64 protein-coding genes (2 of these 64 only partly in view) are annotated in these 57,219 nt (G+C 34.5%); 24 read left to right on the forward strand and 40 right to left on the reverse strand.

Annotated features, from left to right (window positions below):
* Together ACJJVT_RS10750 and ACJJVT_RS10755 are read left to right on the forward strand one after the other, a co-directional pair.
* Window positions 1–373: the 3' portion of a thioredoxin family protein gene (locus tag ACJJVT_RS10750; protein WP_405398572.1), read on the forward strand. 164 nt of this gene lie to the left of the window's left edge; 373 of the gene's 537 nt are visible here — the last part of the coding sequence; its start codon lies beyond the left edge, outside the window; the stop codon is at window positions 371–373.
* A 149-nt stretch (window positions 374–522) separates the two neighbouring features.
* Window positions 523–3,105: a M1 family metallopeptidase gene (locus ACJJVT_RS10755; protein WP_405398574.1), complete on the forward strand. Its 2,583-nt coding sequence runs from the start codon at window positions 523–525 to the stop codon at window positions 3,103–3,105.
* 60 nt (window positions 3,106–3,165) lie between these two features.
* Here the strand turns inward: ACJJVT_RS10755 and guaB are convergent, their stop codons facing one another.
* The 6 genes from guaB to ACJJVT_RS10785 form a co-directional block, all read right to left on the reverse strand.
* The gene (guaB, locus tag ACJJVT_RS10760) at window positions 3,166–4,638 is read right to left on the reverse strand and encodes an IMP dehydrogenase (protein ID WP_405398575.1); all 1,473 of its coding nucleotides are present in this window, start codon (window positions 4,636–4,638) and stop codon (window positions 3,166–3,168) included.
* A gap of 39 nt (window positions 4,639–4,677) precedes the next feature.
* Window positions 4,678–5,190, reverse strand: a complete 513-nt coding sequence (locus ACJJVT_RS10765) for a hypothetical protein (RefSeq protein ID WP_405398577.1) — start codon at window positions 5,188–5,190, stop codon at window positions 4,678–4,680.
* A complete protein-coding gene (locus tag ACJJVT_RS10770) occupies window positions 5,190–5,726 on the reverse strand; it encodes an FMN-binding protein (RefSeq protein ID WP_405398578.1) in 537 nt (178 codons plus the stop codon). Before ACJJVT_RS10770 ends, ACJJVT_RS10765 begins: the two co-directional genes overlap by 1 nt.
* 23 nt (window positions 5,727–5,749) lie before the next feature.
* Window positions 5,750–6,928 (reverse strand): hypothetical protein, encoded by a 1,179-nt coding sequence (locus ACJJVT_RS10775; RefSeq protein WP_405398579.1) that lies wholly within the window; start codon window positions 6,926–6,928, stop codon window positions 5,750–5,752.
* Window positions 6,929–7,075: 147 nt separating this feature from the next.
* A complete protein-coding gene (locus ACJJVT_RS10780; protein ID WP_405398580.1) occupies window positions 7,076–7,945 on the reverse strand; it encodes a hydroxymethylglutaryl-CoA lyase in 870 nt (289 codons plus the stop codon).
* A gap of 53 nt (window positions 7,946–7,998) precedes the next feature.
* Complete coding sequence (locus ACJJVT_RS10785; RefSeq protein WP_405398581.1) at window positions 7,999–8,619, reverse strand: LysE family translocator; 621 nt, start codon at window positions 8,617–8,619, stop codon at window positions 7,999–8,001.
* Window positions 8,620–8,704: 85 nt separating this feature from the next.
* Between ACJJVT_RS10785 and ACJJVT_RS10790 the strand changes: the two genes are divergently transcribed.
* Window positions 8,705–9,115 (forward strand): Dabb family protein, encoded by a 411-nt coding sequence (locus ACJJVT_RS10790; protein WP_405398583.1) that lies wholly within the window; start codon window positions 8,705–8,707, stop codon window positions 9,113–9,115.
* Window positions 9,116–9,193: 78 nt separating this feature from the next.
* Here the strand turns inward: ACJJVT_RS10790 and ACJJVT_RS10795 are convergent, their stop codons facing one another.
* Both ACJJVT_RS10795 and ACJJVT_RS10800 read right to left on the reverse strand, forming a co-directional pair.
* Entirely contained in the window at window positions 9,194–10,237 is a 1,044-nt protein-coding gene (locus ACJJVT_RS10795) for a quinone-dependent dihydroorotate dehydrogenase (RefSeq protein WP_405398585.1), read from the reverse strand.
* A 58-nt stretch (window positions 10,238–10,295) separates the two neighbouring features.
* On the reverse strand, window positions 10,296–10,745 hold the full coding sequence (locus ACJJVT_RS10800; RefSeq protein WP_405398587.1) for a hypothetical protein: 450 nt from the start codon (window positions 10,743–10,745) through the stop codon (window positions 10,296–10,298).
* A 72-nt stretch (window positions 10,746–10,817) separates the two neighbouring features.
* Between ACJJVT_RS10800 and pepT the strand changes: the two genes are divergently transcribed.
* Both pepT and ACJJVT_RS10810 read left to right on the forward strand, forming a co-directional pair.
* On the forward strand, window positions 10,818–12,041 hold the full coding sequence (gene pepT, locus ACJJVT_RS10805; RefSeq protein WP_405398589.1) for a peptidase T: 1,224 nt from the start codon (window positions 10,818–10,820) through the stop codon (window positions 12,039–12,041).
* 4 nt (window positions 12,042–12,045) lie between these two features.
* Complete coding sequence (locus tag ACJJVT_RS10810) at window positions 12,046–12,645, forward strand: YdeI family protein (RefSeq protein ID WP_405398591.1); 600 nt, start codon at window positions 12,046–12,048, stop codon at window positions 12,643–12,645.
* 75 nt (window positions 12,646–12,720) lie between these two features.
* On the opposite strand, the gene yajC is transcribed toward ACJJVT_RS10810, so the two are convergent.
* The 3 genes from yajC to nusB are packed head-to-tail and all read right to left on the reverse strand — an operon-like array spanning window position 12,721 to window position 14,493.
* Window positions 12,721–13,008 (reverse strand): preprotein translocase subunit YajC, encoded by a 288-nt coding sequence (gene yajC / locus ACJJVT_RS10815; RefSeq protein WP_073243291.1) that lies wholly within the window; start codon window positions 13,006–13,008, stop codon window positions 12,721–12,723.
* Between the two features lie 24 nt (window positions 13,009–13,032).
* Window positions 13,033–13,503, reverse strand: coding sequence for a DUF1573 domain-containing protein (locus tag ACJJVT_RS10820; protein WP_303598092.1), 471 nt, complete (start codon window positions 13,501–13,503; stop codon window positions 13,033–13,035).
* Between the two features lie 42 nt (window positions 13,504–13,545).
* The gene (gene nusB / locus ACJJVT_RS10825) at window positions 13,546–14,493 is read right to left on the reverse strand and encodes a transcription antitermination factor NusB (protein WP_405398593.1); all 948 of its coding nucleotides are present in this window, start codon (window positions 14,491–14,493) and stop codon (window positions 13,546–13,548) included.
* A gap of 219 nt (window positions 14,494–14,712) precedes the next feature.
* On the opposite strand from nusB, the gene ACJJVT_RS10830 reads away from it, so the two are divergent.
* Both ACJJVT_RS10830 and ACJJVT_RS10835 read left to right on the forward strand, forming a co-directional pair.
* Complete coding sequence (locus tag ACJJVT_RS10830; protein ID WP_405398595.1) at window positions 14,713–16,464, forward strand: ABC transporter ATP-binding protein; 1,752 nt, start codon at window positions 14,713–14,715, stop codon at window positions 16,462–16,464.
* A 65-nt stretch (window positions 16,465–16,529) separates the two neighbouring features.
* Window positions 16,530–16,919, forward strand: coding sequence for a PUR family DNA/RNA-binding protein (locus ACJJVT_RS10835; protein ID WP_405398597.1), 390 nt, complete (start codon window positions 16,530–16,532; stop codon window positions 16,917–16,919).
* A gap of 71 nt (window positions 16,920–16,990) precedes the next feature.
* Here the strand turns inward: ACJJVT_RS10835 and ACJJVT_RS10840 are convergent, their stop codons facing one another.
* Genes ACJJVT_RS10840 through ACJJVT_RS10855 form a run of 4 tightly spaced genes read right to left on the reverse strand, consistent with a single transcriptional unit; the run spans window position 16,991 to window position 19,605 of the window.
* Entirely contained in the window at window positions 16,991–18,043 is a 1,053-nt protein-coding gene (locus ACJJVT_RS10840; protein ID WP_405398599.1) for a lysophospholipid acyltransferase family protein, read from the reverse strand.
* Window positions 18,040–18,960 carry a bile acid:sodium symporter family protein gene (locus ACJJVT_RS10845; RefSeq protein ID WP_405398600.1) on the reverse strand — a complete coding sequence of 307 codons (921 nt, stop codon included), beginning with the start codon at window positions 18,958–18,960 and terminating at the stop codon, window positions 18,040–18,042. The genes ACJJVT_RS10840 and ACJJVT_RS10845 overlap by 4 nt, the downstream gene beginning before the upstream one ends.
* A gap of 4 nt (window positions 18,961–18,964) precedes the next feature.
* Entirely contained in the window at window positions 18,965–19,303 is a 339-nt protein-coding gene (locus ACJJVT_RS10850) for a tRNA-binding protein (protein WP_405398602.1), read from the reverse strand.
* A complete protein-coding gene (locus ACJJVT_RS10855) occupies window positions 19,303–19,605 on the reverse strand; it encodes a phosphoribosylpyrophosphate synthetase (protein WP_324023260.1) in 303 nt (100 codons plus the stop codon). The genes ACJJVT_RS10850 and ACJJVT_RS10855 overlap by 1 nt, the downstream gene beginning before the upstream one ends.
* Before the next feature lie 88 nt (window positions 19,606–19,693).
* Here ACJJVT_RS10855 and ACJJVT_RS10860 point away from each other — a divergent pair, with 88 nt between their 5' ends.
* Both ACJJVT_RS10860 and ACJJVT_RS10865 read left to right on the forward strand, forming a co-directional pair.
* Window positions 19,694–20,257: a thioredoxin family protein gene (locus ACJJVT_RS10860; protein ID WP_405398603.1), complete on the forward strand. Its 564-nt coding sequence runs from the start codon at window positions 19,694–19,696 to the stop codon at window positions 20,255–20,257.
* A gap of 21 nt (window positions 20,258–20,278) precedes the next feature.
* Window positions 20,279–20,806: a GNAT family N-acetyltransferase gene (locus tag ACJJVT_RS10865; RefSeq protein WP_405398605.1), complete on the forward strand. Its 528-nt coding sequence runs from the start codon at window positions 20,279–20,281 to the stop codon at window positions 20,804–20,806.
* Window positions 20,807–20,811: 5 nt separating this feature from the next.
* On the opposite strand, the gene ACJJVT_RS10870 is transcribed toward ACJJVT_RS10865, so the two are convergent.
* Window positions 20,812–21,348: a YfiT family bacillithiol transferase gene (locus ACJJVT_RS10870; protein WP_405398607.1), complete on the reverse strand. Its 537-nt coding sequence runs from the start codon at window positions 21,346–21,348 to the stop codon at window positions 20,812–20,814.
* A 111-nt stretch (window positions 21,349–21,459) separates the two neighbouring features.
* On the opposite strand from ACJJVT_RS10870, the gene ACJJVT_RS10875 reads away from it, so the two are divergent.
* Both ACJJVT_RS10875 and ACJJVT_RS10880 read left to right on the forward strand, forming a co-directional pair.
* A complete protein-coding gene (locus ACJJVT_RS10875; protein WP_405398609.1) occupies window positions 21,460–22,098 on the forward strand; it encodes a peroxiredoxin in 639 nt (212 codons plus the stop codon).
* Window positions 22,099–22,227: 129 nt separating this feature from the next.
* Entirely contained in the window at window positions 22,228–22,422 is a 195-nt protein-coding gene (locus ACJJVT_RS10880; protein ID WP_027064347.1) for a cold-shock protein, read from the forward strand.
* A 317-nt stretch (window positions 22,423–22,739) separates the two neighbouring features.
* Here the strand turns inward: ACJJVT_RS10880 and ACJJVT_RS10885 are convergent, their stop codons facing one another.
* From ACJJVT_RS10885 to ACJJVT_RS10895, 3 genes are all read right to left on the reverse strand, one after another.
* On the reverse strand, window positions 22,740–23,672 hold the full coding sequence (locus ACJJVT_RS10885) for a peptidylprolyl isomerase (RefSeq protein WP_405398610.1): 933 nt from the start codon (window positions 23,670–23,672) through the stop codon (window positions 22,740–22,742).
* A 111-nt stretch (window positions 23,673–23,783) separates the two neighbouring features.
* The gene (locus ACJJVT_RS10890) at window positions 23,784–25,178 is read right to left on the reverse strand and encodes a M20/M25/M40 family metallo-hydrolase (protein WP_405398612.1); all 1,395 of its coding nucleotides are present in this window, start codon (window positions 25,176–25,178) and stop codon (window positions 23,784–23,786) included.
* On the reverse strand, window positions 25,153–26,031 hold the full coding sequence (locus tag ACJJVT_RS10895) for a PPK2 family polyphosphate kinase (protein WP_405398614.1): 879 nt from the start codon (window positions 26,029–26,031) through the stop codon (window positions 25,153–25,155). Before ACJJVT_RS10895 ends, ACJJVT_RS10890 begins: the two co-directional genes overlap by 26 nt.
* A 184-nt stretch (window positions 26,032–26,215) precedes the next feature.
* On the opposite strand from ACJJVT_RS10895, the gene ACJJVT_RS10900 reads away from it, so the two are divergent.
* Window positions 26,216–26,911 (forward strand): hypothetical protein, encoded by a 696-nt coding sequence (locus tag ACJJVT_RS10900; RefSeq protein ID WP_405398615.1) that lies wholly within the window; start codon window positions 26,216–26,218, stop codon window positions 26,909–26,911.
* Between the two features lie 10 nt (window positions 26,912–26,921).
* Here the strand turns inward: ACJJVT_RS10900 and ACJJVT_RS10905 are convergent, their stop codons facing one another.
* From ACJJVT_RS10905 to ACJJVT_RS10950, 10 genes are all read right to left on the reverse strand, one after another.
* Entirely contained in the window at window positions 26,922–28,085 is a 1,164-nt protein-coding gene (locus ACJJVT_RS10905; RefSeq protein ID WP_405398616.1) for a sigma-54-dependent transcriptional regulator, read from the reverse strand.
* A 9-nt stretch (window positions 28,086–28,094) separates the two neighbouring features.
* Window positions 28,095–28,976, reverse strand: coding sequence for a DUF6268 family outer membrane beta-barrel protein (locus ACJJVT_RS10910; RefSeq protein WP_405398618.1), 882 nt, complete (start codon window positions 28,974–28,976; stop codon window positions 28,095–28,097).
* Complete coding sequence (locus ACJJVT_RS10915) at window positions 28,963–29,898, reverse strand: mechanosensitive ion channel family protein (protein WP_405398619.1); 936 nt, start codon at window positions 29,896–29,898, stop codon at window positions 28,963–28,965. The genes ACJJVT_RS10910 and ACJJVT_RS10915 overlap by 14 nt, the downstream gene beginning before the upstream one ends.
* Entirely contained in the window at window positions 29,898–31,241 is a 1,344-nt protein-coding gene (locus tag ACJJVT_RS10920; protein WP_405398620.1) for an ABC transporter permease, read from the reverse strand. Before ACJJVT_RS10920 ends, ACJJVT_RS10915 begins: the two co-directional genes overlap by 1 nt.
* Complete coding sequence (locus tag ACJJVT_RS10925) at window positions 31,234–32,172, reverse strand: ABC transporter ATP-binding protein (RefSeq protein WP_405398622.1); 939 nt, start codon at window positions 32,170–32,172, stop codon at window positions 31,234–31,236. The genes ACJJVT_RS10920 and ACJJVT_RS10925 overlap by 8 nt, the downstream gene beginning before the upstream one ends.
* 237 nt (window positions 32,173–32,409) lie before the next feature.
* Window positions 32,410–33,531 carry a molecular chaperone DnaJ gene (dnaJ, locus tag ACJJVT_RS10930; protein WP_303598073.1) on the reverse strand — a complete coding sequence of 374 codons (1,122 nt, stop codon included), beginning with the start codon at window positions 33,529–33,531 and terminating at the stop codon, window positions 32,410–32,412.
* A gap of 9 nt (window positions 33,532–33,540) precedes the next feature.
* Window positions 33,541–34,098 (reverse strand): nucleotide exchange factor GrpE, encoded by a 558-nt coding sequence (locus tag ACJJVT_RS10935; protein ID WP_405398624.1) that lies wholly within the window; start codon window positions 34,096–34,098, stop codon window positions 33,541–33,543.
* A 139-nt stretch (window positions 34,099–34,237) separates the two neighbouring features.
* The gene (locus ACJJVT_RS10940) at window positions 34,238–35,200 is read right to left on the reverse strand and encodes a TIGR01777 family oxidoreductase (protein WP_405398625.1); all 963 of its coding nucleotides are present in this window, start codon (window positions 35,198–35,200) and stop codon (window positions 34,238–34,240) included.
* 113 nt (window positions 35,201–35,313) lie between these two features.
* On the reverse strand, window positions 35,314–35,976 hold the full coding sequence (gene mnmD / locus ACJJVT_RS10945) for a tRNA (5-methylaminomethyl-2-thiouridine)(34)-methyltransferase MnmD (protein ID WP_405398627.1): 663 nt from the start codon (window positions 35,974–35,976) through the stop codon (window positions 35,314–35,316).
* 1 nt (window position 35,977) lies between these two features.
* A complete protein-coding gene (locus ACJJVT_RS10950) occupies window positions 35,978–36,457 on the reverse strand; it encodes a DUF4920 domain-containing protein (protein ID WP_405398629.1) in 480 nt (159 codons plus the stop codon).
* A 108-nt stretch (window positions 36,458–36,565) separates the two neighbouring features.
* On the opposite strand from ACJJVT_RS10950, the gene ACJJVT_RS10955 reads away from it, so the two are divergent.
* Complete coding sequence (locus ACJJVT_RS10955) at window positions 36,566–37,636, forward strand: branched-chain amino acid aminotransferase (protein WP_405398631.1); 1,071 nt, start codon at window positions 36,566–36,568, stop codon at window positions 37,634–37,636.
* 26 nt (window positions 37,637–37,662) lie between these two features.
* Here the strand turns inward: ACJJVT_RS10955 and ACJJVT_RS10960 are convergent, their stop codons facing one another.
* Complete coding sequence (locus tag ACJJVT_RS10960; RefSeq protein ID WP_073243241.1) at window positions 37,663–38,049, reverse strand: nucleoside triphosphate pyrophosphohydrolase family protein; 387 nt, start codon at window positions 38,047–38,049, stop codon at window positions 37,663–37,665.
* A 351-nt stretch (window positions 38,050–38,400) separates the two neighbouring features.
* Between ACJJVT_RS10960 and ACJJVT_RS10965 the strand changes: the two genes are divergently transcribed.
* The 5 genes from ACJJVT_RS10965 (at window position 38,401) to ACJJVT_RS10985 (ending at window position 42,040) form a co-directional block, all read left to right on the forward strand.
* Window positions 38,401–38,580 carry a hypothetical protein gene (locus tag ACJJVT_RS10965; protein ID WP_405398634.1) on the forward strand — a complete coding sequence of 60 codons (180 nt, stop codon included), beginning with the start codon at window positions 38,401–38,403 and terminating at the stop codon, window positions 38,578–38,580.
* Between the two features lie 18 nt (window positions 38,581–38,598).
* Entirely contained in the window at window positions 38,599–38,970 is a 372-nt protein-coding gene (crcB, locus tag ACJJVT_RS10970) for a fluoride efflux transporter CrcB (protein WP_405398636.1), read from the forward strand.
* Window positions 38,971–39,261: 291 nt separating this feature from the next.
* A complete protein-coding gene (locus tag ACJJVT_RS10975) occupies window positions 39,262–39,600 on the forward strand; it encodes a P-II family nitrogen regulator (RefSeq protein ID WP_133672409.1) in 339 nt (112 codons plus the stop codon).
* A 32-nt stretch (window positions 39,601–39,632) separates the two neighbouring features.
* Entirely contained in the window at window positions 39,633–40,871 is a 1,239-nt protein-coding gene (locus ACJJVT_RS10980; RefSeq protein WP_405398638.1) for an ammonium transporter, read from the forward strand.
* Window positions 40,872–40,966: 95 nt separating this feature from the next.
* Window positions 40,967–42,040 (forward strand): outer membrane beta-barrel protein, encoded by a 1,074-nt coding sequence (locus ACJJVT_RS10985; RefSeq protein ID WP_405398640.1) that lies wholly within the window; start codon window positions 40,967–40,969, stop codon window positions 42,038–42,040.
* Between the two features lie 84 nt (window positions 42,041–42,124).
* On the opposite strand, the gene ACJJVT_RS10990 is transcribed toward ACJJVT_RS10985, so the two are convergent.
* Window positions 42,125–42,769 carry a DUF1684 domain-containing protein gene (locus tag ACJJVT_RS10990; RefSeq protein WP_405398643.1) on the reverse strand — a complete coding sequence of 215 codons (645 nt, stop codon included), beginning with the start codon at window positions 42,767–42,769 and terminating at the stop codon, window positions 42,125–42,127.
* Between the two features lie 89 nt (window positions 42,770–42,858).
* On the opposite strand from ACJJVT_RS10990, the gene ACJJVT_RS10995 reads away from it, so the two are divergent.
* Window positions 42,859–43,602: a DJ-1/PfpI family protein gene (locus ACJJVT_RS10995; protein ID WP_405398644.1), complete on the forward strand. Its 744-nt coding sequence runs from the start codon at window positions 42,859–42,861 to the stop codon at window positions 43,600–43,602.
* Here ACJJVT_RS10995 and ACJJVT_RS11000 read toward each other — a convergent pair.
* Both ACJJVT_RS11000 and ACJJVT_RS11005 read right to left on the reverse strand, forming a co-directional pair.
* Window positions 43,589–45,001: an alpha/beta hydrolase gene (locus tag ACJJVT_RS11000; RefSeq protein WP_405398646.1), complete on the reverse strand. Its 1,413-nt coding sequence runs from the start codon at window positions 44,999–45,001 to the stop codon at window positions 43,589–43,591. The genes ACJJVT_RS10995 and ACJJVT_RS11000 overlap by 14 nt on opposite strands.
* A gap of 106 nt (window positions 45,002–45,107) precedes the next feature.
* Window positions 45,108–45,557, reverse strand: coding sequence for an Lrp/AsnC family transcriptional regulator (locus ACJJVT_RS11005; protein ID WP_405398648.1), 450 nt, complete (start codon window positions 45,555–45,557; stop codon window positions 45,108–45,110).
* Window positions 45,558–45,735: 178 nt separating this feature from the next.
* Here ACJJVT_RS11005 and ACJJVT_RS11010 point away from each other — a divergent pair, with 178 nt between their 5' ends.
* The 3 genes from ACJJVT_RS11010 (at window position 45,736) to ACJJVT_RS11020 (ending at window position 47,750) form a co-directional block, all read left to right on the forward strand.
* Window positions 45,736–46,065, forward strand: coding sequence for a hypothetical protein (locus ACJJVT_RS11010; protein WP_244534027.1), 330 nt, complete (start codon window positions 45,736–45,738; stop codon window positions 46,063–46,065).
* Window positions 46,066–46,150: 85 nt separating this feature from the next.
* Window positions 46,151–47,002 (forward strand): formyltetrahydrofolate deformylase, encoded by an 852-nt coding sequence (gene purU / locus ACJJVT_RS11015; RefSeq protein WP_303598059.1) that lies wholly within the window; start codon window positions 46,151–46,153, stop codon window positions 47,000–47,002.
* A gap of 31 nt (window positions 47,003–47,033) precedes the next feature.
* On the forward strand, window positions 47,034–47,750 hold the full coding sequence (locus ACJJVT_RS11020) for a DUF4197 domain-containing protein (protein WP_303598058.1): 717 nt from the start codon (window positions 47,034–47,036) through the stop codon (window positions 47,748–47,750).
* A 197-nt stretch (window positions 47,751–47,947) separates the two neighbouring features.
* Here the strand turns inward: ACJJVT_RS11020 and ACJJVT_RS11025 are convergent, their stop codons facing one another.
* Window positions 47,948–48,730 carry an alpha/beta fold hydrolase gene (locus ACJJVT_RS11025; RefSeq protein ID WP_405398651.1) on the reverse strand — a complete coding sequence of 261 codons (783 nt, stop codon included), beginning with the start codon at window positions 48,728–48,730 and terminating at the stop codon, window positions 47,948–47,950.
* 225 nt (window positions 48,731–48,955) lie between these two features.
* On the opposite strand from ACJJVT_RS11025, the gene ACJJVT_RS11030 reads away from it, so the two are divergent.
* Window positions 48,956–49,147: a hypothetical protein gene (locus ACJJVT_RS11030; protein ID WP_405398653.1), complete on the forward strand. Its 192-nt coding sequence runs from the start codon at window positions 48,956–48,958 to the stop codon at window positions 49,145–49,147.
* On the opposite strand, the gene pyrF is transcribed toward ACJJVT_RS11030, so the two are convergent.
* The 6 genes from pyrF to ACJJVT_RS11060 form a co-directional block, all read right to left on the reverse strand.
* Window positions 49,139–49,960 carry an orotidine-5'-phosphate decarboxylase gene (pyrF, locus tag ACJJVT_RS11035; protein ID WP_405398654.1) on the reverse strand — a complete coding sequence of 274 codons (822 nt, stop codon included), beginning with the start codon at window positions 49,958–49,960 and terminating at the stop codon, window positions 49,139–49,141. The genes ACJJVT_RS11030 and pyrF overlap by 9 nt on opposite strands.
* Before the next feature lie 3 nt (window positions 49,961–49,963).
* Complete coding sequence (prfA, locus tag ACJJVT_RS11040) at window positions 49,964–51,040, reverse strand: peptide chain release factor 1 (protein WP_405398656.1); 1,077 nt, start codon at window positions 51,038–51,040, stop codon at window positions 49,964–49,966.
* A 108-nt stretch (window positions 51,041–51,148) separates the two neighbouring features.
* The gene (locus ACJJVT_RS11045) at window positions 51,149–52,135 is read right to left on the reverse strand and encodes an FAD:protein FMN transferase (protein ID WP_405398657.1); all 987 of its coding nucleotides are present in this window, start codon (window positions 52,133–52,135) and stop codon (window positions 51,149–51,151) included.
* 90 nt (window positions 52,136–52,225) lie between these two features.
* Entirely contained in the window at window positions 52,226–52,669 is a 444-nt protein-coding gene (locus tag ACJJVT_RS11050) for a ubiquinol-cytochrome c reductase iron-sulfur subunit (RefSeq protein WP_405398659.1), read from the reverse strand.
* 52 nt (window positions 52,670–52,721) lie between these two features.
* Window positions 52,722–53,900: an AIR synthase related protein gene (locus tag ACJJVT_RS11055; protein WP_405398661.1), complete on the reverse strand. Its 1,179-nt coding sequence runs from the start codon at window positions 53,898–53,900 to the stop codon at window positions 52,722–52,724.
* Between the two features lie 93 nt (window positions 53,901–53,993).
* Window positions 53,994–56,180 (reverse strand): glutamine synthetase III, encoded by a 2,187-nt coding sequence (locus ACJJVT_RS11060; RefSeq protein WP_405398662.1) that lies wholly within the window; start codon window positions 56,178–56,180, stop codon window positions 53,994–53,996.
* A gap of 186 nt (window positions 56,181–56,366) precedes the next feature.
* Between ACJJVT_RS11060 and ACJJVT_RS11065 the strand changes: the two genes are divergently transcribed.
* A protein-coding gene (locus ACJJVT_RS11065; protein WP_405398664.1) for a glutamine synthetase beta-grasp domain-containing protein crosses the window boundary here: on the forward strand, window positions 56,367–57,219 show its 5' portion. 170 nt of this gene lie beyond the right edge of the window; 853 of the gene's 1,023 nt are visible here — the first part of the coding sequence; the start codon lies at window positions 56,367–56,369; the stop codon falls past the right edge of the window.

Raw genomic sequence — 57,219 nt, forward strand, 5'->3', positions numbered from 1 at the left:
CACAGATTGGTGTGGATGGTGCAAGAAAATGGATAAGGACACTTTTCAAAATCCTGAGGTAGCTGCTTATATGGCAGAGAACTACTATATGGTTAAATTTGATGGAGAAGGTAAAGATCCTATCGAATATAAAGGGAAGACATACAAGTTTGTTCCATCGGGTAGAAAAGGATATCATGAATTTGCAGCAGCCTTAATGCAAGGTCGCTTAAGTTACCCAACTACTATTTTCTTAGACGAAGAATTAAATATGCTTTCACCTATACCTGGTTATCAAAAACCAGAGCCATTCTTAGAAATAGCTCGTTATTTTGGTAGCGACATTTATAAAGAAAAAGATTGGAAAGCCTATACAGGCGAAGCTGGTAAATAATTATCAGATTTCACACTTCTCTACTATAGTCATTACAAGTATGTAATGGCTCATCTATAAAGTTATGCTCATTTAGAGTTATACGTTGTTGAAAAATTGGAAAGTAATTTCCATTAAAGTACTTTCACAGCAACGTATAACGCTAACTTATGAAGTACCTATTTTACGCTAGTTTTTTAGTTGTATTTTTTATTTCGTGCTCTAACGAAAAGGACACAGTAAAGCCACTTGAATCTGGAGTATCAGAAGCTATAGCAACCCAAAGAGCTTCACAAATCTCAAATGTTCATTACAACTTAAGTTTTGAAATCCCTAAGGAACAAGAAGCTCCTATACCCTCTCATCTAGTTTTAAATTTTGAACTAGCACAACTTCAAGAACCAGTCTACTTAGATTTTAAAGAGGAAACTTCAAACATAAAATCGGTCTCCATTAATGAAGCTGATGTCGCTATTCTTCATAAAAATGAACATATAGTTCTACATGAAGACTACTTGGTTAAAGGAAATAACACCATTATAATTGAGTTTGATGCTGGTGAGCTTTCTCTTAATAGAAATGAAGATTACTTGTACACTTTATTAGTACCTGATCGTGCAAGAACACTATTCCCTTGTTTTGATCAACCTAATATAAAAGGTATGTATACGCTGAATATTACAGCACCAAATGATTGGAAAGTTTTATGCGGTTCAAAAGAAGTAAAGCAAACTCAGAAAGGGGAATACACACAACATAATTTTAGTGCTTCTGACCAAATGAGTACGTATCTATTTTCATTTGTAGCAGGTAAATTTGAATCTGTAACTCAAAAACCGGCTAATATGGATATGACCATGTTATACCGAGAAACCGATGCTACCAAAATTAAATATAGCCTAGACTCCATTTTTAATTTACATCAACAATCTCTAACATTTTTAGAGAAGTATACAGATTATCCTTTCCCTTTTCAAAAAATGGATTTTGCCGCAATACCCGGATTTCAATATGGCGGTATGGAGCATGTGGGAGCTATACAGTATCGAGAAAGCTCACTCTTCTTAGACGAAAGTGCCACTGCCAACACAAAATTGAGCCGTGCAAAACTAATTGCACATGAAACATCGCACATGTGGTTTGGCGATTTAGTTACGATGAATTGGTTTAATGATGTTTGGATGAAAGAAGTGTTTGCCAATTTTATGGCAGATAAAATCATGAATCCCACTTTCCCAGATATTGACCATCAATTGGCTTTTATGATTACCCACTACCCTAATGCTTACGGGGAAGACAGAACTTTGGGTACTAACCCTATTCGGCAAGATTTAAAAAACCTCAACAATGCAGGTTCTCTTTACGGTAGTATTATTTACAACAAGGCACCAATAATGATGCGCCAACTAGAAACCGTTTTAGGTAAAGAGGCATTTCAAAGTGGTATTCAAGAATATATAAAAACCTTTGCTTTTAAGAATGCTGTTTGGGGAGAGTTAATTGCTATTCTAGACAAAAAATCAGCTACAGATATGGTTGCATGGAGCGATGTTTGGGTTAATAACTCCAGCAGACCTATTTTTAGTGATAACATAGAATATGATGATGACAACAACATCACATCTTTTAAACTATCTCAAAAAGCAGAAGACAAATCAAATCATTCGTGGCCTCAGAAATTTGAAGTACTGTTTATTTATCCTGATAAAACAAAAACTTTAACTGTCAACATGATTGATAGTGAATTGGTTTTAGAGGAGGCTATTGGACTTGCTAAACCAACTTCAATACTTTATAATTCAAATGCTGAAGGCTACGGAGTGTTTCCTATTCAAGAAAAAGATCTAGATATCATACCAACGATAAATGACCAAGTGGCTCGTAGTTACGCCTATATTAATGTGTATGAGAATATGCTAAATGGAAGCATTACTCCCGCTGCAGCTATAAAACTATACTCTAAAGGGCTAATTAATGAAAAGAATGAATTATTAATTAATCTCATCTCTAGATACACCACTTCAGTATTTTGGAAATACCTTACCGCAGAACAACGCCTATTTTATCAGAAAGAAATTAGCGAGCAAGTATGGTCTAAATTACAAGAAGAGTTACCTGCTAATATTAAAAAGACCTTATACTCCGCCTACACATCAATTGGATACACTGGTATTTCATTAGACCATTTATATAAAATATGGAACAAAGAATTAGTGATTAACAATCTAAAGCTTAACGATGACAACTTTACTGAACTGGCGATGGATTTAGCTTTGTACAGACACCCAGAAAGTGAAAGTATTCTAAAAAGAGCAGAAAAGGCTATTAGCAATAATGACAAATTAAATCGCTTTACCTTTTTACTACCCTCTTTCTCAAAAGATCAGCAGACTAGAAATGACTTTTTTGAATCACTTCAACAAGAAGAAAACCGAGCTAAAGAATCATGGGTTGCTAATGCCATGAATAATTTAAATCACCCTTTGCATCAAAAAGAATCCATTCAATATCTAAGGGTAAGTCTAGACTTGGTTGATGAAATACAAAAAACAGGAGATATTTTTTTCCCAAAAAGATGGCTAAGCAGTACTATTGGCAATTACACTTCACCAGAAGCTTATGAAATTTTAGAGCATTTTCTAGATGAGAATCCTGATTTAAATTCATCCTTAAAATCAAAAGTGCTTCAAGCTTCAGATGATTTAAGAAGAGTTCAACTTCTACAAAAACAGATTGACACCTCTTTAGATTAAATTATAAGGCATAAAAAAAGAGGTCTAAAAGACCTCTTTTTTTATTTACTATTATATTTTCTATCTACTGTAATTCGGACTCTCTTTAGTGATGGTAACATCATGAGGGTGACTTTCGTTAATACCACTAGCGGTAATTTTAACGAACTTACCAGTGTCTTGTAGTGTTGCGATATCTTTCGCTCCGCAATATCCCATACCAGCTTTTAATCCGCCTATAAATTGATGAATACTTTCATACAATTCCCCTTTGTAAGGTACACGACCTACAATACCTTCAGGTACTAATTTTTTAATATCATCTTCAACATCTTGAAAATAACGATCCTTACTACCTTGTTTCATAGCTTCAACAGACCCCATACCACGGTAAGACTTAAATTTTCTACCTTCATAGATAATCGTTTCTCCAGGAGACTCTTTTGTACCAGCTAAAAGTGATCCTAGCATTACCGTATCTGCACCTGCTGCAATCGCTTTAGGAATATCACCTGTATAACGAATACCACCATCTGCAATTACCGGAACACCTGAACCTTTTATAGCTGCTGCAACTTCTAATACTGCAGAGAACTGAGGAAAACCAACCCCTGCAACTACCCTAGTCGTACAAATTGAACCTGGACCAATACCAACTTTAACGGCATCTGCACCAGCGTCAACCAAATATTTTGCTGCTTCACCCGTAGCAATGTTACCAACGATAACATCTAGGTTAGGAAATTTCTTCTTTACTGCTTGTAATACTGAAACCACACCTTTTGTATGACCATGAGCCGTATCTATAACTACTGCATCTACACCTGCATTAACCAATGCTTCTGCTCTCTCAACAGCATCTTCTGTAACACCTAAAGCTGCTGCAACACGAAGTCTACCGAACTGATCTTTATTAGCGCTAGGCTTTTGGGTAAGTTTTGTAATATCACGAAATGTAATCAACCCTACCAACTTGTAATTTTTATCTACTACAGGTAGTTTTTCAATTTTATGTTGTTGTAAAATATCTTCTGCTTCTGAAAGTGAAGTACCTTCTGCAGCTGTTACCAAATTCTCAGAAGTCATTACCTCAGAAATTGGTCTTTCGTTGTTTTTCTCGAAACGTAAATCTCTATTGGTTACGATACCTAAAAGTTTACCATCGGCATCAACGATAGGAATACCACCAATGCTATATTCTTTCATATTGGCTTTCGCATCTTTCACTTTCGAATCAAGTGGTTGTGTAACCGGATCCAAAATCATTCCGCTTTCAGCCCTTTTCACCTTTCTCACTTTCATTGCCTGCTGCTCAATACTCATATTCTTGTGCAACACGCCGATACCACCTTCTTGAGCCATGGCAATTGCCATTCTAGACTCCGTAACCGTATCCATCGCTGCCGATATGATTGGTACATTGATCGTAATATTTCTTGTGAATTTTGTCTGAATACTTACTTCTCTTGGAAGCACTTCAGAATATGCAGGTACTAATAATACGTCGTCGTACGTTAGACCTTCTCCTAGAATTTTGTTTTGGTGGGCTTGCATAGCAATTAAGGATTTAATTGCGTGCAAATATAGTGATTATTATTGGTTAAAAGTATTACCGTATTGTTTGGAAAATGTTAATTGATACAACACAATCATAGCAGATGCCGTGTATGTCGCTGTCATTAAAATACCTGATACTATTACTATGTATTTAAACCAAGTTACACCAGACCATAAAAAATAAATTCCGCCAAAGGTCAGCAATACTGATAAAAATGGTTCTACCGTTAAAAGCACCTTTAGTTTTGTAGGTAGTTGAGTTAGCCAAACCAAAATTCCTAACAAGAAAAAGATAAAAGACATTGACAGTATATGGGTATGTATAATCGTCAGCATTTGTCGTTCGCTCTTTTTAAACTTCATGACATCAGCATTTTCATCTGATTCATTACCCAAGTAATTCTCTTCAATACCAGATACAGAGGCAGTACTAGTCTCTGAGACGAACAATAAACCGGTAAAATACCCAACAGAAAGTACAATTACAAAAGCCCCTATAAATAAGCGAATTGGTTTTGGCAGCTTTGGTAAAAGACCATTAAATTCCATTATAACATTTTATTTTCTTGCAATATAGTAAGTGTTTGCAAAAGGTCATCAATTGCATTGGTCATAGAGCGAACAGAAATTGTCGCACCTGCAATACCATCTATATTAGTTTCATGATTTAATCGATCACCTGGTTTTTTCCCGATAAATTGTTTCAACCAACGTTTGCTTCCTATTTCACCACCATATTCTTCGCGATAAATTAAAACCTTTGTGTGTAGAATTTTAAAATTAGCATCAAGCAAAACCATGTAATCAAAATTTGCTGTTTTACTCGGAGCTTGTTCTACATATATATAACCAATAGGACTTTGACCGTCAAGCACTCGAAATAAATTTTCTGCATTAATTTTACTTGGCAAATCTAATTCAGGATTTTTTTCAACTGCAATAGCCTCCATAGTAAAAGAATCAATCTCAAAATACCCAGCTATTTCTTTGTCTACCTTTTTCTGAATATTCTTTGGCAAACCAAAACCCATTACTATACCAATGGTTAATATGCAACTTATTAATCTTAGAACCTTATTATTCATATCTACTGACTATTATAATTTGATTAAAACCAAACACCGATACCAAAATTAAGCCTGTCTTTTACATCACCAACGTCTGAAGCATTACTTCTAAATTGATAATCTCCTTTCAAGACCACCCCTGGTGCAAGGTGATAAGTTAAACCTGTAGTAACATCTGTTCTGTTATAAGCATCATTGCGAACCAAACTACCTTCGGTATCGGCATGAGTATCATACTGCTCATAACGCGTAAAAACAAAAAGCTTTTGCTCTTTACCCATAGGTAGCAAATTGTATGCCCCTTCTACATAAAAGCCTCTAAGTGCACTCCCCAAATCTCTTCCTGTAGCGGTATTATATTGTTCTGTATCTGATAAAGATGCATTTATAAATTGACCACGTGCCGTAAAACGGTCATAAGCGTAACGAGCATCTAAACCTACCATGGCAATACCAATATTTGCACCTTCTAAAGTTTCTATATCATCTGCTGCTTGAGTTTTTCCAAAATACGTTGACATACCTAAACGTAAACCAGAAATACCATAGTATTCAAGTTTGGTAGATAAAGTAGGACTATCGATAGTTGACTGAATTGCTTTTTGACGACCACCCCTTAATCCGCTAGAACCGCCTAAGAATCCAGATAAACCTCCTTGACCATCAGCTTCTGTAGATTTGAATCCGTTAAAAACATAAGCTTGGTATCCTAAGTTAATATCATTAAATCTACCTGCAACCCCTACACCAATCTCTCTCCAAGTAGTTGGCACAATGGCATTATCCATACCTGGACGCTCTGTTCCATTAAAAGTTGTTGGTTCATGAAATTCGTTTACAATACCCATTGGCACCAACATTAGACCACCACGCAAACTAATATTATTCCCAACCGAGTAATTTATAAAAGCCTGCTCAACAAAAACTTCATTTACATGTTCAAGCTCCACTTCGGTAACAAATTGTGTTTTATCATTAAAACGATATCCAAAAAGTAATACCATTCGTTGCACATCTAATTCGCCATTATCGCCTTCTGGTTGATTGTATAACATTTCAGCATAAGCACCCACTGTAACCGCAGAAGCGTAGTTACCAGAAAGTAAACGCTGGGCTGCATTAATTTGAGTTTGGGGCACCAAGGTGATAGAATCTGTTTTAGTTTGTGCCTTCACAAACGTAAAAGTAAATAGCAATACTAATAGGTAAACGTATTTCATCTGCTTAAATCTGCTTATAATTATCGTTAACATTTTATTAACGGAGTGCAAATTTATGACCTAAAAAGATACCAACAAAGTTTATTTGTAATAAATCTAAATAAACTTAACGTTAATTAATTTTCTAAAAAAATAAGACAGGCTAGATTAATGATATGCCGTAAACAGCTCAGTAGCCTTGTTGTAAGAAGCTTCAAAAGCCATCCAGTTAACGCCTGAGTCAACTTTTTCTGCAGTAAAATAGGATAGCATTTTCTCTGTAGGCATGTTACCTGTTAAATCATCTTTAGCCATTGGGCAACCACCAAAACCTTGTATGGCACCATCGAAACGTCTACAACCAGATTCGTAAGCAGCAGCTACTTTCTCGTGCCACTTAGTTGGTGTCGTATGCAAATGTGCTCCGAATTCGATATTCGGGTACTTCGGAATAAGATTCGAGAACAAGTATGAAATCGTTTCGGGATCAGAAGAGCCTACAGTATCTGAAAGTGATAATATTTTCGCTCCCATTTTTGCGAGTTTCTCTGTCCACTCCCCTACAATATCAACATCCCAAGGGTCACCATAAGGGTTACCAAATCCCATCGAAATATAAGTCACCACTTCTTTGTTTGCGGCATCGGCTAAATTGAATATCTCTTGTAAAGTCTCTACCGATTGTGCAATAGTTTTATGCGTATTTCGCATTTGAAAGTTCTCTGAAATAGAAAAAGGAAAACCTAGGTAATCAATTTCAGAATGCGAAACTGCATCTTCTGCACCTCGAACATTCGCTACAATAGAAAGCAGCTTTGTATTTGTTTTTGACAAGTCTAATTTTGATAAAACTTCAGCAGTATCTACCATTTGCGGAATCGCTTTTGGCGAAACAAAGCTTCCGAAGTCTAAAGTATCAAAACCACAACCCAACAACGACTGTATATACCTTACCTTTTCATCGGTAGGTATAAATTGCTTAATGCCTTGCATAGCATCTCGTGGGCATTCTACTAATTTGATCTTTGAATTAGACATTTCGTAAAAATACGAAGTCTAAACAAGTATCTCCTATTAATAATTCAAATAAACTATCCAAAAAATAAATAAACAGCAATACCGATGAAGACAACAATCTGACCCCATTTTAAAATAAACCCTGTTCTTTTATTAGATGCCAGAAAACTAGAGATTTGACCAGATAATACTGCGATAGCACCGAAAACAATTGAAGAAACCATTATAAATAAAAAGCCAAGTGTATAGAATTGTACGACGTTGCTTAAAGAATCTGAAAATAGAAACCCTGGAAAAAAGGCAAGAAAGAATATGGTCACTTTCGGGTTTAATACATTCATTATAAAACCCTGCTTATATAATGACCTTAAGCTTTTTTTATTTTTCGTTTCTCCACCAATAGCTATAACATCTCCTCCTTTATAAACCATTACTGCTAAATAGATCAAGTAGGCGGCACCGAACATTTTTATAAAAGTAAATATCGAGGGATTATTCTTTATAATCGCAGAAACCCCGAATGCCAGTAAAGTAGTATGCACTAAACAACCAGTCATTAGACCTGCGACAACCGCTAAACCATATTTTTTACCATTACTAATGCTTTGTATAAGCACAAATATATTATCGGGTCCCGGTGAAAGTGCCAGAACAAAGGTTGCCATAGAAAAAGCCAATAATATATCGTAATTCAATCTAGAAGATATTAGTTCTACCCGAAAAGTACGAATAACCATGTATTACACCTATTTTTAATATCTTGTATAAAATTTACACACTATGAAAATTAAAGTATTTCTATTACTAATTAGCATTTCATTCATGTCAAACGCTTTTGCGAAGACAGATGAAAACATGACCACAACGAAAATGATCCAAAGCGATAGCCTTTTAAGGCACACTGTCTTTTTTAAGTTCAAAGATGGCACGACTGCCGAACAAATGAAAAAAGTAGAAGAAGCATTCAGTGCTTTACCTTCAAAAATTGAGCAAATTAAAGGGTATGAATGGGGATTGAACAATAGCCCAGAAGGTCTGAACAAAGGTTTTACTCATGCCTTTTTTCTAACATTTGAAAGTGAAGAAGATCGTGCTATTTACTTACCTCACCCAGACCACAAAGCATTTGGCGCTGTATTAACTCCGCATTTAGATGATGTGTTTGTTGTTGATTACTGGACCAAACCATAAATTAAAATCTCACATATATAAAATGCCCTTGCACAATTTGTACAAGGGCATTTATATTTTATAAAAGTAGTTAAAACCTTAAACCGCAGCTTTTTCAATAAGCGCTTTATTAATCTCTTTAACCAAAGCCGGACCTTCATAAACAAAGCCTGTCCATAATTGAATTAGATCCGCACCGGCTTCTAATTTCTCGATAGCATCTTCTGCAGAGTTTATACCACCCACACCAATAATAGGGAAAGCCTTGTTACTCTTCTCCGCTAAAAATCTTATTACCTCAGTACTTCTATCTTTCAAAGGAGCACCACTTAGTCCGCCAGCTTCTTCAGTTACTAAAGCATGAGATTTTAAGTTCTCTCTAGAAATAGTTGTATTCGTAGCTATAATACCATCAATAGTTGTTGTTTTAACAATATCAATAATATCTAACAATTGACTATCGGTAAGGTCTGGCGCTATTTTTAATAAAATAGGTTTACGCACAGTCGACTTGCGTTCACTTTGCTTTGAATTTTCTAATTGTAGCTCATTTAGCAAAGCCGTTAATGGCTCTTTGTCTTGCAATTCTCTTAACCCTGGTGTATTCGGTGAACTTACATTCACCACAAAGTAATCTACGTGATCGAATAAGGCGTCAAAACAGATTAAGTAATCTTTAATTGCTTCATTATTCGGTGTCACTTTGTTCTTACCGATATTACCACCAATAAGCACCTTATGATTTTTCTTTAAATTCTCAACAGCTTCGAAAACCCCGTGGTTATTAAACCCCATGCGGTTTATGATAGCCTTATCATCTTTTAAACGAAATAATCTTTTCTTCGGATTGCCATCTTGAGGCTTTGGGGTAAGGGTGCCTATTTCTACGAATCCAAATCCGAAATCTGATAATTCGTTATACAAGACAGCATTCTTATCAAAACCAGCAGCTAAACCAACCGGATTCTTAAATTTCAATCCGAATAGTTCACGTTCTAAACTTTTATCTTCAACAACGAACATAGATTTAATAAGACCAGATAGTCCTATTTTGGAGAAAAACTTAATGCTTGAAAAACTAATATGGTGAACTTTCTCGGGATCAAGAAGAAACAAAAGAGGTCTAATAAAAAGCCTGTACATGTATATATTTTAGAAGCCGTAAAAATACAAACTGTAAATGAGAAAGTTAAGCAATACTTTATCTGTTTTCACTAGGTATACTATCTGTGTAGACAGCGGGTGTTACAATATATGCCGACCGCGAAGCATCTTTACATAAAGACAAGTATAATTCGTATTGATTTGAGTTAAATAGCGCCAACATTTTTTTATCCATCATTTCTTGAACTGTCGCCATACTATCCATTACAACTTTGTACTTATCGGCTAATTGTCGTAGTTCGGTAACACTACTTTGAGGGTGTCTACTCTTTACATTCTCTAATTCGTTACTTAAAACATCATTCCGAAATTTAACTTCTCCACTAAAACTTTCTAATTTCTCTTTTTGCATTTCGTTCAATTGAAAAATATCAGAAATAATAGAATCGTTCGTAACACCAACCCCAAGAATACAATCTGCCTGTGCATTTACATTTGCGAAAAGTAAAAGAAAAGCCATTGCTACTACATATCTAATTTTCATCATCATTTAATTTATCGAATCTTACGTTTACTAATTTACAATTTATAACCTTATTTTTGATAAAACCCATTTTACATGCAGCATATCATCGATCGTTTCATAAGTTATATTACTATTGATACGCAGAGCGACTCATCATCTGACGCCACGCCAAGTACTGAAAAACAGTGGAATTTAGCCCATAAATTAGTGGACGAATTACAGGAGATAGGTCTGTCTGACGTTACTATAGACGACAATGCTTACATAATGGCCACCTTACCTTCAAATGTTGACCATGATGTACCTACGATTGGTTTTATATCTCATTTTGATACGTCCCCTGATTTTTCGGGTACGAATGTGAATCCGCAAATCATAAGAAACTACGACGGCAAAGATATTGTTCTTAATAAGGAAAAAGACATCATTCTGTCATCGTCATATTTTGATGATTTATTACAATATATTGGTCAAACCATTATAACTACAGATGGCACCACATTATTAGGTGCCGATGATAAGGCAGGTATTACAGAGATAGTAACTGCGATGGAGTATTTGGTAAACAATCCAGAAATAAAGCATGGAACCATAAGAATCGGATTTACACCCGATGAAGAAATAGGTCGTGGCGCACATAAATTTGACGTTGAAAAATTTGGCGCAGAATGGGCATATACTATGGATGGTAGCCAGATTGGTGAACTGGAATATGAAAATTTCAATGCAGCAGGTGCCAAAATAACGATTAAAGGAAAAAGTGTACACCCAGGTTATGCAAAAGGGAAAATGGTAAATGCACTTTTAATAGCCAATAAGATTATAAGCGATTTACCCAAGCATGAAATACCTGAAGAAACATCTGGCAGAGAAGGCTTTTTTCATGTGCATCATTTTGAAGGAGAAATAGAAAATGCCACCGTAGAACTGATCATTAGAGATCACGATTTAAAACGTTTTGAGCAACGTAAAAAATTAGTAGAAGACATTGTACAAAAATTCAATAACGAATACGACAATTGTATTGAGCTAGAATTAAAAGATCAATACTTTAATATGAAAGAAAAGGTAGAACCTGTTTTTCATATTATCGAGACCGCTAAAAAGGCAATGGAAGATATTGGTATAAAGCCAATCATTAAACCAATACGCGGTGGTACAGATGGGTCGCAATTAAGTTATATGGGTTTACCATGCCCAAACATATTTGCTGGCGGACATAATTTTCATGGCAAGTATGAATATGTACCGGTAGAGAGTATGCAGAAAGCGGTAGAAGTTATTGTGCGCATTTGCGAGTTGACAGCAAACCAATGAGCAGATGGAAAAGCAAGAGAAATTAGATGAATTCTATAATGAGCCACATCACTTTAAAAATGAAATAGCTGAATTACGAGCTCTTGCCTTAGCCTGCGGTATGGCAGAAACTTACAAATGGAGTTTCCCCACATACATGATTGATAACAAAAACATCATCGCCATAAACAAATTCAAAAATCACTTCGGAATTTGGTTTTTTAATGGTGTCTTTTTAAGTGACCCTAAAAAGGTTTTAGAAAATGCACAAGATGGAAAAACCATGGCGATGCGCCACTGGAAATTTACTACACTTGAAGGCATTGATAAAAAAGAAGTTACAGCGTACATAAACGAAGCTATTGAGAATCAAAAAAAGGGGTTACAATTAAAAATTGAGAAAAAACCTAAAACCAAAATTGTAATTCCCGTTCATTTATCTATTGCGTTAGAAAATAACGAAGACATAAAAGCTGCTTTTAGCAAATTAACTTATTCTAAACAGAAAGATTACGCTGAGTATATAGCAACTGCCAAACAAGAAAAAACGAAGCTATCTCGATTAGAAAAGATAGTTCCGTTGATATTAACAGGCAGGGGAATTCATGACCAATACAAGAAGTAAGTTACTATCTAAAAAATTAAAGCAAAAAAAACACCGATGTTTCCATCGGTGTTTTTTATATGAATTCAGAAAGAATTACTTTTTCTCTGGAGCGTTTAATTTAGCGCTCATTTCCATGGATATGGCAGATCTATCAAACTTTAATTTTCCTGCCATTGTTTCCAATACACAAGAAGAATCTTTATCATTTAAATCTACTACCTTACCGTGCAGACCACTTTTGGTAATAACACGATCACCACGTTTTAATTCTGCTGAAAATTTCTTTTCATCCTTTTGTCTTTTCATTTGAGGTCTGATCATAAAAAAATATGCGACCACAAAAATCAAAATCATCGGAAGAAACTGCCCTATATCACCCATCTTTGGTATATCTGTATGTTATAATTATTTAACAGGTCCTAATGGAGCCGCTCCTTTTGGGTTAACGAAAGCTTTAATTCTTAAAAGCTCAGAACCTTTTTCAGTATTTGCCGTAACAGTAATTGTTTTAGTTACCTGATTTTGACCTGATCCATTGAAATTAACTTTCAACTCACCTGTTGCACCCGGTGCGATAGGCTCTTTTGGAGGATTAGGAACTGTACAACCACAGCTACTTTTAGCGTCAGTAATGATTAACGGAGCATTACCAGTATTGGTAAAAGTAAATACGGTCTCTTGTGGAGTACCTTGCTCAATTGTTCCAAAATCATGTTCTGCTTTCTCGAAAGACATTACAGGTACTGCTTTAGCAGCCTCATCTCTTACCGCAGCTTCTGCTACATTATCTGTTTTAATCTTACTTGATGCGTTGTCTTTACAAGAAGTAAAAGCTACCATTGATACAAGACCAACAATTAGAACTATTTTTTTCATACTATTTAGATTTATCAATTAATTGCAAAATTATAAAAATTTTTATAATAGACCTCTTCCCATTTTGTTAAGCTTTCCTTCTGACTTGTATTCTTTAGTAAGCTTATCGAGAATTCCGTTTATAAATATGCTACTTTTCGGTGTAGAGTATTCTTTAGCGATTTCTAAATACTCATTTATAGTTACCCTTTCTGGTATAGAAGGGAAATGTAATAACTCGCAAATAGCCATTTTTAATAAGATGCTATCAATACCAGCAATACGATCTTTATCCCAATTTGGTGTTTTACCCTCTATTTCTTTTTCTAAAGCATCGTTCTTTAATAATGTTCTAGATAGCAATTGCATGGCAAAAGTCATATCCTCATCATCTTTCAACAGACTTGGTAAAAAGTAAGATTCTGGGTGTACCTGCTTTACTTTCTTAAAATGCTTTAAAATAAAGGTATTAACAATAGGTATATCATCTACCCAAGTTAACTTATCATCTTCAAAGTAATCGTAAATTTTCTCGTTAGGTGCAATAATGTTCTTGAACAAAGTTATTATCAAGTCCTTATCAGCAGCATAATCGCTTTCTGGTTTAGACATGTATTCTTTGTAGGTATCGCTCTCTAAAATTTCTTTATAGATAAGTTTTACATACTCTTCTTCTAAATACCAGTTATCTAGCTTTCTATGACTAAGCTCTTCTTCTAAAGTCTTATTCTCAACAATTTGTAATAACAATCTGTTTTGAATAAACTTATTCGGATTAGGAAATGCTGTCTTTTTGTCGTCAATGTATTTGTTGGCAGAAAGAGATATTTGATCTGCTGCTCTTTTCTGTATTTCTACAAAAAGACTTAGCCATAATAAATATAGCGTGTAGGTATTCTCTATGCTTACCTTTAAAAACTTCTCTTGTTTCTGTAACGAATCGTCCTTAGACTGAATTAGAGCGTAAATACTCTGCATTACCTTAACCCTAATGTGCCTTCTTGTAAGCATTTGAAAGAACTTATTTAATATATTAGTAAATAACCTCGGGGCAAGCCCTCGGAGCATTTAAACCTCGATCATCGAGTAAATAAAGCCGCAAAGGTAAGTATCTATTTAAAGGGTCACAATAGCAATCGTATTTATCTTAGCTTATTTATAACATATCGTTTTAGGTCAAAAAACTATCTTTGCCTTTAGAATTTTACACTATTATCTTTTCTACAACTTATGAAAGAACTTAAGCATCTAAATAAATACTTTAAAAAATACTGGCTTAAGCTTTTTTTCGGGATCATTATAACCATAGTAGCAAGGCTATTTCAGTTGATCATGCCGTCTTACGTGAACAACTCTATAACGGTAGTTGAACAGTATATAAAGGCAGAAATAGAAAAGTCTACAGCTCAAGAATTGTTGTTAGAATACATTCTTATCATTATAGGTGCCGCTTTTCTATCCGGATTCTTCACTTTTTTAATGCGTCAATTAATTATCAATATTTCTAGATATATAGAATATGACCTTAAAAATGAAATATTCGATCACTACCAGAAACTAAGCCTGAACTTCTATAAGAAAAATAGAACAGGTGATTTAATGAACAGAATAAGTGAAGATGTAAATGAAGTACGTATGTACGCGGGTCCAGCTATTATGTATGGCATACAGACCTTAACCTTATTTGCCTGCCTAATACCGCTAATGTTCATAAAAGCACCAACCTTGGCAGCATATACCTTACTACCATTACCTTTTCTATCAGTTTTAATATATCAAATAAGTAAGGTAATACACAAGAGAAGTACCATCGTACAGCAGTATTTATCTACGTTATCGACTTTTACACAAGAAATATTTTCAGGCGTTTCGGTTATAAAAGCATATGCGCTAGAGCCACAAACCAATGAAGATTTAGAAAAACTTGCTATTGAAGGAAAAGAGAAGAGTGTTAGTCTGGCAAAAGTAAATGCTTGGTTCTTTCCCCTAATGATTCTTCTAATAGGTATCAGTAATATTTTGGTGATATATATAGGAGGAAAACAATACTTAGCCGGTGAAATTGAAGTTGGTCTGATTGCGGAGTTTATATTATATGTAAACATGTTAACATGGCCCGTTGCAATTGTAGGATGGCTTACATCTATCGTACAAAGAGCTGCTGCCAGTCAAGAACGGATCAACGAATTTCTAAATCAACAATCGGAAATTAAAAACATGCCCACCCACGAGCATAAGGTGAAAGGTAAAATTGAATTTAAAGATGTAGACTTTACATATCAAGACACCAACATCAATGCATTAAAACATTTATCATTTACCATTAACGAAGGGGAAACTACAGCTATTATTGGCAAAACAGGATCTGGTAAGTCTACAATTCTAGATTTAGTAGCTAGATTATACGATACTACAAAAGGCGAAATTTTAATAGATGACGAACCGATAAAAAATATTGATCTAACCAGTTTAAGAGAATCTATTGGTGCCGTACCACAAGATGCTTTTCTATTTTCTGATAGTATAAAGAACAATATCAAATTCGGAAAAGAAGACGCTACAGACCAAGAAATAATGGACATTGCCAAAGATGCCGTTGTACACGAAAATATAATGGGCTTCTCTAAAAAATATGACACTATTTTAGGAGAAAGAGGCATTACGTTAAGTGGCGGACAAAAGCAACGCGTGTCGATCGCAAGAGCATTAATTAAGAAACCACAAATTTATTTATTCGATGATTGCCTTTCTGCGGTTGATACAGAAACGGAAGAAGAAATTTTAAATAATCTTAAAAAGGCATCTAAGAATAGAACTACATTAATTGTAAGTCATAGAGTTTCTTCTGCTAAAAATGCCGATAAAATACTGGTTTTAGATGACGGCAGACTCATTCAAGAGGGCACGCACGACGAATTAAATACCCAAGAAGGGTATTATAAAGACCTCTATAGCAAACAGCTCTCAGAGAAAGAAAGTTAGAAAATTGTTGTCGGATAACGATTTTTTTTTCATTTTTGATAGCATAACGACACTAAACATTAGAAATGAGCGAAAGAGATTTATCAGATCAGGAAGAAATTCACTCCAAAGTTTTACGCGCAGGTAGAAGAACGTACTTTTTCGATGTAAGAAGTACAAAGGCTGGGGACTATTATTTAACGATTACAGAAAGTAAGAAATTTACACATGACGATGGATCCTTCCATTACAAGAAGCATAAAATTTATTTATACAAAGAAGACTTCGATGCCTTTAAAGAGAATGTTGAAGAAATGATGGATTTCATCATTAACGAAAAAGGTTCTGAAGTAATTTCAGAAAGACACCAAAAAGACTTTAAAAAAGAAGAAGCTCAAGTTGAAGCTGAAGTACCTGTAGAAAATACAACTACAAATACCTCTAGTTTTACAGATGTAAGTTTTGAAGACATCTAATCTTTAAACTATCTTTTAAAAATCAACGACTCTTTTTTAAGGGTCGTTTTTATTTTGAGGATATTTGATTATTAACGCAAACCATACTTCACCAACCCAACATTCAGTAAAGTGATAATGCAGATACTCATTACTGCGATACATGGCGTAAATACAAAAGCAATAACTGTAAATAATAAGAGTATATAAATAGGATAAGATATCATTGCAAACGCAAACCTAAAAGTACCCATAAACTCATCTTCGGGTACTTTTGACTTCAACCATAATTTCCAAATTAATACTATAGGGAAATTTAGCAATGTGAATATCCATTTGAACATACTGAAACCTTGCTTTTCTGAAGCAGGATCAACTGAACTATCGACACCTTGCTGGGTCAACATCTTTATCTTTTCGTTGACTGCAGTAGGATTAAGGAAATCGACCTTTTCTGACTTTAACTTATTTAAAATGGCATCATAATCAACATTACTTGGAATATGAGTCGTTAGTTGTTCTAGACTCGTAGAAATCTCATTTTTAATAGTAATGACAGATGTATTCAAATCATTCTCATCAAATAAACTTCTTGCCGAAATTGGCTTTCCATAACAAATAGCCACCTCATCTGGAAAATGGGCTGCATGTTTATAATTAAACCCAACAGGAATCAACTGAACATCTAACTCTGGGTACATTTCAAAAGTTCTAAAGAGTATTCTGGTAAAACCTTTACTCAATGGTCTCACACTACGTTTAAGATTATGATTCGCTTCAGGAAACAAAAGCAATGCTTCTCCCCTACTTAAAATTTCTGCGCATGAATTAAAAATTGCATCGTTATTAGAAAGCGTATCTCTACCATCTCGCATTCTGTAAATTGGTAGCATTTGAAAATAAGAGAACATACGTTTTAGCAGTTTGCCATTAAAAACGTCTGAACGGGTTAGAAAATAGGGTTGTCTATTACAGTCTGTAGCAATTAGCAATACATCAATCAAAGCACTTTGATGATTAGGCAAAAACATTACCGGTTTCTCTTTGGGTATATGCTCTAACCCAGAAATATGAATTTTCTTATGATAGCCATAGAGTCCGGTTTTCACCACAGACTTCACTAATGAATATATAAATCCACTCACGCTATTGTCTCTTTAGCAACTGATTTTCTATTCCAAAAAGCAGCCAAAATTAAACCAGAAACAATATGCCAAATACCCCAAAAGGCAGCAAGAAGCGCCATACCACCTAATCCATCGAAAAAAGTAAAAATCAACAATAATCCTAATCCAGAATTCTGTATTCCTGTTTCTATGGTTATGGACCGAAGACTATCTTCAGATAATTTAAAAATTCGCCCAAGGCTGTATCCCGTAGAAAATGCAACTAGATTATGAATTAAAACAATCCAAAAGACATAAAAAATATAGTCCATAAAGATGATGCGGTTATTATATAATGCGATAAATACCAGACAGATAAAAAACACTAAGGATACTACTTTTAGCTTTTTAGCTATTTTCAAAGCTATTTTTGGTTTTTTATAATTGACATACATACCCAATATTAAAGGCAGTCCTAATAATAGAAAAACCAATTTTATCATTTCTATAGGTGCTATAGAAATGTCTTGAATAAGACCCGCACTTGGCTCATAAAACATAGACCAAAAATGAAAATTTAAGGGAGTCATAACAACCGCTAACATAGTAGCAATGGCAGTAAGGCTAACAGATAATGCCGTATTTGCTTTAGATAGGTAAGATATGAAATTAGAAATATTACCGCCTGGGCAAGCAGCTACCATAAACATACCCAAAGCAATGCTTGGTAAAGGTTCAATGACAAATACCAATAAAAAAGTCAATGCCGGCAATACAAGAAATTGACTACATAAACCTACTAGTAATGCCTTCGGTTTTGACCATAAAGGTTTAAAATCTGATATTGATATTTCTAAGGCCACGCCAAACATTACCAAACTTAAAACAAGGTTCATAATCCATAATGAACCTGAATCAAAATTAATATGAATGTTATCTAAGATATTATCAGTCAAAAAATTAGGAAATTTTTAATCCGTTTGGCACTTTCATTTGAGGTTGAAGAAGCACCACTGAACTATTGTCTACAGCACCTAATATAAGACATTCACTCATAAAATTGGCAATTTGTTTTTTGGGAAAATTAACTACTGCAGTAACTTGAATACCGATAAGATCCTCTTTTTTATACCTTTCAGTTATCTGAGCAGATGTTTTTTTAATCCCAATCTCATCACCAAAATCTACATGTAACTTGTACGAAGGGTTTCGGACCTCCGGGAAATCTAAAGCAGCTACTATAGTGCCCACCCTCATGTCAATTTTACTAAAATCTTGCCACGTAATTGTTTCTTCCATTAGCTCAATTTAAGCTTTTCTATCAAATCTTTGGGTACATTACCAGCATACATGCCGTATGCATCAACTAATAAGCCTTTTTCACCGGTACTCGTTTCAATAACATATAAAATGGTATTATCATCGGGGTTGCTCATACCTTCAAAACGATAGAATTTTACCACGTCTAATTCAGTAGCATTATGAATATGCTTCTTGCTTTTGTTTTCTACACCAGCGTCACATAAATTAAAATCTTCTGTATAACCTTCTTCTTGTAATGCTTTAATTGCGATGGATAAAGAAATATATGAATTTTCCATATTAGTATTTTATAAAGTTTATGAATACTATAAAGAAAAGGTAAGCTTAATATAATCGTTAACTTAGTACCATAAATTATTAGTTGATATGGCAAGAACAGAAAGCAAAATGTTAGCATTAGGTACCGTTGCTCCAGAATTTAGTCTGTTAGATACGGTTAGCAAAAAAACCATGAATCTTCACGCTTTAAATGGTAGTAAAGGAACAGTAATCATGTTCATTTGCAACCATTGCCCATTTGTTATTCATGTAAATCCTGAAATTACTAAAATCGCTTTAGAATACCAGAAGCAGGGTGTTCACTTTATCGCCATATCTAGTAATGATGTAGAAAAGTACCCAGAAGATGACCCTCAGTTCATGAGAATAAAAGCAAAAGCCGAAAATTATACCTTCCCTTATTTATATGATGAAGACCAATCGGTAGCCAAAAAATATGACGCTGCTTGTACACCAGATTTTTTTCTTTTTGACGAAGGATTAAAATTGGTTTACAGAGGTCAATTAGACGATTCTAGACCAGGGAACGGATTGCCGTTAACAGGTAAAGACCTTAGAAGTGCCATTGAGAACCTTATAAAGGGAGAAGAAATTAATCCTGTTCAAAAACCAAGTATAGGCTGCAATATTAAATGGAAATCTAACGCTTAATTCTAGTAGTTTTTTTGAATTATGGAAAATGATATTCAGTTTGCACCTCTGAAGCCAGAACTTTACAGCACGTATATTGAAATAGGTACAAAAGCCTATAATCAACATTACACGCATCTTTGGCCTAATGATGAGACAACTACCTATATTAAAAATAGTTTTACCAAAGAAGTACTTTTACATGAAGAGGAAGACGAAGACACCGCTTTATATCTGATAAAGTTAAACTCTGACTACGTAGGTATATTAAAAATTACATTAGGTAAACAACTACAAGATTATAGCAAGGCTGATGCTTTATATCTTGATAAAATCTATATTCTTAACGAATTTTCGGGTAAAGGTATAGGTTCCAAAACCTTAAAATTTGTTGAAAAAATTGCTACAGATCATTCTAAAAAGGCGATTTTTTTAGAGTCAATGCAAAAAGGATTGGCACTACCCTTCTATTTATCACATTCTTTCTCAATTGTTGCGAACACGCAAGTACCGTTCAACAATGTTATTGAAGAAGAAAAACCCATGTATTTGCTTAGAAAAGATATTTAGGCGTTTTACCAACCTCTACTTAAAGCCAAATTTTCTATGTGCGCAAAGTGGTGATTACTATGCCATGCGTATTTACCAATATTTTCTGCCACAGAAACATTAACACTCCCTTCTGGGTGAATATAACTTTTTTCAAAATCTGCAGATTCAAGGTGATTCAATAAATAAACCAGCTTCGCATGCAAAGCTGTTAAATAAGAAAGCGATAAAGAAATTGGTGCTGTTTTGGCATCTATAAGTTCGCTCCACAACTTTTCTTCATAAACTTTAATAAGCGGTCTATTCTCTGTCAATGCCCATTTAAAACGGGTATAACTATGGTGGTGACTATCTGCCATATGGTGTATTACTTGCCTAACCGTCCATCCGCCTTCGCGGTAAGGAGTATTTAGCTGTTCATCAGAAAAATTATGTACAAGGTTTGACAAACGTTTAGGCAATGTTTCCAATACATTTATCCAATTTGCAATATCATCTTTTGAAATATTTTCAGGACATTCAAAATGCCCGATCGGATACTTTAATTTTTCTAATTCTTCCATAAACTAAAAGTAGAAAATTTTAATAGACTTTTAACCTAAAACCTATGCACAACATTATATAATCTACTAATTTTATAGGATATTAAAATAAACATACAAAATCATATCATTATGGCAACAATACGTTTAGGTGACAAAGCACCAAATTTCACAGCAGATAGCTCAATGGGCACTATTAATTTGTACGATTACCTAGGTGACAGTTGGGGAATATTATTTTCTCACCCTGCAGATTTCACTCCTGTGTGTACTACCGAACTAGGTACGGCGGCTAAATTCAAAGATGAGTTTGACAAGAGAAATGTTAAGATGATTGCACTAAGTGTTGATGGTGCAGCTTCACATGCAGAATGGATCAAGGATATTAATGAAGTACAAAATACAGTCGTAAATTTCCCGATAATTGCAGATGAGGACAAGAAAGTATCTGATTTATACGATATGATCCACCCAAATGCAGATAATAATCTTACGGTACGTTCTGTATTTATTATTGCACCAGACAAATCTGTAAAACTGACATTAACCTACCCAGCATCTACAGGAAGAAATTTCTATGAGCTACTGAGAGTAATAGATTCCTTACAACTTACAGCAAACCATAAGGTTGCAACACCAGCAAACTGGGAGCATGGCAAAGATGTAGTTGTGAGTCCGGCAATATCTACCGCCGATGCGAAAAATATTTTTTCAAAGGGAATTACAGAGGTTAAACCATATTTGAGAATGACACCAGACCCTACTGCATAGGTCTAAAAACAAGTTCATTCTCAATACATTAGATAAAAATTGTTAACCTTAAGATAACGTACAAGAATTTAAGTTTTTAAACAAAAAAAAACTATCTTCGCTCTTTAATTAATATTTAATTTTTCTATTATGAGTAAAGGAACAGTAAAATTCTTCAATGATTCTAAAGGTTACGGATTTATCACTGAAGATGGTTCAAACGAAGATCATTTTGTACACATTTCTGGCTTAATCGATGAAGTTCGTGAAGGTGATGTTGTAGAATTTGAACTACAACAAGGTAAAAAAGGATTAAACGCCGTTAATGTGAAGGTAATTGACTAGGTAACGACTTAACTTTTTTATAGTATAAAACCCGAACCAAATGGTTCGGGTTTTTTTATGCCTTTTATTTTTTTAAAAATTTGTTCAACTTAAACGCAACCTTTTATATAAATACATATCTATTGATTAAACAAGAATGGTTCCACGACCTTATACCATGTATTTATGACCACATTTTTGACCGTATTTTTAGTTTTAATGATAGTAAATATCATTTTGCTCTTAGGCAGTTTCATTACTCGTAAAAAGTAATCACAAAAAAACACCCATATCATATGATATAGGTGTTTCATTAGTATTTAAAATATGTAGGTTGCTTAACCTACTTTCATTAATTCTACATCAAAGATCAGTGTAGCATTTGGTGGTATTACTCCGCCTGCTCCTGCAGATCCATATGCTAGATCAGAAGGAATTACAAAACGTGCCTTATCGCCTACTTGAAGTAAAGCAATACCTTCATCCCAACCTGGTATAACCTGACCGATACCTAATTGAAAATCTATAGGAGAATTACGCTTGTAAGACGAATCAAAAACCTGACCGTCTAATAGAGAACCTTCGTAGTGTACAGAAACTTTTTCACCTTTTACAGCTTTAGCTCCATCACCTTTCTGAATCATTTTATAACGAAGTCCTGATGGCGTAGCATCAAATCCTGCTGCTATTTTATCAAGCTCAGCATCTTGCTTTGCTTTTTCATCAGCTAATCTCGCTTCACCAGAAGCATTGAAATCTTGGTAAGCTTTTAATGCATCCCATTTCTTAGCCGCATCACCAACTCGTACAATCTCTAAAGATTCTATAACATCGTCTTGTGCAATAGCATCTACGACATCTTGACCAGACTCAACTTTACCAAAAACAGTATGTTTATTATCTAACCAAGGTGTTGGTACGTGCGTAATAAAAAACTGACTACCATTAGTACCTGGGCCAGAATTAGCCATTGAAAGTACACCAGGTGCATCATGCTTTAATTCTGGGTGAAATTCATCATCAAATTTATAACCGGCGTCACCAGTACCTCTACCTTGAGGACAACCACCTTGAATCATAAAATCTGGAATAACCCTATGAAATTTTAAACCATTGTAATATGGCTCACCTTTACCTTTAGCACTATTTTCTTTATCACCCTCTGCTAAGGCTACAAAGTTACCTACCGTACCAGGAGTTTTATCGTGAGTTAATTTTACTAGTATTTCGCCTTTATTTGTATTGAACTTGGCGTAAATTCCGTCTTCCATTATTGTTTTTTTTATATCTGACAAAGGTAAAGAAATTTAACGATTTGAACATTTCGTTACTTCCAAAACCAGAAATTGATTACTTTACTATTGTTGATGAAGTGACAGAGATTAAAATCCGTATTTATCTACTAAGTATATTAAACTAGCCATCGATGCAGCACCTAATTGCAGTTCGCGTCTATTAACATGTTCGAATGTATCGTTCTCTGCATGGTGATGATCAAAATAGCGTTGAGAATCTGGTCGTAAACCCGCCAATACTAATCCTACTTTTTTCAACGGACCAATATCTGCCCCACTATATCCTTTTTCAAAATAGTGTACAAAGTAGGGTTCAAAAAGAGGTTTCCATTCTAGTACTTTTTCGAAATCTTTATCAGAACTATCAAAAGTAAATCCGCGAGGAGAAAATCCGCCAGAATCACTCTCTAGTGCGAATATGTGCTTTTCATTTTTGGCATTTGCAATTTCAGCATATTTATTACCACCTCTTAGACCATTCTCTTCGTTCATAAATAGAACAACCCTTACGGTACGTTTTGGCTTATAACCTGTTTTCTTGAATAGATTTAAAACCTCCATACTTTGAACACAACCAGCACCATCGTCATGAGAACCATCGCCTAAATCCCAAGAATCTAAATGTCCGCCTACCACGATAACCTCTTCAGGTTTTGTTGTTCCTCTAATTTCTCCGATAACATTATATGATTCAACATCATTAAACTGCTTACAACTCTGTTTAAAATAAAAATTGATGTCAGGATTCAATTTTAAAGAAGTGCTCAATAATTCAGCAGCATTTGTACTAATCGCCGCAGCAGGAATTCTTTCAGATTCTGCTTGTTCGCCATAACTCATTGACCCTGTATGAGGGTAATCGTCTAAACGAAGATTCATTGAACGCACAATAACACCTACAGCCCCATACTCAGAAGCTTCTAAAGCACCAGCATAGCGTTGGTCTACACAGTTAGAATAGGCAGTAAAGGTATTTATCTGAGTAGCGTCCATCGGTTTGTTATAGAACACTATTTTTCCCTGAATTTTGTCTTTACCTAAAGATGCTAGTTGTTCAATACCCTCAACCTCTATAATGTTTGCCTTAATACCTCTGGAAGGAGTTGGCACAGAACCACCAATTGCGCAAATGGCAACATTAGTAGTGGTACCTGGGTTTGTTTCAAAATAAGCAAATTCTGGTGTTCCCCTTACCCATTTAGGCACCATTACCGGTTGTAACCAGACTTTATCAATACCTAGAGAATCTAATTGAGCCTTTGTATAATCTACAGCTTGCTGCGCCTGAATCGACCCAGAAAGTCGCCCACCAATTTGATTGGACAAATAGTTCAGCCAATCATAACCAGTACCTTCGGTCAGCGCTGTATCATAAAGTTTCTTTATTTGTTCTTCGTCTGTATTTTGTGAAAGCCCCACATATGCGAAAGCAATTACAAAAAATAAAGCAAGTTTACTATTCACCTTGTAGTTGTTCTTCATAGCTGTCTAAATTAGCCATTATTTTATCGCTCAACATAGGCTCTTTGATATCTTTGTATTTTTTTAACGATTCTAATAGAATAGATGCTATAATTATACGTGTTGCCTTTTTATTATCTGCAGGTACCGCAAACCATGGTGCATGATCGTGAGTGGTTTTAGATATCGCTTCTTCGTAGCAGTGTTGATACTCGTCCCACAATTTACGCTCCTTTAAATCGCCAGGTGAAAATTTCCAATGTTTCTCTTTTAACGCAAGTCTTCTTAACAAACGTTGACGTTGTTCTTCTTTTGAAAGGTTAAGAAAGAATTTAAAAATTAAAGTCCCATTTTCAGCAAGGTGACGCTCAAAGTCATTGATTTGTTCAAATCTTTTATCCCAGAATTTTTGATCGATATCTTCTACCGTATGTATACCAGGTATATGTTCGTTCAATATATATTCTGGGTGCACTCTAGTAACCAGAACATTTTCATAATGGGTTCTATTAAAAACGCCGAATTTACCTTTCGCCGGTAATACTAAATAATGACGCCATAGGTAATTATGACTCAGCTCTAATTCTGTAGGCACTTTAAAACTATGAACCTCAACACCACTAACATTGAAATCTTTAAACACCTCGCGTATTAAACTATCTTTACCGGCAGTATCCATACCTTGTAGACATACCAGTATACTATATTTACCATGGGCATAAATAGTATCTTGAAACTCGCCTAACTCTCTTCTAATTTTTGATAATTCTTTTTTAAGTTCTTTATCTGACTTACCAAAATCTTCAAAAGTCTCATAATCAGAGATTTTAAAGTTTTTATTGGTACTATAATTGTCTACTTTTATTTTATCCATTCTGAAATATAAAATTTAATATTAATGAATACTAATTCGGCACTAAAAGATAAGTAATACTATTCTCACAAATTCCGTTTATCGTGATTGAAGTGTATTGTATCGAAAATAATATTTTCAACAAGGTAAAGCATCTAAATTTATCCGTGTAAGATCCCAAATCTTGCACCTAAATTACCTACTTATGAAGAAAAATATCTTTTTTTTCTGTGCAATTGCACTACTGTCCTTATCCGCATTCGGTATGAATGTAGAGTGTGAATATGCTAATTCTAATATGGGTTATGCAAAATCTCAAATAAACGCTGCTTTACGTACTCAAGATATTAATCAGGCACGATTTTATGCTTACAAAGCGCTAAGTGCTTTAGAAAAATCTAAAAAACAATTAAATGTTTGCGGTTGCAAATATGCAAAAGAAAGCATGTTAGAAAACATGGAGGTACTTTCACTTGCAACAAAATCTACGACTTTAGAAGGTACAATCAACTATTTACATGCATCTATAGAACTAACAAATAAGACAATTCTAGTATTAGAGTCTCACGATACTCACGAAAGTGCATATGCTAATGATGAGCTTTCTGTAAACACCAATGCTTCGGTAAACAAAACATCTGTAGCAAATACCAGTAACAAAAAAGACCTATTTGAAACCATTGACACTTCATTAGAAAAATATCGTATTTCATTAGACAAGGTTGTTCAAAGTGTAAATTGTAAAGATGCTACTGCTTTTGCAACAAAAATTTTCGATGAATGTGAAGCTCAGCTGCTGAAATCAGATATTTCTGAGGGTAGTAAATATTACAATCTGCGTACTAAAGAAATAACCGCAGAAGCCCTAACCAAAATTGGAGATTGCTCTGCGGCTAAATAAGTTTAATTAATTATTTACTGGCAAACAACTTTACATCATCTTCTGATACTTCTTGGCCACCAAGAATAATTAAACGCTCGACAACGTTTCTTAGTTCACGAATATTTCCTGTCCAGTCATATGCTTTCAATAGTTTAATAGCTTTATCAGAAAAAGTTTTACCGGCCATACCTTGCTCAGCGGCAATTTTCTTAGAAAAATGCTCAATTAATAAGGGTATATCGTCTCGTCGGTCATTTAAACTAGGCACTTGAATAAGAATAACCGCAAGTCTGTGGTATAAATCTTCTCTAAAGTTACCCTCTTCAATTTCCTTCTTTAAATCTTTGTTCGTAGCCGCTAGAACACGAACATCAACTTTTATATCTTTATCTGTACCTACACGCGATATTTTACTTTCTTGTAATGCTCTTAATACCTTTGCTTGTGCAGAAAGGCTCATATCCCCTATTTCATCTAAGAATATGGTTCCTTTATTTGCTGCTTCAAACTTACCAGCTCTATCTTTCACTGCAGAAGTAAAAGCACCTTTAACGTGACCGAATAATTCACTCTCAATTAATTCTGACGGTATAGCAGCACAGTTTACTTCAATAAATGAACCTGCGCTTCTAGCACTTTTTTCATGTAACCAATGCGCAACAAGCTCTTTACCGGTACCATTAGAACCAGTGATTAAAACACGAGCATCGGTAGGCGCAACTTTTTCGATCATATCTTTGATCGTATCTATCTCGCTACTCTCACCAATCATTTCATAATTCTTACTGACCTTTTTCTTCAAGTTTTTGTTCTCAACGACCAATACTTTTCTATCTAAGGCATTTCTAACAGTAGTAAGTAATCTATTTAAATCTGGTGGTTTTGAGATATAATCAAAAGCACCTAAACGCATTGTATTTACGGCAGTATCTAAATCCCCATGACCAGATATCATTATAAAAGGAATTTCAGGTTTAATTTTTCGAGCAGCCTCAAGCACCTCAACACCATCCATTTTTGGCATTTTTATGTCGCAAAGCACCAAGTCATAATCATTATTCTTTATAGTCTCAATACCTTTTAATCCGTCTTCGGCTTCCTCTACAGCATATGTATCGTTTTCTTCGGATAAAATTTTGACCAATACCCTTCTAATTGCTGCTTCATCTTCTATTACTAATATTTTTGACATAACTACTTTTTAAATTCCTATTCTTATTCCTGTTCTAAAATATAGACCCGAGGCATCGTTTAAAGTGAAAATATCATCTCTTTCTTCGTTACGCAACGCACTATTTTGATAAATAGAACGACCGCCTATAAAGTAAACGGACATATCCTTCGTTATCTTATACTGGTAACCTATTGTCAATAACAATGCCGTAGAAGAAACATCTGTAGATAAATTATTACCAGGTAACAAAATATCGTTTTGAATATTTACATAATACCCATCTAAAAATATTTCAGTCTGAAAGAAATGCCCCTTTTTGGTAAAGTACTTCATGCCAGATTTTGGTGCCCCTATCGTATATGCCCAGTTTGGATGAAATCGTTTTTCGAAATACACAAATGGTAAAGGAATATCTATTGGAGAAGTACCATTATATGAAATACCCAAAACTAACATATACGGTTTATCTACATCTTTTACATTTTTATATGCTCCTAACGTGTAGTTCATATTAAAATCTTCGTTCTGTAATTCTTGAACAAAATTAGTAGACCATCTTGGGGTTACCACACCTATTAAGCGCCAGCTCTCGGTCAACTTATACATATATGCCAAGTTCACATCTAATACGTGAAATTTGCTTAAGTCATTAGAATTAGGAAATAAATCATCTGGGACCTCAAAGTTGTAGCGATTATACTCTGCACCAAGAACCAAAAAATCTTTCTTATCTCGCACCGCAATTGGCACGTTCAACACCAACTTTATACGCGATGTTTCAACCTCGCCACTATTTTCTGGCATCAACATGTACTCTAGCCTAAAGACATCTGGTGTTTGCGCTATTACCGAATTAATAGCAAAAAACAACAAGCATACGGAAAGAACAACCCAACTATGCTTTCTCATTATTCTCTGAATTTGACACATTGCTATGTTGAAATGGACCCTGTTGATACAAATGAACATCTCTTTGCGGAAAAGGAATAGATATTTTATGCTTTCTAAATTCAGCATCAATCTTATAGCGTACCTCACTTTTTACACGTGGATCCGTAAAACTATCTGTAATGTAAAAGTTAACAGCAAAAACTAAAGCAGAATCACCAAAATCTTCAAAGATGACAAATGGTTTTGGACTCTTTAAAATAGTTCTTTGCGATTTAACCACATCTAAAAGTATTTTAGTCACCAATTCAATATCACTACCATAAGCCACACCAACACGTACCAATTCTCTTGTAGTCTTATGATTTTGCGTGTAGTTATAAACGATATCACTGATGAATTTATGATTAGGTATAATAATCACCTTATCATCTCTTGTAATCGCCCTAGTCGTTCTTAGTTTAATTTCAAAAACTTTACCGACCTTATTATCTATTTCAATAATATCGCCTACTCTCAGCGATTTGTCTACAATGATAAAAATTCCACCTATAATATCTTGAAAAATCTCTTGTAAGGCTAATCCAAGTCCGACAAACAAGGCTGCAGATGCCGTAATTAAAATGGTAATATTTATACCCGCGGCACTCATGGTAAAAAGTATCACGATAACATATACCAAATACTTTATAAACTTAAATATGCTGATAAACTTCAGCTTATCATCCGCTTCCATTTTTCTTGTAAAAAACCTACGTACTGCCTGCAAAATAGTACTGGTCAATAAAAAAGCTACGGTAAGTAATAATAATAACCCTATGGTTATATTTATTGATTTATCACCTTCCCCGAAATGATAACCTAGGTCTAAAAATTTCTTAATAGTTCCCCAAATATCATCCTCGATTATTTCCTTAATGGTCTCTGTACTTTCTTGAATCATCATGAGTATTTAAGCCACTTATACAATTCTTTATAGCTAGGTTTTTTACCGTACATAAGTATACCTACACGATATATTTTTGCAGCTACCCATACTATACCAATAAAAGTACCTATTAATATTACAATTGATGTTATCAATTGCCATACAGGTACACCACCTTCACCAATACCCCAAGGCAAACGCATTAACATTACTATAGGCGATGTCAAAGGGAATAGAGAAAATGCAACAGCTATTGGACCATTAGGATTGCTAAATACAGAAAAGAAACCTACATAAATAGCCAACATTAATGGTAGAATAACTGGAAAAATAAACTGTTGTGTATCTGTCTCATTATCTACAGCTGCACCAATAGCGGCGTAAATAGAACTATAAATCAAATACCCCAAAATAAAATAAACAATGAAAAAAAACAACATAGCAAAAATGGGCAGTTCAAATATTTCTTGAGCGTATAGTTGAATATTTTGGGTAAGAGCATCTACATCTACATTTGCAGTATTAGCCATACCAGGTGCAACACCACCACCTTTCGTTAAACTGGCAGGATCTATATCAAAAATAGCTAAACCAATAAATAGCAAAATAGCACCTGACACAATCCAAATTGCAAATTGCGTTATACCAGCTAATGAAGTACCAATAATCTTACCCATCATTAAATGAAAAGGTTTTACAGATGATATAATAACCTCGATAATTCTACTAGTTTTCTCTTCGATAACACTTCGCATTACAAAGCCACCATAAATAATAATGAACATCATAATAAGGTAGCCAAATGCACCCCCAATAATCGCTTTTATCTCATTGATGCCTTTTATATTCTGTAGGCCATCAAAAGTTTCAATATTTATATTGTAGCCGCGATCCATTTCAGCATATTCTTTTGGTGACATGCCTAGTTCACGTAATCTTTCTTGCCGTAATCTACTTGTAATAGAACTTTCTAACTTATCTAAAACGGTAGCACTCGGCGCATCTTTACTATAAAAGAAAGCTCTTTGCGCTACTTGCTCTAAATTAGATTCGTTAGGCAAATAAATTAGACCATAAAACCCTAAACTAACTGTCGAGTCTTTTGCCTGTTCTAAAGAGATATCTTTAAAATTGATATAAGAAGTAACTTCTGAGGTTACAAACTCGTTCGCAAAATAGCCGCTTTCGTTTAAGACCCCTATGACCTTTTTTTCAGTATCATTTAATTGGGTTAGGTATGCTATCAATAATATCATGCCTACCATTAAAAAAGGACTCAAAAAAGTCATAACCACGAACGACTTATTACGCACCTTAGCTATGTATTCCCTTTTAATTATAAGTGGTAATTTATTCATTGTCGATATTTTTATTTTGAATGGTCTTTATAAAAATATCACTTGCCGACGGAATCGTTTCTTTAAAACCATTTACGTTAGCTCGTGAACCTAAAAAGGCTAAAATATCTCTAGATTCATTTGTAGGTAATTGCACCCTTAGGTTCAACTGTTTTTCAATACTATCATAATCTTGAGATAGCACTTGAAATTTATCTTGCATTTCAGTTAGCAGCAACTGCTCATTAGCTGTTTCTAATCCAATTTCAAAAATATTGTTTTTGTATGCTTTTTTGATGTCAGATAATTTACCGTCTAATATTTTCTCTGATTTATGGATCAGCGCAATATATTCACACAACTCTTCTACAGACTCCATTCTATGTGTTGAGAATATAATAGATGTGCCATTATCTTTTAAACTTAAAATCTGTTCTTTAATAATATTGGCATTGATAGGATCAAAACCACTAAAAGGCTCATCGAAAATTAGCAATTTAGGCTCATGCAATACAGTTACTACAAACTGTATTTTTTGTGCCATACCTTTAGATAGCTCCTGAATTTTTTTGTTCCACCAATCGCCGATCTCCAATCTTTCGAACCAATATTTTAGACGCTTTTTAGCTTCAGCTTTAGACAGCCCTTTTAACTGGGCTAAATAAAGTGCCTGCTCGCCAACCTTCATGCTTTTATAAAGACCACGTTCTTCAGGCAGATAGCCTATTTGCGCAATATGTTCTGGCTTAAGTAGCTCACCGTCAAAATAAACGGCACCTTTATCAGGATATGTAATTTGATTTATGATACGAATTAGCGTAGTCTTACCCGCCCCATTTGGTCCAAGTAAACCGTAGATGCTATTCTTAGGAATTTCAAGGGAAACGTTCTTCAATGCCGTATGGCTCCCAAACTGTTTGGTGACATCATTAGCAACCAAAATATGACTCATGTACTCAATTTCTACAAAGATATTGAATTGTTTTGACTAGCTATACTCTTTATGATTCCTTTATAGAATACCAATTATAAAGCTTTTAAAGTAAAAACCGTTTTGCCCTAAAAAGCAAAACCCACCCTCGATAAATCAAGGATGGGAAAAAAATTGCTATGAAAAAGAAAATTAATATTGGTTGCCCAATATTATCTCAAATATACGTTTTTTATTTAAAAACAAATTATTTAGAACTTACGAGAACATATCTTTAACTTTTTCAAAAAATGACTTATCAGATTTCTCTGGTTTAGGCTCAAAATTATCATTGCCTTGCATTTTCTCAAAGAACTCTCGTTGTTCTTTATTCAATTCTTTAGGTGTCCAAACATTTACATGTACCAATATATCACCAGCACCATAACCATTTAAACTTGTAATACCTTTACCTCTAAGTCTCAATATTTTACCAGACTGAATACCTGCTTCTAGCTTAATACGAACTTTACCACCAACGGCATCGATTTCTTTTGATGTTCCTAAAACAGCTTCAGAAATACTTACGTAAAGATCATAATGTAAATTATCACCTTCTCTTTTAAGAGTGCTATGCTCTTGGGTTTCTATGGCAACTAATAAATCTCCTGGCACTCCGTTACCTGGAGCATCATTCCCTTTATTTGGTACTTTCAATTGCATACCTTCTTCTACACCTGCAGGTATATTAATAGACACGGTTTCTTCAGCAACTTTAAGTCCTTGTGCATCTGCATCGCCAGGTTTACCATCTAAAATTTGACCACTACCACCACAAGTACTACAAACAGCTGCTGTTTGCATTCTACCAAGTATCGTGTTCTGAATTTTTGTCACCTGTCCTCTACCATTACAAGTGGTACAAGTTTTATAGGTAACCCCTTCGGCTTGAACTTTTCGTTTTACCTTAACTTTTTTCTCTACACCATTTGCAATCTCTTCTAAGGTCAATGTTACCCTAATACGAAGATTACTTCCTTTCACTCTTCGTTGACCACCGCCACCGCCGAAGCCACCAAAGCCTCCGCCGCCGAAACCGCCACCGAAAATATCGCCAAATTGGCTGAAGATATCATCCATATTCATACCGCCGCCGCCAAAACCGCCGCCACCGCCGCCTTCAAAGGCAGAATGACCAAACTGATCGTAACGAGCTTTCTTATCGGCATCACTTAATATTTCATAAGCTTCAGCAGATTTCTTGAATTTCTCTTCGGCAGAACTATCTCCCGGATTTTTATCAGGGTGATACTGCAATGCCTTTTTACGGTATGCTTTTTTTATTTCTGCAGCAGTTGCACTCTTACTGATGCCTAATACTTCATAATAATCTTCCTTCATTCCAATTTTTTAATTTCCTACTACTACTTTTGGATGCCTGATAATACGGTCGCCCAACTTAAATCCTTTTTCGATAACGTCGATAATTTTACCTTTCATCTTCTTGTCAGGTGCTGGTATTTGAGTTATTGCTTCATGTATATCTGCATCAAAAACATCACCTGCCTTTGCTTCGACCATCTCCAAGCCCTTACCCTTTAAAGTCTCTCTAAGCTTAACATTAATTAGCTCGATACCGGTAAAAGTCTCTTTATCTTCTGATTTTGCCAATTCTTTCATAGCTCTATCAAAATCATCTAAAACTGGTAACAATGAAACAATTACTTCTTGCCCTGCAGTCTTAAACAACTCCATACGCTCTTTAGAAGTACGTCTTTTATAATTCTCAAATTCTGCAAACAACCTTAAAAACTTATCTTTCTCTTTCGCTAGTTCATCGCTAAGCGTTTCTTCTACCGACTTTTCTTCCTCTTCCTCTTCATTCTCTAGCTTTTGTTCTTGCTCTTGACCTTCTAATAGCTCATCTTCCAAGAATTCATCATCCAAAGTGTTTTCTTTATCACTCATAATTTATTGTAATTTAAATCGCTGATTAAAAGCAGGCAAAAGTACTGCCAATTCTTTAAAAATGTCAAAATGTCACAAAAGTTTAAAAAAAAATCCGCCAAAAGCGGATTTAATTATAGCTGACAAATAGTTTAACCTTTTACGACACAAATTGTTTTGTCGCTTTATTTTTAGAATCAACACACGCTGCATTTGTATCATAAATTGACCCGAGTGCTTGACAAATATTCGCGTATTGAAAAATAAAACCTTCTTCTTCAATTTTTTTACTGCTTACACGCTGACTTGCAAATAAGATATATGCCATTTTACCAAGTACGGTATACATGACAAACTTCGGAATATTTGGTAATATAAGTGGCTGATCTAATGCTTTCGCAATTTCTTTTACAAGCTTGACATTAGTTACAGGGTTTGGCGCAACACCATTAAATGTACCTTTTAATTCATACTTTGTTATATGTAGAAAAATAGCTGCCAAATCTGTTATGTGAATCCAAGATTGCCATTGTTGACCAGAACCAAAAGCAGCACCTACATAATACTTGACCGGTTTTGCCATTTCTGGTAACACACCTCCATCTTTAGACATTACAAGACCTATACGCACCTTAGCAACTTTTAATCCTAAGGGTTTAAATTCATTAATTTTCTTCTCCCAAATAGCAACAACCTCTCCTAAAAAACTATCATCAACAGCAGCTTCATCTTCGGTATAATAATTACTTACCGAATCGGGATAAATACCAATTGCAGATGCAGAGATAAGTGATTTTACGGTATGATTTTCATTCGCTAAAAGCGCACTCCTTAGCAACTCTAAAGTATTAACCCTACTATTTATAATTTCTTTCTTATAACTACTCGTCCAACGTTTAGATATACTAGAACCTGCCAAATTAATAATGACAGAAACACCATCTAAACATTTGGCATCTATTTCACCAGCCTTAGGATTCCAAAAGAAACCTTGATAATTATCTTCAGAAACAATTTTGCTTTTGCGTGTGGTAAGGTAGTTAACGGCATAACCTTTTTCATGGCATTGAGATACCAACTCGCTCCCCACTAAACCTGTAGCACCTGTTATCAATACTTTCATGGAATAAAGGTATCATTTTTGAAGATTCTTGACACACTATTTAATTCCGATTTAACATTGTTGACAAACCTATTGATGCACAAGGCGTTAAAGTTATATTAACAAGAATTTTATTATTGCTTTTTAGCTCTCAACATTTCTCTTTTACCAGGAGGTCCAGGAAGTCGCTCTACAAGAAAACCAACTTCTAACATAGCTCGCCTAACACTACCTTTAGCAGCATAAGTAACCAAATACCCGCCACTTTTCATAGCATTGAACATGATTTGAAAAATTTCTACCGTCCATAATTCTGGCTGTACACGAGCGCCAAAAGCATCAAAATAAATAAGATCGTAGGTATTGAGTGCATCAATCTCTTTAAAAAATTTCTGCTGCTTATTTAGACTGAAATTTTTAGCGATTTCTATTTCTTGCCCCCAAGGGGATGAATGCATTAAATCAAAATCGTCTTTTCTAGAAAGTGATTCTAATTCTTCTAAATAATTTAATTGTTCGAGCTCTTCATTTGAAACCGGATAAGCCTCTACACCCGTATACTTTATTTGCAGATTACGCTTTTCAAATTCAATAAGCGTGATAAACGCATTTAGACCCGTACCAAAACCAATTTCTAGAATCTGAATTTCTTTGTCTTTGAATAAATCTAAACCAGACTTAATAAAAACATGGTAAGCTTCTTGAATAGCACCATGTTTTGAGTGGTACTGTTCTTGCCAGTCCATAATCTGAATGGTTTTAGAACCATCGCCTGTAATAATAATTTCTCTTTTCAAATTAATTCGGAACTAACACTCCCGATGCTTCGAAACTATAAGTTCTTTTCGGGGTTGTAATTTTTGCTATCTCTTCTTCTGTTTTTCCACCATCTTTAGCATAATGCTGTTGATCACCAACACTCATTTCTTCAACAAACGCCAATCCGTTTAAAACCACTTCTTTCTCTAAAATATCTGCAGGCATAAAGAATCCGTAATCTTTAAAACGTACCATTGCTTGCTCACCTTCTGGTAGTTCAACAATCATCCAACAACCTTTTACTTTGCAAACCTCTTTTACCTTAGTTTTGAATTGAAGGTTTAAAGAGTCAGCTACAGGCATTGATGCAAATTGCTTCATGACATCATCTTTGATACTTAATTCGGTGATTTTAAATTCATCACCATAAAATTTTGATGAACTATTAGCTACATCTTGCTGTGCAAGACAAGTAAAAAACCCAAATAAAAACACAAGTAATATGTTAAATCCTTTCATAAATCCTAAAAATGTTGATATACCTGCAAAACTCATCAATTTAAAACTAAAAAAGAAGTGCTAGTAGGGATATTTGTTTAATTTTAATCAACTAAAGTTACATATTTCATGAGTATTGCAACGAAAGATATCACAATAGAAAAGGTAAAAACCTCTAAAATTGACCAAGTAGATTTTGACAATCTTGCTTTTGGATCTGTATTTTCTGACCATATGATGGTCTGCACCTATAAAAATGGTGCATGGGAAATGCCAACAATTACGCCTTACCAACCAATTACGCTAGATCCATCTTCGAAGATTTTCCATTACGGACAATCTATTTTTGAAGGTATGAAAGCCTATAAGGATGAAAATAATGATGTCTACCTGTTTAGACCATTAGAAAACCACAAGCGTTTTAATATTTCTGCGGAAAGAATGTGTATACCTCAAATTCCTGAAGATTACTTTATGGAGGGGCTAACTACGTTGCTTAAACTAGACAAAGATTTTATACCTACCCAAGAAGGTAGTTCATTATATATAAGACCTTTTATGTTCGCTTCTGGAAATGGCTTTCATGCTTCACCAGCCGATGAATATAAATTCATTATCGCTTGTGCACCTTCTGGAGCATATTTTTCTGGTAAAGTAAAAGTACTTATTGAAGAGAAATATTCTAGATCAGCAAACGGTGGTGTTGGTTTCGCAAAAGCTGGAGGTAATTATGCAGGTCAATTCTACCCTACTCAATTAGCAGTAGCAAGGGGATACAACCAAGTAATTTGGACAGATGACACTACCCACGAATATATTGAAGAAGCGGGTGCAATGAACATCTTCATTAGAATTAATGATACCTTATTAACAGGCCCAACTAGTGATCGTATTCTTGATGGTATTACCAGAAAAAGTATTCTAGATATCGCTAAAGACCAAGGTATAAAAACCGAGGTTAGAAAAATTACAGTTAAAGAAGTTGTTGACGCAGCTAAAGATGGCTCTTTAAAAGAAATGTTCGGTGCTGGTACAGCAGCCGTAATTTCGCCAATTGCCGGTTTCGGATTTAGAGATACAGATTATGAGTTGCCAGAGCTAGAAAATAGCTACGCACAAAAATTAAAGAAAATTATAACAGATATACAGTACAATAAGTCTGAAGATAAATTCGGATGGCGTTTTAAAGTAGAAGCATAAAAAAAGGGGGCGATTCGCCCCCTTTTTTATTTATCTAATATGACACCAATATTCGGTTTCGAATAATTAGGTCCTTTTAAAACCTTACCGTCTTCACGATAAATAGGTTTACCATCTTCACCAAGTTTACTCATATTACTTCTTTGTATTTCATTGAACACCTCTTCAATTTTATACTGCATACCGTGCTCTAAAATAGTACCACATAATATGTATAACATATCACCTAAGGCATCGGCAACCTCAACTAGGTCATTATTCTGAGCAGCTTCTAAATACTCTTTATTCTCCTCATCCATTAAATTGAAACGCAAAGTATTTTTCGCTTCTCCTAAGTCTGCAATCATATCTTCTGAAACACCTAGACCAAAAGAATTATGAAACTCTTCTACTGCTTTGATTTTGTTTTTCATCTTTATTATACCGTTTTCCGTTAGCTTTGCGTAAAAATATGAAATATGTTTAGCACCGGACAAATCATTTTTGCAATCGCTTTTGCAGTGGTTTTCGCCATTATTATTGTCATCACTTACAAAAAAGACTTCAAATTGCACCAAAAGAATTATAAAGGTGTTAAATGGATTGGTGTTTTCTTTACACTATTCGTAGCATTCCTATTATTTATAAAGTTTTTCCTAAAGGAATAGTTAATTTTTTTCCTACACCACAAAAATTAACATTTTCACAACAAAACACCGATTATCGACGTTTAATATACCAAATACCGTAATTTTGCGTTATTCATCTATAAGATGTAATATATTATGACGACATTTCTTACAATTTTTTTAGTATTAGTAGGTATTAACATTGCGTTAGTTGCAATTAGCTTAATTAGTGTTTCGCAAAAAGCGAAAACATCATCTCAAAAATCAGCTAAACAACCAACTTCTGTAATCTATCCGTTAGATTTACTTACTACAAGCTACAAGAAAGCAGTTTAGTTTTTACCTTTATAAGGTATGAAACAATTTTTACTGGTTTTTATAGGTGGTGGGTTTGGTAGTATTTTAAGATATTACATATCAAAGAACCTGAATGCCTATTATTCAAATTTCTATCTAGGTACATTTTTAGTCAATATTATTGGTTGCTTACTTATAGGTATACTAATAGGTCTCTCTCTCAAGAACAATTACATTTCAGAAAATCAAACTTTATTATTAGCCACCGGTTTCTGCGGGGGCTTTACCACTTTCTCTACATTCGCATTAGAAAGCAATATTCTCTTTAAAGAATCTTCATTACTTCAAACATCCTTATATATGGGCTTAAGTGTATCGATTGGTATACTAGCCATATCACTTGGGCTATGGATTTGCAAAGTGTTATAAATTTAACATTCACCATTCACTATTTTATTTTTATTCATTTTTTTAAGTATTTGCTATTTTATTAAACAATCGTTAGATAATTACTCATTTTCCTGACGATTATTCTATGATGTAGCGCAAATCTGCTTTTCCTCTTCTTGGTATCTTCAGTAATTTCATGTTTAAATAACGATACCCTAATTTTTTAGGGGTATATATTATCATACTGATAAAAATCAGTATTCAGACCCTATTATTTTTAGGGTCTGAACTTTATTAACATATATTTGGCAGTATCAAAAACTTATTCAAATGAAAAAAATCGAGGCAATTATCAGAAAATCAAAGTTTGACGATGTCAAAGAGGCGTTGCACAACATTGAAGTTAACTTCTTCAGTTACTGGGATGTAACAGGAGTAGGAAATGAAAAAGAAGGTCACGTTTATCGCGGTATCTCTTACAGTACTACCGATATTCAGCGCAGGTACTTAACCATTGTAGTATCAGACGACTTTCTTGAAAAAACAGTCAACGCTATTCTTACAGCTGCATACTCTGGTAATGTAGGTGACGGTAAAATTTTCGTTTCTGAGGTACTTGAAGCATATAGAATAAGAACCAAAGAAGACGGATTAGCAGGTATCAACTAAACCAAAAACTAAATAACTAAAAACTAAACGAAATGGACGCAGGATTATTTACAGCAAATAACGTATGGATGATGTTGGCTACCGCATTGGTATTCTTCATGCATACAGGCTTTGCCTTTTTAGAAATTGGCTTAACCAGACAAAAAAATACAATAAACATATTATTTAAGAACATCTTTATTATTACAGGTGGTCTATTACTTTATTACGCTTGGGGTTTCAATTTAATGTACCCAGGTTTCGAAGATGGAGATATGGGAATATTAAAATTTGCAGGCTTCGGTATTGCTGCCCCAGAAGGCGGAATGACTGCTGAATATGCAGACGGAGGCTACACATGGTGGACAGATTTTCTTTTTCAAGGAATGTTCGCAGCAACAGCAGCTACAATTGTATCTGGTGCAGTGGCTGAACGTATGAAAATTGGTGCTTTCATGATATTCACCGTTATATACGTAGGTTTAGTATACCCAATAGTAGGTGCTTGGAAATGGGGTGGAGGATTCTTGGATTCTTGGGGATTCTACGATTTCGCAGGTTCAACATTAGTACACTCAGTAGGTGGATGGGCTGCTTTAGTAGCAATCTTCTTATTAGGTTCTAGAATCGGAAAATTCGGTAAAGATGGTAAGCCAAACGCAATACCAGGTCATAGTATACCAATGGCTACTGCCGGTGTATTAATATTATGGTTAGGTTGGTTCGGTTTTAACGGTGGCTCAGTACTATCTGCAGATCCAGAATTAACTTCTCTAGTATTGGTTACCACAAGTTTAGCAGCTGCAGCTGGTGGTTTTGGCGCAATGATTACATCAACAATACTTTACAAAAATTTAGATTTAACCATGTTCTTAAATGGTATTCTAGGTGGACTAGTAGGTATCACAGCCGGTGCAGATTTAATGTCACCTAATGAAGCTGTCGTTATTGGTTTCATCGCTGGTATCATCATCGTTGGTGGTGTAGCATTAGTAGATAAAATTAAATTAGATGATCCTGTAGGTGCTGTAGCAGTTCACTTAATCTGTGGTATTTGGGGAACATTAGCTGTAGGTATCTTCGGAAACCTAGCAAGCGGAGCTCAATTCATGACGCAACTATACGGTGTATTAATCGTAGGTGGGTTCTGTATTGTAACCTCTGGTATCATCTTAGGTGTACTTAAAGCAACTATCGGTCTTAGAGTTTCTAAAGAAGAAGAAGTTGAAGGCTTAGATATTCATGAGCACGGTATGGATGCTTATGCAGATTTTAGAATGAATCAACACTAAAAAAATACGGAGCGTTTTGCAGAACGCTCCGTTACATAACCTATCAATAAATTACTCAAATTAATTCATCCCCTACGGGGTAAAAATCAAAATTTATGAAAACGATTATTAATACAAAGTACGTAAAAAATATTTTCGCAACAGGTCTTATGCTTTTTGCAGCTGCTGGTGTAGTAGCTCAAGAAGAGGAAGAAACAACTCCTAGTTTTACTTTAAGCGGATCAATAGATGCATATTACAGAGCAAATTTAAATGGTGATAACTCTGCACCAGGTGGTGTACCAAATGCAGCACCAGGTTCATCTTTTGCTAATTTACCTGGTTTTGCACTAGGAATGGCAAATGTAGTTGCTGGTTATGAAGGAGAAAAAGCAGGTTTTGTTGCTGATTTAGTTTTTGGTCCTAGAGGAACAGATGCTATTTTTGCATCTCCTATATATTCTGCTACTGGCAACATAGTTAATCAGCTTTATGCTTACTGGAATGTTAGTGATGATGTTACGTTAACTTTTGGTAATTTCAATACTTTTTTAGGTTACGAAGTAATTTCTCCAACAGCTAATTTTAACTACAGTACTTCTTATTTATTTTCTTACGGTCCTTTTTCTCATACAGGTTTAAAAGCTGACTTTGCTTTATCTGATGACTTTAGCTTAATGTTAGCGGTTATGAACCGTACAGATATTACTGAGTTAAATATGGATGGAAAATATGCATATGGCGCACAACTAGGGTACAGTGGACAATACCTTAACTTCTTAGCTGATAATGGTGCTTTTGAAATTGACTATACAGGTGGATTTGATCTTTCTGATGATTTCTTTTTAGGATTGAACGCTGCATATTTTGATGGTGGAGATGATGCTGCAGGATTTGCAGGTGTTGCTTTATACCCTCAATTAGCTACTTCTGAAGACTTTACAATTGGTCTAAGAGGTGAATACTTTACTGAGCTAGATGGCGAATTTGGAGCAATAGGAACTGGTGTTGAAGAATCAAGCGTATTTGCAGTTACATTAACAGGTAGCTATTCAGTTGATAATTTAACTATTAAACCAGAATTAAGATTAGATTCTGCTTCTGATGATTCATTTTTCTTTGCTGACAGTGATTTAAACCCACAAAAAAGCTTATCATCTTTTGTACTTGCAGCTATCTACTCTTTCTAAGTAGTTGATAATATTAATGGTTGATTTTATAGTTTAAGTTTTAAAACCTCGGCAATACCTGCCGAGGTTTTTATTTTTTACAACTTAATGTTCAAATGCCTTCACCCCTACTTTAATTTCAGTATCTAAATTATTAACGGCAGGCACTAAAGGACAACTAAACTTTTTGTTATAAGCACAGTACGGATTGTAAGCTTTATTAAAATCAAGAATAATTGTATTGCCTTCAGGAATTCTTAAATCTAAATAACGACCACCACCATAAGTTTCTTCGCCATTCGTATTATCTGTAAAAGGCAAAAACAAATAATCTTCATATTTCTCTTGAGTAATTAAATCTGGAGATTGGTAAATTTCCAATTCATAAGCTTTTCCATTAATAGAAAACTTAGCAACACCATAAACAACCTCTGTAGATTCTCTACCTGTAGTAGTTGGCATTGAAAACGGCAATGCTTCGGGTGTTCTTACCAACTGTGCTTCAATTACGTAATTAGTATCTGGCGCAAAGAAATCTAAAGTTTCAAATTTTATTCGGAAACGATCCGCTAAAGGAGAAGTTTCTGGATCCTTAAATTCAGCATTCAATTCTTCTTGAAATAATAAAATATCGGCTAATTTATCTGATGTTACCGTAGCTGCTATATCGTTCTTTACATCATGATATTTTTTTTCTTGTCCGCATGAAACAAACATTCCTAAAACTAAAACCGCAATACATAATCTCATATCTCTAACTTTACACTTCAAAAATACAATTTATTCATTGTACCTTTTTTTACTTATAATCGTACTTTAGAACCTTATACTTTTTAAATATGAAATTTACCTATATTTTACCACTATTTCTTATCATCTTAATAAGCTGTCAAGAGAAAAAATCGACAGTTGAAAAAGAAATAATCGCTGAAGATGTTAGAATAAAGCCCGAGCTAAATCCTGAAAGCTACAATGTTGCTTTTCTTATTATGGATGGTACTTTCAATTCTGAATTTACGGCACCTTTCGATATTTTTCAGCATACAAAATATAGAGAGAATATTAAGGCTATGAACACTTTTATTGTTGCCAATACATTAGAACCCATAACCACTTTTGAAGGGGTGCGCATTCTTCCAGATTACGATTACACGAAAGACGATTTACCTCAAATAGACATATTGGTAGTGCCCAGTGCAGAGCATTCAATGGATAGTGATTTAAAAGACACAGCTATGTTAGATTTTATCAAAAAGGTTGATAAAAGTGCGCTATATATGACTAGCCATTGCGACGGAGCATTCCCCCTGGCAAAAGCGGGAATTTTAGATTCGGTTGCATCGACGACTTTCCCCAGTGATGTGGAGAATTATAGAAAGATGTTTCCTAATCTGAATATAAAAGATAATGTATTATTCGTTCACGACGGAAAGTATATAACCTCAGCCGGTGGAGCAAAAAGCTTTGAAGCTGCACTATATTTATGCGAAGTGCTGTACGGAAAAGAGATTGCCAAATCTCTAGCTAAAGGATTAGTTATTGATTGGGATGTAGAAAAGGTACCACACCTTACTGTTCAATAACATCATATCTAGCACCTTTCAAGTACTTTTCTACCACCTCATTAAACTCAGGCATAATTTTAAATAAAGATGTATATTCTAACGAATACAACTCTTCTTTATTTGTGTATCCAGTTTTTAAAAGTTCTTCTAAATAGAATAAGGCCGTACCGTAATCTTCCATTTTAGAACTCATGGATATGACTTTTAAATAACCATCATGCTCTGCAGGTGCAGTTATGGTTTTTATCATGTATAATAAATTTAAAGCCTCAAAATCTACTTTCTCATCAGCTGCTATATAATCTATATTATCAGAAACTAAGGCATTAATATAACCTCTTAATCTACTTGACATCTGACGCTCGAACAAATTAGAACTCTTATCTAATTTATTTAATTCTTCCATTTGAAAATTCCACCATCCTAAGTTAGCATAGTTGTATGAAATAATATCTTCCTCTAAATAGTATCCGTAATCTTCTTTCGTGAATGACTCCTTTAAAAAATAACTATTTTGACTTCTATTAGCCTGTCTAAAAGAAGTACTACGTTTTAAAACTTTTTGAGAAGCCTTTAAAGAATCTAATTTCATTAAAGGATAGAAAATTTTCTCCATATCAAACATTTGATATGTAGCTAAAAGTGGCTTCTGGTTTGATACACTCTTATTTACATCGACCAAAAACTCATCGTATGAACTTTTTATTAAACTATCGTTACGCTTTATATGACCTTTAGCCATACTGGTCAATGTCAACATTCTAAACGCTTTCGCAATTATCTCTTTCTCTGGTAGATTTCGAGGGCCATCAAATACCAATAATTCATTTGGAAATTTTAATTTATTCAGCACCTGCTTGGTATTGTACATTGAAGTGAAATTATAATCTGACCTATTGACCAAACCAATAAACTGAAAAGGTTGTTTTGTATTTAATATTTCAACATTACCAACCGATGCACCAATAGAAATAACACCTTTTATTTCTCGAACAAACGTAGGTAAAATAGATGCGAACATTGCACCACTTTCAAACCCTGCAGTATAGGTTCGATTTTTTGCAGTAGGTATCGTACTAAAAACAGCATTAAACATTCTATTCGCAATGAGCACGTTTTCAGATATAGCGAGTGAATCACTTAGATTATTAGAACTTGCCAAAACATAGCCTTCTTGCTCAGCAGCATTAATTAAAATTGAAACAGCTGCCTTGCCCTTCCCTTTCAAATCCATCACAAAAGCAACAGGCCAAGGTCTATTTACCTCAAAATTAGCAGGTAAATAAAGTGAATATGTTTCATTTACAGTATCATTTACAACCAAATTCTCTGTAATGGCACCTCTCAAAAGTCTAAGCTCTTGAGAATACACAACCGAAGAAATTAAAACGAAGGCAAGGAGTAGTATTTTTTTCATCATTTATTTTATATCAAAAATCTAGCCAAAATAATTATCAATAAACAGTCTTTTTAAATTGAATTACAAATTACCAAAAGCTAGTTAAAACAATTAAATAAAAATTCTATTTTATCTTGTGCATTGGCGCATTCGAAATAACCTGCGATAAAACAATATGCGTTCTAGTTTCTCCATATTGAATTAGTTGATCAATAAACTTTTCTAAATGAAACTGATCTTTTAAAACAACCTCCATAACAATATTCTCATTTCCGGTAATTCGATAACAATTTATGACTTCTTCTAAAGTAAGAACCACAGACAAAAATGGTTTTAATTTTCCCATAAAAGCGCGCAATGTTATAATGGCTTTTAATTGATGACCCGTCAACGCATGAGACACGGTAGCCTTATAACCCTGTATAATACCAAGATCTTCCATTTTCTTAACACGTTCAGCAACTGCAGGTGCTGTGAGCCCTACGGCACGACCAATATTTGCAAATGATTCTCTTGCATTATCTTGCAATTGTTTCAGTATTTTCCAATTAAGCTCGTCTATCTTTGGATTCAAAAGTTTTTCTGTTTAATTTTTTATTATCAAAGGTAAAAATACAAATTACGTTTGTATTCGATAGAAAATTTACAAATAACTAACGTAATTTTATGTGACGCTAATTACACCCCACATAATGGCATATCGAAGTTTAAAACATTTACCTATTTATAGGAAAGCATTGGAACTCTGCACCATGAGCAGAGAAATTGCGTCGTACGTATCTTTCAATAAAGATCTCATGCGCCTTTGCGAATCGAAAAGCCTTAGAGATATTATGGCTAATTCTATTTTAACCGATTCTATTCTTATACCTCAAAAAATCGCACAAGTAGAATATTCTAATTGCAGCAATGAACGTTTAGAAACCATTTCTTACATCAACATTATCATTAGAAATATCAACTCGTACTGTATGGGTTTAGAGAAGCATGGTGTTAAAGAAACCGAGTATATTAATCTACTAAGAAAAGAAATTAAAAGTTTCAGAAAGTCATATAAGGTTTGGAAATCTGAACACTCTTAATTAATCTAAATTCTTCTCAAAATACAAGTTATAGCAGGCATTTTAAGAATTATGGCCTATTTTTGATGCTATAATTAGAATTCCATTGAAAACAACAATTTTAATCCATTGTCCGGATCAAGCAGGTATTATATGTACCGTAACCGGATTCATTAGCAGAAACAAAGGCAACATCGTTTACCTTGACCAGCATGTAGACAAACCAGCTAACGTATTTTTTATGCGTACCGTTGTTGAATTTGAAGAAGATTTTTCCGACTTGGATCACTTTAAAGCTCTTTTTCAAAAAGAGTTAGCTTCCACGTATAACATGCAATGGAGTATTCACACAGACGATAAATTACCCAAAATGGCTATTTTCGTTTCTAAGTACAAGCATTGTCTTTACGACCTATTAAGTAGATACCGTTCTGGTGAATTAGAGGTTGAAATACCTTTTATATTAAGTAACCATAATGACTTAAGACATATAGCTGATCAATTTAATATTCCTTTCTTTCATGTTCCGTTCACAAAAAAGAACAGAGTTGAAGCAGAAAAAGAACAGTTGGCTCTATTAGAAAAGCATGATATCAACTTCATCGTATTGGCTAGATATATGCAAATCGTTAGTGGAACACTTATAAATAAGTTCCCTAATAAGATTATAAATATTCACCATTCATTTTTACCAGCATTTGCAGGAGCAAAACCTTATCACGCAGCTTTTAAAAGAGGTGTAAAAATTATCGGTGCAACGAGTCATTATGTAACAGAAGAGCTAGATGCAGGTCCGATTATTGAGCAAGATGTAACCACGGTAACCCACTCCCATTCCATTAAAGATTTCATTGCCAAAGGTAGAGATTTGGAAAAAATCGTGCTTTCAAGAGGTGTAAAACTTCATATTGCACGTAAAACGATGGTCTACAACAATAAAACCGTAATATTCTCGTAAGTACAATAGACCCTAAATAAATTTCATTAAGATGATAAAAAAAGTAAGCTTAGCCATATGCATGTTACTAGCTGTTTCTTGTGCAGAATTACAACAGGTAGTAAATCAATTACCAACTTCTACAGAAGGCGTTTTAAGTAACGATGCCATTGCAAACGGATTAAAAGAAGCATTAGACCTAGGTATTGAAAAACAGGTTAGCAAATTAACTGCAACTGACGGTTTCTACAAAAATGAGTTAGTAAAAATACTTTTACCTGAAGATTTACAAAAGGTAGATAAGACTTTACGCGATATAGGTTTAGGTAGCTTAGCAGATGAAGGACTAAAAGTTTTAAATCGTGCAGCTGAAGATGCTGTTTCTGAAGCAACTCCAATTTTCGTGAATGCTGTAAAGGATATGTCTTTCGTAGATGCCAAGAATATACTTTTGGGAAGCAATGACGCTGCAACTTCTTATTTGGAAACAAAGACGAATACAGAATTGTATGCAAAATTCAATCCGGTAATAAACGAGTCTTTTAAAAAGGTAGGTGCAGATAAAATTTGGAGCTCGATTATTACGAAATATAATGCTATACCACTTACAAACAATGTAAATCCTGATTTAACAGATTACGTTACCGAAGAAGCCCTTGCTGGTGTATATAAAATGATAGCTGTAGAAGAAGAAGAAATTAGAACAAAGTATTCATCTAGAACAACAGATGTACTGAAAAAAGTATTCGCACTACAAGATAAAAAGTAGATTTTTAACAACCTTTACAATAACTTAAAAAGTTATGCGTTAAAAACTAAAGAACAGTATTAAAACATTCATTTTCAATTTTTTGAGTTAGTTATTTTTTGAGTTAGTTAGTTAAAAACCGGTGGGAGCATCGGTTTTTTTTGTTTTAGACTTTTTCAAAGAGCGAAAAAGATAATATCAATTTATTAAAGATTCAATTAGCCTTGTTGTGCTAAATATGCTACAACCTTTTCATTAAAAAAATTGGGTTGCTCTACATTTACTACGTGACCACAGTCTTCAACCACTATTAGCTCAGAATTGTGATGCAATTTTACAATTTTACGAATACTAGGCAAAAACAGATAATCTTCTTCACCCATTACATAAAGCGTAGGTATTTTAATATCTGCAGATCTAAAAAATTGCAGTAGCGGATTAATCTCTGAAGTAAGTTTAAACCAACGAATAAATTCTTTTTGATACAATTTCTTTGCTTCGCGAACAAAAAGCAATCTAGACTCTCTATGGTTCTTATTTGGCATTATAATAAATGCAAAAAACTTATACAACCATAAATAAGGTATCACAGTTTTAAACACGACACCAAGTTTAATAAGTATTTGAGAACGTAAATTGAGCTTCATAATAGCACCACCCATAACCATACTCTCAACTCGTTCAGGATGGTTTTCTGCTAAATTTCTAATAAGTATAGTACCTAATGAAATACCTACAAAGTGCGATTTCTCAATCTTTTCATGATCAATAACCTCAACGATATCATTGGTAATGACATCGAAAGTATATTTTTCATCAAAAACATTCTTAAGACTAGGCTTAGAATTACCATGCCCTCGCAAATCTAAAAGCAATACATTAAAATGCTTTTTAAATTCTCGAATTTGCTTATACCATATCGAAGAACTACCTCCTGCACCATGCACAAAGGTGACCCATGTAGTAGAAGTTTCATGTGGATATGTTATATAATGAAGCAAATTAAATGTTTATTTAAAATTCAGTTAATCTACAATGTATTAATTCTTTTTGACATAGCATTTAGGAAAATCAAAATTCAATTAAAACCCCCGCTCTTTTATGTTTTAATGTGCAGAATTGTTAAAAAAAAGACATATTACCTATTAATTAGATGTATAGCTCAACATACCCACGTCCAAAACTTGATTCTGAACGTATATTTGTAAGAACATAAATTTAGTATAATGAACAAGCAGTATTGTAAGGTAGGATCGGTAACACCAATGGAAGCAAATAATGATATCATCAGCTTATTGGAGTATCAATATCAGACTTTTTTAGAAAAAGCTTCTACCATTCAGTCAAACACTCAATTAGGAGAGTTTTTCGAATCAAAAGCTCAGAAAATCAAAAGAACACTAGAAGATTTAGTTTAATTTTTCTAGCTCTATTTTCATAGCTTCTTGCAATTCTTTAGCCTTAGACTTGGCTGCATCTGCAAAATTTTCTTGATCAGAGGCATATATTATTCCGCGTGAAGAATTAATTAGTAGACCAATATCTTTGGTCATACCATATTTACACACATCTTTCAAGCTTCCGCCTTGCGCACCAACACCAGGTACCAATAAAAAACTATTAGGTACTATTTCGCGAATTTCTTTAAGATATTCAGCCTTGGTTGCCCCTACTACGTACATTAAGTTCTCAGAACCTTTATAAGTCGTAGAAACAGATAGCACTTCTTTATAAAGTTCTACCCCATCTATCTTTTTTGTCTGAAAATCAAAAGCACCTTCATTTGAAGTTAGTGCCAATAAAATAGTATGCTTATCCTTAAAGGCTAAAAAAGGCTCAACAGAATCTCTCCCCATATAAGGAGCTATAGTTATGGAATCAAAATTTAAATCTTCAAAAAAAGCCTTAGCATATCTTGTAGAAGTATTACCTATATCTCCCCTTTTAGCATCTGCAATGGTGAAAATATCAGGATAATTAGCATTTAAATATTTAATCGTTTTACGCAATGCCGACCAACCTTGCACTCCGTATGCTTCATAAAAAGCTATATTCGGCTTATATGCGACACACAATTCATGAGTAGCATCTATAATAGCTTTATTGAAAGAGAAAATAGGATCTTCTTCTTCTAATAAAAATGCAGGAATTTTTTCTAGATCGGTATCTAAACCAATACATAAAAAAGATTGTTTTTTATGTATTTGATCTACTAACTCTTGAGTAGTCATAAATTAAAATATCTCAGAGGCTTCCCTCAATTTCTCCGTATTCTCTACAAAACTTAATTCGTCTATTATTTTTTGAATATCACCATCAATAATATTAGACAAATCATATAAAGTAAGACCTATTCGGTGATCGGTAACTCTACCTTGTGGGTAGTTATATGTTCTAATCTTTGCAGAACGGTCACCACTACTAACTTGAGAATTTCGTTTAGCGGCATCTTCTTCTTGTTTCTTTGCCAATTCTAAATCGTACAATCTAGAACGAAGTACCCTAAATGCCTTGTCCTTATTTTTATGTTGCGATTTTTGATCTTGACATTGCGCTATCAATCCGGTTGGTATGTGTGTTAAACGAACAGCAGAATATGTTGTGTTTACAGACTGACCACCAGGACCAGAAGAACAGAAAAAATCTATTCTTACATCTTTAGGGTCTATTTGCACATCAAATTCTTCAGCCTCAGGTAAAACCATAACCGTAGCTGCACTGGTATGTACTCGACCCTGTGTTTCTGTTTGAGGCACGCGTTGTACACGGTGTACACCGGCTTCAAATTTTAAAGTTCCATAAACATTAGTACCAGAAACCTCGAACTGAATTTCTTTATAACCACCACTAGTACCTTCACTAAGGTCGATTACGTTAGTTTTCCATCCTTTGCCCTCACAATACTTTGTGTACATTCTAAAAAGGTCTCCGGCAAAAATACTAGCTTCATCTCCACCCGTTCCAGCTCTGATTTCTACTACTACATCTTTTGCATCTTCTGGATCCTTCGGAATCAACATTAATTTAATATCCTCTTCAAGCTTCGGCAATCCGCCTTTAGCCTCTTCCATTTGCATTTTTGCCATTTCAAGCATTTCTGCATCACTTCCATCAGCGATAATCTCTTCGGCTTCGGCAATATTATTGGTAAGCTCAAGATATTCTTCTCGCTTATCCATTAAATCTTTAAGATCTTTATATTCTTTTGTGAGTTTTACATATTTCTCTTGGTCAGATATAATATCTGGCTGAATTATAAGGTCTGAAACCTCATCAAAACGTTGTTTTACTATGTTTAACTTGTCTATCATATGCTTACTTCACTTGTATGGCAAATTTACAATAAAATTACAGACACACTAAAACGATTATTACGGTAAGAATTAAAAAATGAGAAAGTGATGCTATATAAATGACATCTAATTAAGCAATATACCATTGCTTTTATGCATTTTATTATTGCTATCAACAATAATTACCTCGGTATCACCTAATTGATTAACAAGAGCAAGTCCTGCATCAATACCCATTACAAAAATAGAAGTAGCCAAAGCGTCTGAAGTTTCGGCACTTTTAGCAAAAACCGATACACTATTAATACCCGTTGCCGGATACCCTGTTTTCGGATTTATAATATGCGTGTATTTTTCATTACCTGATAATATAAAATTACCATCGCCACCAGTGGTTGCCACAGAGGACTCTAAAATAGGAATCCAAGAAGATATACCGCCTTTTTGATCAGGATTCACAACCCCTATAAGCCACTTATCTCCCGTTACCTTTGTACCCCAAGTAGTAATATCACCATCTATATTTATGATGCCCGCCTTTACCTCATTAGAAACTAATAAAGCTTTAGCCTTATCTGCTGCAAAACCTTTGCCAATACCACCAAAGGAAATTCGCATTCCCCTTTTGTTCAAAAAAACCGTTTGATCTTTACTGTTTAATATGATGTTTTTATACCCAATTTTACTCTTTATCGCATTTACCTCATTTGAAGTTGGTATGGCATCCATAGAGCCATCGAGTTTCCAAATATCATTTAATGCTGTAAATGTAATATCAAAAGCACCATTAGTTATTTCAGATAATAGAATGGACCGCTCGATAAGTTTATACAGCTCCCAACTTACAGGTACAGGTTTAATACCTGCATTTTTATTCACCAAGCTTGTTTCAGATTCCTCATCCCAAGAAGAAATGAGTTTTTCTATTCTTTGTACTTCTGCCAATGCCTCTTGTATATAAATATACCCAAGCTCTTCATCTTCAGAAATTACGGTAATATCAAATTCACCGCCCATTACCTCGTAAGACTTCTTAACTGTTACGTACTGTTTCTCTTGACCATACGCAAAGCAGGTCAATAGACATAAAATTAAGACATAAAATTTCTTCACTTACTTTCTCTATTTGGTGGTAAATATTGACATAAAGAATTAATAAGTTAGGTTGGTGTAGTTATGGTTTACGAATTAGTAGTGTGATGTTTATTCAAAAACACGCAATATAGATCCCTCTAAGCTAGTATTATAAATTTTCAATGACTTAGAAGTACTATTCGGAATTTCATTTAAAGGCGAACCAGTTTGCGAAAATTTAGATCCGTGTACATCGCAATAGAATATACCACCATCTTGATTAACAAATCGTACTTGATCGTATTGCTCGTGGCTACATATTTGAGTTGCAGCAACAAATTCACCTTCAAGGTTCTTAACAACAACTACTAAATTTTTGAGAATAAAACCTCCGTTATTAGCCAGCTTTGCAGCTTCAGAAGACTCAAGGTCGATGGTAAAATCTACATCGGTTGGCTGGGCTACAATATCACCTTCTACTTCGCTATCTTTTGAACAGCTTCCTAAACAAGGAAAAGTAATTGCAAATGCTGCACCCGCACCAAGTGTTCGTAAAAATTTTTTTCTTTCCATAGCAAGATAGGTTTATACAAAAAGAACGATTTATTTACCCTAATCGTATGTGTTAATACACAAAGGTGCCATACTTACTTGAAATTGTTAGTTTTTTCGAATCTGACGCCTCTACCCTACCGATAATTTGAGCATTTACACCAAAACTTTTTGAAATTTCAATGATATCATTTGCTACATCTTCAGGAAGATAAAATTCTAATCGATGACCACAATTGAATACTTTATACATCTCTTTCCAATCTGTACCTGACTGTTCTTGAATCAATTGAAAAAGCGGTGGCACATCAAATAAATTATCTTTTACCACATGTAGTTCATCGATAAAGTGAAGAATTTTAGTTTGCGCCCCTCCACTACAATGAATCATTCCGTGGATTTCTTTTGAACTATATTTTGAAAGTATTTTTTTAACGATAGGTGCATACGTTCTTGTTGGCGACAATACTAATTTACCTGCATCGATAGGCGAATTCTCAACCGTATCGGTCAACTTCACATTACCAGAATAAACAAGATCTTTAGGTACCTCGGCATCAAAACTTTCAGGAAATTTTTCAGCTAAGTAATTCGAAAAAACATCATGGCGGGCAGAAGTAAGTCCGTTACTTCCCATTCCTCCATTATACTCCTTCTCATAATTGGCTTGACCGAAAGACTCTAAACCAACAATTACATCACCTGCTTTAATATTGGCATTATCAATAACATCAGTCCTTTTTAATCTAGCGGTAACCGTAGAATCTACAATAATGGTTCTTACCAAATCACCAACATCAGCAGTTTCACCACCAGTAGAATGAATGGTAATACCAAATTCACCTAAATCATTGATCAATTCTTCAGTACCATTTATAATTGCAGAAAGTACTTCACCAGGAATTTTATTTTTATTTCTACCAATAGTAGAAGAAAGCATAATATTATCAGTTGCCCCAACACAAATAAGATCATCGATATTCATAATCAATGCATCTTGAGCAATACCTTTCCACACAGAGATATCTCCGGTTTCTTTCCAGTACATATATGCCAAAGAAGATTTAGTACCCGCACCGTCTGCATGCATTACTAAGCAATACTCTTCATCTCCCGTTAAGTAATCAGGAACGATTTTACAAAACGCTTTCGGAAAAAGACCTTTATCAATATTCTTTATCGCATTGTGTACATCTTCCTTTGAAGCTGACACGCCGCGTTGCTGATATCTTTCACTGCTTGATGTGGACATAATTTAGATTTGTGGCAAAAATAAGGGAATCATTAAAACTGCCACTGCTGTTCAGCTTAATATTCCCTCAATTTTTTCAATTACGAATTTGACTTACTGAATAAATAATAATTCTCTATACTTTGTTAACGGCCATAAGTTGTTGTCCATCAGTTTTTCTAGTTTATCACTATGTATTCTAATCTCAACAAAATATGGTTTTACATTATGGCAATATGCTTCAGCCTTCTTCTTCGTATCTTTCAAAGAATTTGCCTTTTTACGAGCATCTGCCATGGCATCTACCATTTTTTTAATACCTACTACATGCTCGGCAATTTCTTCGATCATGGTCAATTGCCCCTCAGAGAATTTTTTATGAGCTGCACCATAAATTTCTTTCAATCCCGATACGTTTTTAATCAACTTATTTTGATATTCTAACGCTGCAGGCATTATATAACCATACACCAACTCATTATACACTCTACCCTCTATCTGTAGATGCATAATATAATTTTCTAAATCTACCTCTTGGCGAGCACTAACCTCAACCTCACTCATAACGTTCATTGACTCAAATAGCGCAATACTATTCTTTGATGTCAAAACTTCTAATGCCTCTGGCGTATTTTTATTATTACTTAACTTTCTTCTTTTGGCTTCATTTTCCCAGTCGGTACTATAACCGTCACCATCAAAACGAATTCTTTTAGATGTTTTAATATATTCACGAAGCACATTAAAAACAGCTTCGTCTTTTTTCAAGCTTTTCTTATCGATCAATACATCGACCTCCTTTTTGAAATCTTTTAATTGCTTCGCAACTATAGTATTTAATATAGTCATTGGCTTGGCACAATTCATTTTTGCACCCACACCACGCATCTCAAATTTATTTCCTGTAAAAGCAAAAGGCGATGTTCTGTTACGATCGGTATTATCCATCAATATTTCCGGAATTTTACCTACCACGTTCAGCTTCAGCTCTGTTTTTTCCTCGGGAGATAATTTCCCTTTAGAAACTCCTTCCAATTCATCAAGAACGTTGCTTAATTGCGAACCAACAAAAATTGAAAATATAGCCGGTGGTGCTTCATTAGCCCCTAAACGATGGTCGTTACCTGCCGATGCAATTGAAGAACGCAAAAGCTCTTCGTATGTATCAACCGCTTTAATGGTATTTATAAAAAAGGTCAAAAATTGAAGGTTTTTCATTGGTGTAGAACCCGGACTCAATAAATTAACTCCCGTATCTGTTGCTAATGACCAGTTGTTATGTTTACCAGAACCATTAATACCAGCAAAAGGTTTCTCATGAAAAAGTACCTTAAGATGATGTTTATCTGCAATCTTATCCATCACATCCATCAATAACAGATTATGATCAATAGCTAGATTGGCCTCTTCAAAAACAGGAGCTAATTCGAACTGATTCGGTGCAACCTCATTATGTCTCGTTTTAACAGGAATACCCAATTTGGTGCATTCTTTTTCTAAATCGCTCATAAAACTTAACACGCGACTCGGTATTACTCCGAAATAATGATCATCTAACTGCTGCCCTTTTGCCGGTGTTTCACCAACCAAAGTGCGACCCGTCATCATAATATCTGGTCTAGAATGTGCAAGAGCTTTGTCAATTAAAAAATATTCTTGCTCCCAACCCAATGTAGCATTAACCTTGGCGACGGTTTTATCAAAATACTTAGCTACTGCAGTTGCTGCATCATCAACAGCACCTAAAGCCCTTAACAAAGGTGCTTTATTATCTAAAGCTTCACCCGTATAAGAAACAAAAACAGTCGGTATACATAATGTAGTACCATAAATAAAAGCTGGTGAAGATGGATCCCAAGCGGTATACCCCCTTGCCTCGAACGTATTTCTAATTCCGCCACTTGGAAAACTAGAAGCATCTGGTTCTTGCTGCACCAATTGTCCGCCTCCAAACTTCTCTAATGCCGTACCATCTGGCAAAAGATCAAAAAATGCATCGTGCTTTTCAGCTGTAGAACCTGTTAATGGTTGAAACCAATGTGTATAATGCGTAGCACCCATGGTAATTGCCCAACCTTTAATAGCCTCGGCAACTTGATCTGCTATTTTTCTATCAATTTTAGAACCTGAAACCATAGCACCCTTTAAACTCTCTAAGGCATCTTTGGTAAGATATTGCAGCATCTTTTTTTCATTGAAAACGTTGACACCGAACAACTCAGAACGTCGACCTTTTTCCTCAATTGCAATACTTTGTCTCTTCTGACTTTCGGCTATGGCAGTAAATCTTGATGATTTCATATGTAAATACATTGTTAATTTGACAAAATTACGTTCAATAAATATAAATATGATAAAATACCCAATAAAAAATAGGGGTAGAAAACAGAAAATTTAATTTTTCAACATTAACCCCCTAAAAAAACGTAACCAAATCATAAAAAACATATTTTTGTTTGTCTTTTATTAAAAAATAACGAACATATTATGGCTAAAATTAAATTAGAATATATCTGGTTAGATGGATATTTTCCGACTCAAAACCTGAGGAGCAAAACTAAGGTAGAAGAACACGAAGATTTCAAAGGTACATTAGAAGAGCTAGACAACTGGTCTTTTGATGGATCTTCAACGAAACAAGCTGAAGGTGGATCATCTGACTGCTTATTGGTACCTGTAGCTATATACCCAGACCCTGCTAGGATAAACGGTTATTTAGTTATGACAGAAGTTATGAATGCAGACGGAACTCCGCATGTATCTAATGGAAGAGCTACAATTGATGATGAAGATGACGATTTCTGGTTCGGTTTTGAGCAAGAGTATTTCATTATGGATACCAAAACACAATTACCTTTAGGTTTCCCAATTGGTGGTTACCCTGCACCACAAGGTATGTACTACTGCTCTGTAGGTGGTAAAAATACACATGGTAGAGGTTTAGTTGAAGAACATGCTGATCTTTGTATCGATGCAGGTTTAAATTTTGAAGGAATTAACCAAGAGGTTGCTTCTGGACAATGGGAATATCAATTATTTGCAAAAGGCGCTAAAAAAGCCGGTGATGAAATCTGGATTTCTAGATACCTTTTAGACAGATTAACTGAAAAATATGGTTACTATATCGATTACCATCCAAAACCATTAGGAAAAGACATGGATTGGAATGGATCTGGTATGCATGCAAACTTCTCTAACACGACATTAAGAACTTGTGGTTCTAAAGATACTTACGCGGCTATCTGCGAATCTTTCCGTCCGTTTGTTAAAGAACACATTGCTGTTTATGGTGAGTTTAACGACCAACGTTTAACTGGTTTACATGAAACTGCAGCTATTA

It is taken from the genome of Maribacter sp. Asnod2-G09 (assembly GCF_045063795.1).
Classification (GTDB): Bacteria; Bacteroidota; Bacteroidia; order Flavobacteriales; family Flavobacteriaceae; genus Maribacter.

Coding starts and splice junctions, on each gene's coding strand:
- ACJJVT_RS10755 (WP_405398574.1), top strand. CDS start 523: ATGAAGTACCTATTTTACGCTAGTTTTTTAGTTGTATTTTTTATTTCG.
- guaB (WP_405398575.1), bottom strand. CDS start 4,638: ATGCAAGCCCACCAAAACAAAATTCTAGGAGAAGGTCTAACGTACGAC.
- ACJJVT_RS10765 (WP_405398577.1), bottom strand. CDS start 5,190: ATGGAATTTAATGGTCTTTTACCAAAGCTGCCAAAACCAATTCGCTTA.
- ACJJVT_RS10770 (WP_405398578.1), bottom strand. CDS start 5,726: ATGAATAATAAGGTTCTAAGATTAATAAGTTGCATATTAACCATTGGT.
- ACJJVT_RS10775 (WP_405398579.1), bottom strand. CDS start 6,928: ATGAAATACGTTTACCTATTAGTATTGCTATTTACTTTTACGTTTGTG.
- ACJJVT_RS10780 (WP_405398580.1), bottom strand. CDS start 7,945: ATGTCTAATTCAAAGATCAAATTAGTAGAATGCCCACGAGATGCTATG.
- ACJJVT_RS10790 (WP_405398583.1), top strand. CDS start 8,705: ATGAAAATTAAAGTATTTCTATTACTAATTAGCATTTCATTCATGTCA.
- ACJJVT_RS10795 (WP_405398585.1), bottom strand. CDS start 10,237: ATGTACAGGCTTTTTATTAGACCTCTTTTGTTTCTTCTTGATCCCGAG.
- ACJJVT_RS10800 (WP_405398587.1), bottom strand. CDS start 10,745: ATGATGAAAATTAGATATGTAGTAGCAATGGCTTTTCTTTTACTTTTC.
- pepT (WP_405398589.1), top strand. CDS start 10,818: ATGCAGCATATCATCGATCGTTTCATAAGTTATATTACTATTGATACG.
- ACJJVT_RS10810 (WP_405398591.1), top strand. CDS start 12,046: ATGGAAAAGCAAGAGAAATTAGATGAATTCTATAATGAGCCACATCAC.
- yajC (WP_073243291.1), bottom strand. CDS start 13,008: ATGGGTGATATAGGGCAGTTTCTTCCGATGATTTTGATTTTTGTGGTC.
- ACJJVT_RS10820 (WP_303598092.1), bottom strand. CDS start 13,503: ATGAAAAAAATAGTTCTAATTGTTGGTCTTGTATCAATGGTAGCTTTT.
- nusB (WP_405398593.1), bottom strand. CDS start 14,493: ATGCTTACAAGAAGGCACATTAGGGTTAAGGTAATGCAGAGTATTTAC.
- ACJJVT_RS10830 (WP_405398595.1), top strand. CDS start 14,713: ATGAAAGAACTTAAGCATCTAAATAAATACTTTAAAAAATACTGGCTT.
- ACJJVT_RS10835 (WP_405398597.1), top strand. CDS start 16,530: ATGAGCGAAAGAGATTTATCAGATCAGGAAGAAATTCACTCCAAAGTT.
- ACJJVT_RS10850 (WP_405398602.1), bottom strand. CDS start 19,303: ATGGAAGAAACAATTACGTGGCAAGATTTTAGTAAAATTGACATGAGG.
- ACJJVT_RS10855 (WP_324023260.1), bottom strand. CDS start 19,605: ATGGAAAATTCATATATTTCTTTATCCATCGCAATTAAAGCATTACAA.
- ACJJVT_RS10860 (WP_405398603.1), top strand. CDS start 19,694: ATGGCAAGAACAGAAAGCAAAATGTTAGCATTAGGTACCGTTGCTCCA.
- ACJJVT_RS10865 (WP_405398605.1), top strand. CDS start 20,279: ATGGAAAATGATATTCAGTTTGCACCTCTGAAGCCAGAACTTTACAGC.
- ACJJVT_RS10870 (WP_405398607.1), bottom strand. CDS start 21,348: ATGGAAGAATTAGAAAAATTAAAGTATCCGATCGGGCATTTTGAATGT.
- ACJJVT_RS10875 (WP_405398609.1), top strand. CDS start 21,460: ATGGCAACAATACGTTTAGGTGACAAAGCACCAAATTTCACAGCAGAT.
- ACJJVT_RS10880 (WP_027064347.1), top strand. CDS start 22,228: ATGAGTAAAGGAACAGTAAAATTCTTCAATGATTCTAAAGGTTACGGA.
- ACJJVT_RS10885 (WP_405398610.1), bottom strand. CDS start 23,672: ATGGAAGACGGAATTTACGCCAAGTTCAATACAAATAAAGGCGAAATA.
- ACJJVT_RS10890 (WP_405398612.1), bottom strand. CDS start 25,178: ATGAAGAACAACTACAAGGTGAATAGTAAACTTGCTTTATTTTTTGTA.
- ACJJVT_RS10895 (WP_405398614.1), bottom strand. CDS start 26,031: ATGGATAAAATAAAAGTAGACAATTATAGTACCAATAAAAACTTTAAA.
- ACJJVT_RS10900 (WP_405398615.1), top strand. CDS start 26,216: ATGAAGAAAAATATCTTTTTTTTCTGTGCAATTGCACTACTGTCCTTA.
- ACJJVT_RS10905 (WP_405398616.1), bottom strand. CDS start 28,085: ATGTCAAAAATATTAGTAATAGAAGATGAAGCAGCAATTAGAAGGGTA.
- ACJJVT_RS10910 (WP_405398618.1), bottom strand. CDS start 28,976: ATGAGAAAGCATAGTTGGGTTGTTCTTTCCGTATGCTTGTTGTTTTTT.
- ACJJVT_RS10915 (WP_405398619.1), bottom strand. CDS start 29,898: ATGATTCAAGAAAGTACAGAGACCATTAAGGAAATAATCGAGGATGAT.
- ACJJVT_RS10920 (WP_405398620.1), bottom strand. CDS start 31,241: ATGAATAAATTACCACTTATAATTAAAAGGGAATACATAGCTAAGGTG.
- ACJJVT_RS10925 (WP_405398622.1), bottom strand. CDS start 32,172: ATGAGTCATATTTTGGTTGCTAATGATGTCACCAAACAGTTTGGGAGC.
- dnaJ (WP_303598073.1), bottom strand. CDS start 33,531: ATGAAGGAAGATTATTATGAAGTATTAGGCATCAGTAAGAGTGCAACT.
- ACJJVT_RS10935 (WP_405398624.1), bottom strand. CDS start 34,098: ATGAGTGATAAAGAAAACACTTTGGATGATGAATTCTTGGAAGATGAG.
- ACJJVT_RS10940 (WP_405398625.1), bottom strand. CDS start 35,200: ATGAAAGTATTGATAACAGGTGCTACAGGTTTAGTGGGGAGCGAGTTG.
- ACJJVT_RS10950 (WP_405398629.1), bottom strand. CDS start 36,457: ATGAAAGGATTTAACATATTACTTGTGTTTTTATTTGGGTTTTTTACT.
- ACJJVT_RS10955 (WP_405398631.1), top strand. CDS start 36,566: ATGAGTATTGCAACGAAAGATATCACAATAGAAAAGGTAAAAACCTCT.
- ACJJVT_RS10960 (WP_073243241.1), bottom strand. CDS start 38,049: ATGAAAAACAAAATCAAAGCAGTAGAAGAGTTTCATAATTCTTTTGGT.
- ACJJVT_RS10965 (WP_405398634.1), top strand. CDS start 38,401: ATGACGACATTTCTTACAATTTTTTTAGTATTAGTAGGTATTAACATT.
- crcB (WP_405398636.1), top strand. CDS start 38,599: ATGAAACAATTTTTACTGGTTTTTATAGGTGGTGGGTTTGGTAGTATT.
- ACJJVT_RS10975 (WP_133672409.1), top strand. CDS start 39,262: ATGAAAAAAATCGAGGCAATTATCAGAAAATCAAAGTTTGACGATGTC.
- ACJJVT_RS10980 (WP_405398638.1), top strand. CDS start 39,633: ATGGACGCAGGATTATTTACAGCAAATAACGTATGGATGATGTTGGCT.
- ACJJVT_RS10985 (WP_405398640.1), top strand. CDS start 40,967: ATGAAAACGATTATTAATACAAAGTACGTAAAAAATATTTTCGCAACA.
- ACJJVT_RS10990 (WP_405398643.1), bottom strand. CDS start 42,769: ATGAGATTATGTATTGCGGTTTTAGTTTTAGGAATGTTTGTTTCATGC.
- ACJJVT_RS10995 (WP_405398644.1), top strand. CDS start 42,859: ATGAAATTTACCTATATTTTACCACTATTTCTTATCATCTTAATAAGC.
- ACJJVT_RS11000 (WP_405398646.1), bottom strand. CDS start 45,001: ATGAAAAAAATACTACTCCTTGCCTTCGTTTTAATTTCTTCGGTTGTG.
- ACJJVT_RS11010 (WP_244534027.1), top strand. CDS start 45,736: ATGAGCAGAGAAATTGCGTCGTACGTATCTTTCAATAAAGATCTCATG.
- ACJJVT_RS11020 (WP_303598058.1), top strand. CDS start 47,034: ATGATAAAAAAAGTAAGCTTAGCCATATGCATGTTACTAGCTGTTTCT.
- ACJJVT_RS11030 (WP_405398653.1), top strand. CDS start 48,956: ATGAACAAGCAGTATTGTAAGGTAGGATCGGTAACACCAATGGAAGCA.
- pyrF (WP_405398654.1), bottom strand. CDS start 49,960: ATGACTACTCAAGAGTTAGTAGATCAAATACATAAAAAACAATCTTTT.
- prfA (WP_405398656.1), bottom strand. CDS start 51,040: ATGATAGACAAGTTAAACATAGTAAAACAACGTTTTGATGAGGTTTCA.
- ACJJVT_RS11050 (WP_405398659.1), bottom strand. CDS start 52,669: ATGGAAAGAAAAAAATTTTTACGAACACTTGGTGCGGGTGCAGCATTT.
- ACJJVT_RS11055 (WP_405398661.1), bottom strand. CDS start 53,900: ATGTCCACATCAAGCAGTGAAAGATATCAGCAACGCGGCGTGTCAGCT.
- ACJJVT_RS11060 (WP_405398662.1), bottom strand. CDS start 56,180: ATGAAATCATCAAGATTTACTGCCATAGCCGAAAGTCAGAAGAGACAA.